The sequence below is a fragment of the Actinoallomurus spadix genome (assembly GCF_024055725.1).
GTDB classification, from domain to species: Bacteria; Actinomycetota; Actinomycetes; order Streptosporangiales; family Streptosporangiaceae; genus Actinoallomurus; species Actinoallomurus spadix.
The window spans coordinates 1-55,630 of sequence record NZ_JAMXMX010000005.1 but is presented as its reverse complement, the minus strand read 5'-3'; the positions used below and the strand labels follow the sequence as shown (position 1 = coordinate 55,630).

Below are 55,630 nucleotides of genomic sequence, written 5' to 3'. Positions count from 1 at the left end.
CCGGCCAGATCGGCCGGCAGGTTCTCGGCACCGTCCTGGCCACCGGGAAGGAACCGGTCCGCGTCATCGCGCGCGATCCCTCCCGGCTCTCCCCGGATGTGCGCGAGCGCGTCGAGGTTGTCACGGGCTCGCACGATCGCCTCGACGTTCTCACCGAGGCGCTGGACGGAGCCGGTGCGGTGTTCTGGGTGGTGCCTCCGGATCCCCGCGCCGACAGCGTCGAAGGGCACGTGCTGGGCTTCGCCCGGCCGCTGTGCGAGGCCATCGCGGACCGGGGCGTCCAGCGGGTCGTCGGCGTCTCGACCCTGGGCCGCGGCTGGGCCGGAAACGCCGGACAGATCTCCGCGGCGCTCGCCATGGACGAGATGATCGAGGGCATCGGCGTGGACTACCGGGCCCTGCTGATGCCGGGCTTCATGGAGAACCTGCTGCAGCAGGCCGGCGTGATCAGGAGCCAGGGCGTCTTCTTCCTCACGCTGTCCGGGGACCGGAGGAATCCGGCGTGCGCCACCCGTGACATCGCGGCCGTCGCGGCGAGACTGCTGCTCGACGACTCCTGGAGCGGGCAGGAGGGCGTCCCCGTCCTCGGCCCGGAGGACCTGTCGCCGAACGACATGGCGCGGATCATGTCGGAGGTGCTGGGACGGCCCATCCGCTTCCAGCAGCTCTCCGGCGAGGCGTACAAGGCCACTCTCATGCGGAACGGGGTGAGCGAGGCCTGGGCGCAGGGGATCGTCGACATGGGCGCCGCGATCGACCAGGGCCTGTACCGCGCGCAGCCGCGTACTCCGGAGTCCACGACTCCGACCGGCTTCCGCCAGTGGTGCGAGGAGGTGCTCAAGCCCGCCGTCGCCGGTTAGGCCTGTCTCAAAGCCCCGCTGGCCTACTCCGCGGAGGCGCTGCCCGTGGGGCGGGCGCGGAGGTGGGCGCGTTCGCCCTGCCGGCCGAAGAGGCTGAGGAACTCGACCGCCCCGGCGTCGGCGGCGCCGAACCAGTGCGGCACGCGCGTGTCGAACTCGGCCGCCTCGCCGGGGGACAGGACCAGATCCTGGTCGCCGAGGACCAGGCGCAGCCGTCCGTTGAGGACGTACACCCAGTCGTAGCCCTCGTGGATCCGTGTCTCCGGCTCCCGCCGGGGGCTGCCCGCCGGAATGATGATCTTGTACGCCTGGATGCCGCCGGCCCGGCGGGTCAGCGGCAGCAGCTTCATGCCGTAACGCTCGATCGGCCGCAGGTGGATGCGCGGGTCTCCGGTGGGCGGGGCGTCGACGAGCTCGTCGAGCGTGACCCCGTGGGCCCGGGCGAGCGGGAGCAGGAGCTCGAGGGTCGGGCGGCGGGCCCCGGACTCCAGCCGGGACAGGGTGCTCACCGAGATGCCCGTCACCGCCGACAGCTCGGCGAGCGTGGTCTCGCGCTGCCGGCGCAGCGCGCGGAGCCGGGGGCCGACCGCCCCGAGCGCCTGGTCGAGGTCCTCATCCATGCCATCAGTTTGCCATAACCGCAACGTGATTTGCGAGAACGGCCTATGTTCTCGCATCCTCGCGGTGGAGGTGATCGACGTGACCGATCTACTGAGAGACGGCTATGACGTGGTGGTGGCCGGTGGCGGCGCGGCGGGGCTGAGCGGGGCGCTCACGCTGGCCCGGTCCCGCCGGTCGGTGCTGGTGGTCGACGCGGGCTCGCCGCGCAACGCCCCCGCCGCGGGGGTGCACGCGCTCCTGGCCCGCGAGGGGATCCCGCCCGCCGAGCTGCTGGAGCGCGGCCGGGCGGAGGTCCGCGGGTACGGCGGCCAGGTGGTGCCCGGCGAGGTCGACGCCGTCGTCCGTGAGGAAGACGGGTTCGCGGTGACGCTGACCGGCGGCCGGGCGGTACGGGCGCGCCGGCTGCTGGTCGCCACCGGCGCGGTCGACGAGCTCCCGGACGTCCCGGGGCTGCGTGAACGCTGGGGCCGGGACGTCGTGCACTGCCCGTACTGCCACGGCTGGGAGGTCCGTGACCAGGCCATCGGCGTGCTGGCCACCGGCCCGTTCTCGGTGCACCAGGCGCAGCTGTTCCGGCAGCTGAGCGCCGACGTCGTGTTCTTCTCCCACACCGCGCCGCCGTCCGAGGAGCAGACGGAGGAGCTGGCCGCCCGGGGTGTGAGGATCGTCGACGGGAAGGTCACCGCGCTCGAGATCGCCCAGGATCGCCTCGTGGGTGTTCGGCTGAGCGACGGCACGGTCGTCGGGCGTGCGGCGCTCGCGGTCGCGTCCCGGATCACGGTGCGCGCGGGCTTCCTCGCCGGACTCGGGCTGCGGCCGGCGGATCACCCGTCGGGGATGGGCCAGTACATCCCCGCCGACGCCACCGGCCGTACCGAGGTGCCCGGCGTGTGGGCCGCCGGGAACGTCGCCGAGCCTGCCGCCCAGGTCGGCGCCGCCGCCGCGGCGGGCACGATGGCCGGGGCCCAGATCAACGCGGACCTGATCGCCGAGGAGACCCGCCGGGCGGTCGCCGCCTACCGGCGGGTCAGGGCCGGATGACGGTCAGTCCGAACGGCGCGCCGTGGCGGGCGGCGTGGGCCACGGCCTCCCCGGCGTCGTCGAGGGCGAACTCGGTGAGCGCGAACAGGCCGAGGTCCAGCCGCCCGCAGCGGGCCAGTTCGATGAGGCGGACGGGGGCGTGGCGCGGGAACATCCACTGGCCGCGGACGGTGACGTTGTTCCGCATCAGCCACCGGTAGGGGAGAGGGAGGTCGGCCCCGTCCAGCATGCCGACCCCGCCCATGAGCACGACCCGGCCGTATTCGCGGACGGTCATGGCGGCGGCGCGCACGGGCGTCGTCCCCGCGGTGGGAGGCAGCAGGTCCAGGACGAGGTCGATCGGCCCGTGCGCGGCGGCCGTCATCCGTTCGCGGTCCCGTTCCTCGTCACCGGTGAGCCGTACGGTCCGCACATGGGCGCCGAACCGGCGCTCGAGCCCGGTCAGGGCCTCTTCGTTGCGCCCGGGCGCGACGACGCGGGCGGCGCCCATCGCCAGGGCGACGGCCACGGCGGCGCCGCCGAAGTTGCCGGTCGCGCCGCTGACCAGGACCGTCTCGCCCGCCTCCAGGCCGCCGGCGAGGAGCCCGCCGTACGGGACGAGGCACGTGGTCAGCACGAGCCACCGCGCCGCGTCCGCCGGGTCGATCGGCCCGAGCGGCACGGCGTTCTCGGTGGGGATCAGGAGCCGTTCGGCGTACGAGCCCTGACCGAAGTGCCGCTGCAGGCGCAGTCCGCCGTCGCCCCGGGCGCTCAGTCCCTGCAGGGCGATGTCCGGCGTCAGCGCGTGGTCGCGCGAGCGTATGGTCGGGTCGCACAGCACCCACTGCCCCGGAGCGAGCCGGGTGGCGTCCGGCCCGACCTCGCGGACCCGGCCGACGGCCCCGGCGCCGGGCGTCACCGGGAGGGTGAGGGGGTACCTCCGCTCGCCGCTGAAGACCTCCGCCGCGTACGGCAGCACGGCCGCCGCGACGACATCGACGATCACCTCACCGGTCCCCAGGACCGGCTCCGGCACATCCTCCACCGACAGCGGGGAGCCGAACTCCTTCAATACCGCGGCCTTCATGGCGGTCATCTCCTTCGATCAGCCGTTCGCACGATCGATGGTGGGCGAGCCGGACGGGCGCATCCAGGCCCGGTATCGTCCTGGGATCGGCCAGTACCACCCAGCGAAGGCGGCGATCATGCACGAGCCGGCCGGTCGCGGACTCGGTGACTTCCTGCGGTCCCGGAGGGAGCGACTGACTCCCGAGACGGTGGATCTCCCGGAGCGGCGGCGCCGCCGGACGCCGGGCCTGCGGCGGGAGGAGGTCGCGGAGCTGGCCGGAATCGGCATCGACTGGTACGTCCGCCTGGAACAGGGACGGGCCGGCAGTCCTTCGGCCACCACGATCGACGCCCTGGCCGAGGCGCTCCGCCTGGACGCCACCGACCGCGACCACCTGCGGACGCTGGCGCGCCGCCCGCCCCGTGAGACCTTCGTCCGGGAAACGGTGCCGGACGGGACCAGACGCCTCGTCGAGAGCCTCGGCACTCCCGCGTACGTCACCGGCCGCCGCTGGGACGTGCTGGCCTGGAACACCGCCGCGGCGGAGCTGCTCACCGACTTCGGCCGCCTCGACCCCGGCGACCGCAACATCCTCGTCTACCTGCTGCTCATGCCCGAGGCCCGGCGTCTCTTCGGCGACGGCTGGGCCGCTCAGGCCGCGCACACCACGGCCCAGTTCCGCGCCGCGCACGACCTGTGGGCGCCGGACCCGGCGTTCACCGGGCTCGCGGACCGGCTCCGCCGTGGCTGCCCGGAGTTCGCCGCCTGGTGGGAACGGCACGACGTCCTTCCCGCCGGCGCCGGGCGCAAGACCCTGCACCACCCGTCCGAGGGCACGCTCGTCTTCGAGTACGCCACCTTCCAGGCCAATGAGGACCCGGCCCTCCGGCTGACCGTCTACTCACCCGCGTGAAGGATCGCGCCGAGGATCCGCGCCCCGGACGGCGCAGATCCTCGGCGCGGGCGCCTCAGCCGGGCTTGCGGCTGGTGATGATCTCGTCGATGAGGCCGTACTCGCGGGCCTGCTCGGCCGTGAGGTAGCGGTCGCGCTCGATGTCGGCGCGGATCTGCTCGGCCGGGCGGCCGGTGTGGCGGGCCAGGATGGTCTCCTGTGCGCTCGACGTGGGAGGGCAGGATGTAGCGGGCGGTGAGGCCGGTCACGGGGCGACGCCCCCGGCCTCGAGCGCGCTGGTGACGACGTGGTCGATGAGGCCGTACTCGCGGGCCTCCTCGGCGCTGAAGTAGCGGTCGCGGTCGGCGTCGTGCTCGATCTGCTCGTACGGCCGGCCGGTGTGCTCGGCGATGAGCTGCAGGAAGCGGTGCTTCATGTGCACGCTCTGCTCGGCCTGGATGCGGATGTCGGAGGCGGTGCCGCGGATCCCGCCGGATGGCTGGTGCATCATGATCCGCGTGTTGCGCAGCGCGTAGCGCTTGCCGCGGGTGCCCGCCGTGAGCAGGAACTGCCCGGCCGAGGCGGCCATGCCGAGGGCGACGGTCGAGACGTCGTTCGGCAGGTACCGCATCACGTCGAACATGGCGAACATCGCGTCCATCGACCCGCCCGGCGAGTTGATGAAGATCTTGATGTCGCGCTCCCCGTCCTGGGCGGCGAGGAGCAGCAACTGGGAGCAGACCCGGTTGGCCAGGTCGTCGTCGATCTCCGAGCCGATGAAGACGATCCGCTGGTCGAGCAGCCGCTGGAAGAGCTGCTGGGAGTGGACGTCCTGCGGGATCTCGGTGACCCGCGCGCGGGGGTGGAGAGTCGGGAAATCCATCTGCGCTCCTTCGCTGCCGCACGCGGGCGCGCGCGGCCGAGTCCACGCGCCGGCGCGCTCCTGCGCCGGGGCGAGTTCTGTACAGAATAACAAGAACGTACAGAATGATAGAATTCCTGCATGACGCGAGAGGTCCCAGTGACGCAGGCCCGGGCCGACCTGGCGGAGCTCGTGAACCGTGTCGGCTACACCGGCGAGCGCATCCTCCTCACCCGGCACGGCAAGCCGCTCGCGGCCCTCGTGCCGGTGGAGGACCTCGATGCGCTGGAGCGGCGGCCCGCGGAGATCGGCTTCACCTTGTCGCTGCCCGCCGAGGCGGAGCCCGAGCCCGAGCAGGCGCCGCGCCCGGCCGGCCCGATGCGCATCGCGGCGGAGCACCGGGAGGCCGGCCCCTCCGGCCGTCCCCACTGGGAGCGCTGATCTCCAGAGGGCTGCGACCCTCCTCCGGTCGGTCGTAAGGTCTACGTCGTGAGCCCCCCACGCCTACCGGAACACCTCGAACTGCTGCTGACCGAAGAACCCGTTCTGGACGTCTACGCGTACGGACCCTGGCGGGTCCCCGACGGGCTGTACGACGAGGTCCGCGAGCGCGCCCGCGCGTTCGACGCCGACGAGCGCGCCCGGGCGCTGACCGGCGGGCTCAGTGACTTCTACGCCGCGGGCACCTCCGCGGCGGGCGCGGAGCTGTGGTCGCTGCTCACCTTCCTGCTCGGGGCGGCGGCGCTCCGGGCCGGCTCGCGCGGCGACATCGACTACGAGCTGCTCACGCAGTTCCTGGCCAAGCCCGAGCCCCCGGTCCGCGACCCGGTCGCCTGGTTCAGCCAGGGCGGCCGGCTGCGGCCGCCCGGCCTGTGGCTGGTCGAGAACGCCGGTGACGACATCGCCCTCCGGGAGACGATGTTCGCCCTCGGCCGTGAGTCCCTCGACGTGTTCGCCGGCATCCCGCCGCTGGAGGAGCGCCGCCGGGCCCTCATCGCGCTCTTCGACCGGCACGCGGAGGACCCGGAGCTGCGGGCCCGCGACCTGACCACGCCGCACGGCGAGCTGGAGCGGGTGTGGGCGTCGGACCTGCCGGACGAGACCGTGTCCGCGCTGCCGGAGCTGGCCGGCCCGACCGGCTATCTCACCTGGGCGTGCGCCGGCTGGATCGCCGCGCACGAGCGCCTGCTCGCGGCGGTCCCGGGCGGCGACCCGCTGGTGACCGGGCTGGCGCGGCTGCTGTTGCAGGCCGACGTGGCGGCGGTGCCCGCGGATTTCGCGTTCGCCATCGGCGTCGAGCGGTACGAAAGCGTCCAGGAGCGCTTCCAGCACCTGCGGGAGGGCTTCCGCGCCGACCCGTGGCAGGCGGAGGTGCGGTCCTGGCTCGCCCGGGGCCTCGTCGCGGGTGAGGCCGACGCCTGCCGGGCCTGGCTGGACATGGGCCTGCGGATCACCGGATGCGCGCAGGGCCTGCCCGACAGCGCCGTGAGCCCGAAGAGCCGCCTGCCCGTCCGCGGCTTCCAGACGGACCTGCGCCGCCTCTTCCGCGCCCGTACGGTCGTCAACCCGCTGACCGCGCGGTTCGCCGGCGTGCCGCCCGCCGAGGAGGCGCGGACCGCGACGGCGGCCGAGGAGACCGGCGCCGGCCTCGTCGGCCAGCCGGACATCGTGACGGCGCTCGGCGACGTCCTGCGGACCGGAGAGTCCGCGCGGCCGGTGCGTCTCCTGCTCAGCGGGCCGGACGCGACCGGCAAGGGCACGGCGATCCGGATCGTCGAGCAGACCCTGACCGAACGCGGGGACGTCCGCGAGGCCGTCTGGGTCTCCGACCAGGTGTTCGCGAACCTCCACGTCAGCGACACGATCCTGTACTTCCTCGCACGGGTGCGCGAGTGCCTCGAAGGGCGCGTCCTCGTCATCGAGGGCCTCGACCGCATCCTCGCGCTGGAGCACTGCGGCGGGGCGTTCGCCGAGGAGCTGCGCCGCGTCCTCGAACGCCACCAGAAGCTGCACGTCGTCGCGGCGTGCCGCACGGGCGGCGACGAGCGGATCTTCGACGTCAACCCGGCCCTGCACCAGCACTTCCGGATCGCCCGCACGCGGGAGTTCGCCGAGGACGACTACGCGGAGCTGTTCCGGCGGGCCGTCGCCCGGCGCGGGCTGACCGCCGCCCGGGAGGCCGCGGTCACCGCCGGGCTGCTGCTGTCCCGCACTCCGCCGCTGCTGAACCTGCGGGGCGCGCGCCTCGTGGAGTACCTCGCCGAGCAGTGCGTGGCGGCGGCCGCCGCCCGCGGCGAGACGGAGGTCGCGGTCGCTGATCTGCCGCAGCGGGTCATCCCCGGCGGCGCCGCCGACGCCGATCCGATGGCCGAGCTCGACGCGTGCGTCGGCCTGAAGTCGGTGAAGAACGAGGTGCGCCTGCTCGTCGCCGAGGCCGAGGCCGCCCGGATGCGCCGCGAGGCCGGCATGCCGGTCGCCGCCCGGCCGAGACACCTGGTCTTCACCGGTAACTCCGGCACGGGCAAGTCGAAGGTCGCGCGCATCCTCGGCCGCATCTACGCCGACCTCGGCGTGCTGTCCTCCGGCCACCTCGTCGAGGTGGACCGCTCCGACCTGGTCGGGGAGTACGTCAGCGAGAGCGGCCCGCGCGTGCGCCGGGCGGTGGAGCGCGCGCACGGCGGCGTGCTGGCCATCAACGACGCGCACAACCTCATGCCGGGCGACTCCCCGCGCAACCGGGAGGCGATCGACGTCCTGCTGGCGGCCGTGCAGGCCCACCCGGAGGACCTCATCGTCGTGCTGTGCGGGCCGGAGGGCGCGATGAACGGTCTGCTGAAGAGCGACTCGGAACTCGCGGCGTTCTTCCCCAAGCAGCTGCGGTTCCCCGACCTGACCGAGGACGAGCTCATCGAGATCTTCCAGGCGAAGGCCGCCGACGCGGGCTTCGCACTGCGGGAGGGCGTGCTCGACAAGGTCCGCGACCTCGTGCGCGCTGGGGCGCGCGACCGGGCCGCCGGGAACGCCCGCCTGATGATCAACCTGCTGGACCGCGCGGTGGCCATGCAGTCGCGGCGCGTCCTCGACGACGGCGTGCTCACCGACGACGAGTCCCTCGACGAGATCCTCGCCGAGGACATCCCGGGCACGCTGGCCGCCGCCGGCCACATCGACCTGCCCGGCGACCCGCTCGCCGAGATCGAGCGGCTGATCGGCCTGGACGCGGTCAAGCAGGAGGTGCGCCTGCTCGTCGCCGAGGCCAAGGCCGAGCAGCTCCGCCGCGACGCCGGCATCCCGATCGCCTCGCCCACGCGGCACATGGTGTTCACCGGCAACCCCGGCACGGCCAAGACCACCATGGCCCGGCTGCTGGCCGCCGTCTACGCCAAGCTGGGCCTCCTGTCGTCCGGGCACCTGGTCGAGGTCTCCCGCGCCGACCTCGTCGGCGAGTACGTCGGGCAGACCGCGCCGAAGGTCCGCGCGGCGGTGGAGCGGGCGCTGGGCGGCGTGCTGTTCATCGACGAGGCGTACGCCCTGACACCCGCCGACTCCGGACGCGACTACGGGCACGAGGCGATCGCCGAGCTGCTCAAGCTGATGGAGGAGCACCGCGCCGACCTCGTCGTCATCGTGGCGGGCTACGAAGGGCCGATGCTGCGGTTCCTGGAGTTCAACCCGGGCCTCGCCTCACGGTTCCCGACCGTCCTGCGGTTCCCGGACTACACCGACGACGAGCTTGTGGCGATCTTCGAGGTGATGGCGGCCGACGCCGGCTTCCAGGTGGCCGAGGGCGTGCTCGACGCCGTGCGCTCCCGGCTGCGCGCGGCGGCCCGCGGCGAGTCGTTCGGCAACGCCCGGCTCATGCGGAACCTCCTGGACCGCGCCGTCGCCCTGCAGGCGCAGCGCATCACCGGGCAGGAGGCGCCGGACCGGGAGGAGATCCGCCTGCTGCGGCCGGCGGACCTGCCGGAGACCGACGCGCCCGCCGACCGCGACGAGCGCCTCGGCCATTACCTGTGAGCCGGCGCGGCATTGGTCAGGACCCGGCCCGGCGGAGGTACTCGAGGTAGAGGGGACGCAGGGCCTCGGCGACGTCGCCGCCGCCCGCGTGCACGAACTCGTTGAGGATCGAGGACAGGTGGGAGACGTCCGCCTCGGCCTGGTCCGGATGTCCCGCGGCCGCCTCGGCCGCGGGGATCGCCTTCAGCAGCCGCCACAGGAATCCGACGTCGAGATGCCGCACCGCGTGCTCGACGGCCCGGTCGTGCAGCTCCTTGGTCGACAGCGTCTCCAGATCTTCCGTCATGCCCTCATTCGACCACGCCTCCGCGGATCCCCCGCCGCCGGTCTCCGCACGGAGGAGGGCGGGCGGCCGGCCCGCACCCGGCAGAATGATGATCCCCGGCAGGTGAATCATCCGGGAAGGTGACGCGAGCACCCGATAGCGCCCCTTAACGTGGCCACCATGAGTAATCGGGCCGAGTACGGAGGGGTCGGCGCGTCCCCGTACGCCGACGGGCCGGGATCGCACGGCGGGGGCGGCGCGGCGCCACGGCGGCGGCCGCGCTGGGGGCGCCGTCTGCTGATCGCCTTCCTCGTCCTCCTGTTGCTGCTCGTGGGCTGCTACTTCTACCTCGACTCGCGGCTGCACCGCATCGACGTGTTCGAGGACTACGCCGGGCGGCCGGGGGACACGCCGGGCACCAACTGGCTCATCGTCGGCTCCGACAGCCGCGAGGGCCTGTCGAAGGCACAGCGCAGCGAGTTCAAGACGGGCCAGGCCGCCGGACGCCGGACGGACACGATGATGCTGCTGCACATCGGTGACCACGGCACGACGCTGGTCAGCCTGCCCCGCGACTCGTACGTGCCGATCCCCGGGCACGGCTCGAACAAGCTCAACGCCGCCTTCGCCTTCGGCGGGCCCAAGCTCCTCGTCCGTACGGTGGAGCAGGCGACCAGGATCCACATCGACCACTACGCCGAGATCGGCTTCGCCGGGTTCGTCGGTATGACCGACGCGGTCGGCGGCGTGCGGATGTGCATCCCCGAGCGGATGAAGGACCGCAAGGCCGGCATCGACCTCAAGCCGGGCTGCCAGACGCTCAAGGGCGGGGAGGCCCTCGGGTTCGTCCGCAGCCGCGCCTTCGCCCGCGCCGACCTGCAGCGGGTCGAGAACCAGCGTAAGTTCCTCGCCGCGCTCGTGCACAAGGCGACCAGCCCGGGCGTGATCCTCAACCCCTTCCGGATCATCCCGTTCGCGCTGCGCTCCACGGACAACTTCGCGGTCGACCAGGACGACCATCTCTACGACCTGGTGGGCTTCGCCCGGGCCATGCGCGGCGTCACCGGCGGCGACGGCCTGACCACCACGGTCCCGGTCGGCGGCACCGGCTCGGCGGCCGGCGTCGGGGAGTACATCACCTGGGACACCGCGCGGGCCGGCACGCTGTTCCGCGACCTGCGCGAGGACAAGCAGGTGCCGAGGAGCTTCGGGACCCGCTGACCCGCCGGGACCCGCTGAGCCGCCGGGCGACGCGAACTCGCCGAACGACGCGGACTCGCCTGGCGGCGCTGATTCGCCGGGCGACGCGGACCCCGCCCCGGCGCCCGGTGGGCGCCGGGGCTCCCGCGGAAACTTTTGCCGTTTGAGGACACCGCTTTGCGGGCAGCCGCTGCTGTCCGCGGCCAGAGCTGGGAAGTTACTCGTTGTATCTCACTCGATACGAGGAGTGACTCGCGATGAAGAAAGTCTTCAAGTGGGGGGGCCTGGCGTTCCTGGCGTTCTACCTCATCAGCCGTCCGCACAGCGCGGCGAACGTCGTGCACGGGGCGCTGGGCGGCATCAGCGGCGCGGCGAACTCACTGTCCACCTTCGTCAGCGACCTGCCGAATCAGTAGGCCGCCGGTCCGAGGACGGTGTGAGCAGCGCGGCCAGCTGGGCCGCGTTGCGCTGTGCGTGGTCGCGGTAGCAGTTGTTGAGGAGCACGTGCGTCGTGTCGGCGTCCTCGGCCAGGCGTTCGACCTTCGGCGCCCACTCCCTCAGCTCCCGCTCGGAGTACAGGTAACCGAAGCGCTCGTAGATGTTCTTGCTGGTCCACTTGTCCGAGTGCCCGTGGAAGCGCACGACGGCCAGGCCGGAGGTCGCGGCGAGCACCGGCGGGATCGAGCTCGGGTGTCCCTGCGGCATGTCCACGCTGACGTACGGCACGTCGTACCGGCGCAGGAAGTCCAGGGTCTCCTCCTGGTTGCCCTCGCTCATCCAGGTGCGGTTGCGGAACTCCACGCAGACGCGCATCGGCTCGCACCGGCGCTTCACCCGCAGGATGTACTCCTTGTTCGCGCGGCCGATCGGGAACCACTGCGGGAACTGGAACAGCAGCGCGCCGAGCCGGCCCGCCTCGTGCAGCGGCCACAGCGCGTCGAGGAACCGCTGCCAGACCTCCTCGACCACGTCGCCGGGGACGTCGCGCAGGTACACCGTCCTCTTGTCCGGCACCCGCTCCCGCAGGTCCTTGTACAGCGCGTCGCGGCGGGTCGGGTGCTGCGTCAGGAGCGAGAACGCCTTGACGTTGAAGGTGAAGCCCGCCGGAGTGCGGTCCCGCCAGTAGCCGGCCGTCCGCTCGGCCGGCGGCGAGTAGTAGGTCGAGTCGACCTCGACCAGTGGAAACCGGGTGGCGTAGTACTTCAGGCGATCCTCGGCGGTCTTCACGTCCGGCGGGTACCAGCCGCTCTCCAGGAGGGTCTTGTCCGTCCACGACGCCGTGCCGACCAGGATCTCGCCCATGGGTCCAGACTAGGATTCGGATGGTGTCGATCTACGACGTGACAATCGACCGCCTCGAGGGCGGCCCCGCGGACCTCGGTCAGTACCGCGGCAAGAGCGTGCTCATCGTGAACGTCGCCTCCAAGTGCGGCCTCACCCCGCAGTACGAGGGACTGCAGCGGCTGCAGGCGACCTACGCCGGCCGCGGGTTCACCGTGCTCGGCGTGCCCTGCAACCAGTTCGCCGGGCAGGAGCCCGGCAGCCCGGAGGAGATCGCCGAGTTCTGCTCGACGACATACGGCGTCGACTTCCCGCTCACCGAGAAGGTCGACGTGAACGGCGAGCACCGGCACCCGCTGTACGCCGGGCTCGTGACCGTCCCGGACGCGTCCGGATACACCGGTGACATCCGGTGGAACTTCGAGAAGTTCCTCATCGGCCCGGACGGCACGGTCGTGGCGCGGTTCGACCCGCGCATGGAGCCGGACACCGACGAGGTCGTCGGGGCGATCGAGCGATCGCTGCCCTGATCCAGGTCGCCGTGTGCGGTCCCCGCGACTGCACCGGCGCCGAGCGCGACGCCGCGCGTGAGGTCGGCAGGCTGCTGGCCGAGCGCGGCGCCGTCGTGCTGTGCGGCGGGTACACCGGCGTCATGGCGGCGGTGACCGAGGGCGCCCGCTCCGCCGGCGGCCTGGTGGTGGGCGTGCTGTCCCGCGCCGACCGGGAGGGCGCCGCGCCCGGGCTGAGCGCGGCGATCGCGACCGGCATGGGCGAGGCGCGCAACGCCGTGCTGGTGGCCTCCGCCGACGCCGTCATCGTGATCGGCGGTTCCTGGGGGACGCTGTCCGAACTGGCCCTCGCCGTGCGCCGGGGCGACGTCCCGGTCGTGCAACTGGGCGGCTGGCAGGTCCTCGACGAGCGCGGTGAGCAGCTTCCGGGCGTCACGCGGGCCGCGGACGCGGAGGAGGCCGTCCGCCTCGCCGTCGCCTGAGACCCCGGCGGGGCGTCAGGACAGCAGCGCCTCGATCCGCGCGAGGGAGTCGGGGCCGGCGAGCTCGACCGGCGGGACCGGCCCGTCGGCGAGCCGGTCGGCCAGCGCGGACACCGCCTCCGCCCTGCGGAGGACGTAGTCGACCTCCTCCTCACGCGGCGTGCGGCCGCCCAGCAGGACGGCGACCTCGACGAGCGCGAGGTGGCCCGCGTCCGTCGCCATCCCGGGCCCGGCGGTGCGCCGCAGCCGTTCGTACGCGGTGACGAGGCGGCGCACCGAGGGGTGGGTCACGTCGAGGAGGACGCCGCGATCGAGGGCGCGGGCGTGCCGCCGGAGCCGGTGCCGGCGCACCGCGCGCAGCGCGGCCGCCTGGGCGGGCAGCGCGAGTCCCAGCGCGAGACAGGCGACCGCCACCACGCTCAGCCAGGCGGGGAGGCCCGCCGCGATGACGGCGGCGAACAGGACGGCGCCGCCGGCCGCGAGCACCACCTCGGGGATTCCCATCCCCTTCTCCTCGTCTTCGGCCGGTCCGCGGCCGCCCGCCGTGACCGGCGGGTCGATGAGCGGGCCGGGCCGGTGCGGGACGATCACCTGCCACGACATGATCCGATTATCGACCGGCCCGCCCGCCGTCAAACGGGTGTACGGCCGCGCGGCCGGGAACGGCCGGTGGCCACCTCGCCCGCACCGCCTTGCCCGCGCCGCCCCACCGCGCGGGTACACCAGGGGTACGGGCCAAGAAACCGAAGCGCGTTCTAGTATGGGCGGCCAGTGGAGGTGTCGAATGGCGAAGTGGACCCCCGATGACATCCCGGACCTCACCGGGCGGCGTGCCATCGTCACGGGCGCCAACAGCGGGATCGGCCTGCGGACGGTCGTCGAGCTGGCCCGTCACGGCGCGGCCGTCGTCCTCGCCTGCCGGAGCGCCGAACGCGGCCGGGCGGCCCTCGAGCGCGTCCGGGCGGCCGTGCCCGGCTGCGACGTCGCGCTCGGCTCCCTCGACCTGGCCGACCTCGAATCCGTCCGCGCGTTCGCCAGGGAGCAGGGAGAGTACGGGCTCGACCTGCTGATCAACAACGCGGGCGTCATGGCGCTGCCGCACCGGACCACCGCCGACGGCTTCGAGCTGCAGTTCGGCACGAACCACCTGGGCCACTTCGCGCTGACCGGACTGCTGCTGCCCGCCCTGCTCGACCGTCCCGGCGCACGAGTCGTGACCGTCACGAGCATGATGCACCGGCTCGGGCGCCTCGACTTCGACGACCTCGATGGTGAGCGCCGCTACGGCAAGTGGAGCGCCTACTGCCGGTCCAAGCTCGCCAACCTGGTCTTCGCCAAGGAACTCGACCGCCGCGCCGGCGGCCGGCTGGTCAGCGTCGCGGCCCACCCGGGGTACGCCGCGACGAACCTGCAGCAGGCCGGGCCGCGGATGGCCGGCAGCCGGATCGGCGGGCTCATCCAGGGCCTGGGCACGGCTCTGCTCGCGCAGTCCGACGCCGCCGGCGCGCAGCCCACGCTGTACGCCGCGACCGCCGCCGAGGTGCGCGGCGGGCAGTGCTACGGGCCGCGCGGGCCGGGACAGAGCCGCGGTGCCCCGCGCCGGGTGCCGACCCTGCGCGCGGCGGACGACCCCGGCCTCGGCCGCCGCCTGTGGAAGGTCTCGGCGGAGCGGACGGGCGTCACGTACGACGCGCTCGGGGCACCGGCGGACTGATTGGGAACGGGGCGGAGCGGACGGGCGTCACGTACGACGCGCCTGGGGCGCGGCGGGCCGACGAGCACCGGGGTCAGGAGAGCGGACCGGCGGACGGGTCCCAGTCGAGGGTGGCGGGGATCGCGCCCTCCATGGTGAGCAGCCAGCGCTTCACCTCGACGCCGGAGCCGCCGCTGTAGCCGCCGAGGCCGTCGGAGGCCACGATCCGGTGACACGGCACCACGATCGGGATCGGGTTGGAGCCCATGATCGAGCCGATGGCCCGCGCGGGCACGCCCGTGCCGCTGAGGTCGGCCAGCCGCCCGTACGTGACCGTCTCGCCGTAGGGCACGCCGGCGTACAGCTTCTCCAGCACCTCGCGCTGCGCGCCGGAGGTGCGGTGCCAGTCGATCGGCAGGTCGAACGCCCGCAGCCCGCCGGCGAAGTAGCCGCTCAGCTGCTCGCGTACGGGCTCCGTGCGCTCCGGGGCGTGGACCGGTGACAGCCCCGCCCGCAGCAGCGCGCGGTCACGGGGGGTGTCCCGGAAGGACAGCCCGCACAGGCCCTCCGCGGTGCAGGCGAAGGCCAGCCGGCCCAGCGGCGTGTCCAGTGATCCGATCGCGACGTCCACCCTCTCTTCCTATCAATCCGCAGGGGCCGGACGCTCGCGAGAATCCGACATGGCCCTCGCGCGGCGGGACCCCGGCCGGTACGGTGCGCCGAAGCCGCGGCGGCCGCCCGGCGCGAGTGAGCTGGTGATCGAGTCGCGCGTCACCGCGCCGCGTGACCTGTGACCACGGCGGTCGTTCTTGACCCGGACCCGGACCGGCACCCGCCGCGCGGGCGGGTACGCTCAAGACGTGCGACGGTTCTTCAGACCCGGCTGGCTCGGACTGCACGCGATAGCGATCGTGCTGATGGGCATCTTCCTGCTGGCCGGCTGGTGGCAGCTGGAGCGCGCCCAGGGCGGCAATCTGCAGAGCTGGGCGTACGTCATCGAGTGGCCGATGTTCGCGATCTTCGTGATCGCCATGTGGGTCCGGATGGTGCGGGACGAGCTGCGCGGCGAGACGGAGGCGGACCCGGGGACGGTGACCCCGCCGGGAGCCGCGCCGCCGCCCGTGACCGCTGACATCGACGACGAGGACGACGAGGAGCTGGCGGCCTACAACCGCCGTCTCGCCCGACTGAACGACGAGGCCTTCCGCCGCTGAACGGCGCCGGTCTCACGGAGGGACGACCCTTGCAAGGAGCGGTGACCCGCTATCGCGTCATGGCGTACGTGACGGGCGTGCTGCTGATCGTGCTGTGCTTCGTCGCGGTGCCGCTGAAGCTGTTCGCGCACAACGGCGTGCTGTCCACCGCCGTGGGCATCCCGCACGGCATGATCTGCTACCCGCTGTACCTCCTGACCACCTTCGACCTGTACCGCCGCGTCCGCTGGCCGCTGGGGAAGATGGTGCTGGTCGTGCTGGCGGGGATCATTCCGTTCCTGACGTTCTACGTCGAGCGGCGCGTGGTGGCGGAGCTTCGCGAGCGGGCCGCTGCGGCGCCTCGCGCCGACGCGGCGGTCTGAGTCCGAGCCCACCTCTGGACCGTACGGCCGGTCGCGATTATCTTTGACTGCGTCAACTTATTCGTTGAGGTGGTCAATGAGTTCCATCGTGCCGCCGGACCGGATCGACGCCGTCCGCGCCTTCAACCGCTTCTACACCTCGATCATCGGCGTGCTGAACGAGGGGCTGCTCCAGACGCCGTACTCGCTCACCGAGGCCAGGGTCGTCTTCGAGCTCGCCCGGCGCGACGCCTGGGAGGTCGCCGAGCTGCGCCGCTCGCTCGGCCTGGACGCCGGCTACCTCAGCCGGATGCTGGCCCGGTTCGAGGCCGACGGACTGATCGTCCGCGGCCGTGCCGAGGGCGACGCCCGGCGGCAGTCGGCCCGGCTCACCGACCGCGGCCGCGAGGTCTTCCGGGATCTGGACTCCCGCTCGACGGCCCAGATCGAGCGGATCCTGGCCGGTCTCGCCGAGGACGAACAGCGCCGGCTGCTGGGCGCCATGGCCGCCATCGAGGGGATCCTGGGGGAGCACCCCCGGCCCGCGTCCTACCTGCTGCGCCCGCTCGGCCCCGGTGACCTCGGCTGGGTCGTCCAGCGGCACGGGGCGCTGTACGCCGCCGAGTACGGCTACAACGCGGCCTTCGAGACACTCGTCGCCCGTGTCGTCGCCGACTACGCCGAGGGGCACGGGCCCGGCGACAACGCGTGGATCGCCGAGATCGACGGCCGGCCCGCCGGGACGATCTTCTGTGCCCGGGAGAGCGACCGCGTCGCGCGCCTGCGCCTCCTCCTGGTCGAGCCGTTCGCCCGTGGCCGGGGAGTGGGCGGCCGGCTCGTCGAGGAGTGCGTCAGGTTCGCCCGCCGCTCGGGATACGAGGAGCTCGTGCTCTGGACCCACGACATCCTCGGGGACGCCCGCCGCCTCTACGAGCGCGCCGGCTTCGAACTGACCGGGGAGGAGCCGTCCGAGGAGTACGGGCCGTCGCTGAACGAGCAGACCTGGCGCCTGAAACTGTGAACGGGCACTGGCCCGCGGCGTCGTATGGTCCGCCGCGGGCCAGTGGGACCGTTCGAGTCGAGAGGGTTTCAGGCGTCAGTCCATCCAGGCTCCTTTCGCGCGTGCGGGCCGGCGGATCGGGGCGCCGGGCCGGCGGTGGGACTCGGGAGCACCGCCGGCCCGGCCAGGGTGGCGCCGATGCGATGGGGGCGTACCGCACCGGCCCCGGAGGACCTGGAGGGCCGGGTGCCGCACGCGCTGGCCCGGAACGAGTGGGGGGAAATCACCCGCCGGTATCGCACGGTCATGCCGGCCCTCCTCGAATCGCAGACGATGGGCGGGGCCCGGAGTGTCCCCGGCGATCCCATCACGTGGCGTTGCGATCTCGTTACTGTGAGTACCCATCGACCATGCGCACGTAAACCCAGGTCAAGCAAGAAATCTGCGGCCGGTCTCGCGGGGCAAAGATCACGTCAGCGGTTCGCCGGTCACGGTCGGTGGCGACCGGCCCGGTCGATGAGGCGCGCGCCGACCTCGGCGACGTCCGCGGCCGTCCACTCCAGGCCGGGTCCCGCGACGGTGACCTCGGCCATCGCGACGCCGGGCACCTCCGTGTCCCGCCACCCGCCGGCGAACCAGATCTTGTCCTCCTCGGCGAGCGCGAGCGCGGCCTCGTCGAGCGCTTGGGCCGGGTGCGGCAACCACAGGCGGAACTGGTGGGTGTGCGGCGGCTCGGGGAACACCCGCGCGCCGGGCAGCCCGGCCAGCGCGGCGGCGACCGTCCGCGCGTGCCGGACGTACTCGGGAACGCGCGGCAGTTCGCCGTCGAGACCGGCCATCGCGGCGAGCGCGGCGGGCCACTGCTGGAACACCTGGCCGCCGTAGCGGTGCCGCCACACCCGCGCGTACGAGGCGAGGTCCCGGCTCCCCGTGAGCGCCGCGCCACTGATCCCGTTCAGCGTCTTGTAGAAGGAGACGTACGTGCTGTCGGCCAAGCCCGCGATCTCCGTGAACGAGTGACCGAGGTACGGCGCGGACTCCCAGATCCGCGCGCCGTCCAGGTGCAGGCGCGCGCCGATGTCGCGGCAGGCCGCCGCGACGGCGGTCAGCTCGTCCCAGGTCGGCAGCACGAAGCCGGCGTCACGGAGTGGCAGTTCGACCACGACGGTGCCGACCGGTTCGGCGAGCGCGCGGATCTCCCCGGCCGTCGGGTTGCGCGGGGCGGTCGTCGGCCGGACGCCGCGCAGTCCGCTCACCCAGGAGTAGGCCGACCGCTCGTGCAGTTCCTGATGGCCGAGGGGATGCAGCGCGACCGTCGGGTTCCCCGTGCGGTCGGCGCCGTACCGGAGCGCGACCTGCTGGGCCATCGTGCCCGTCGGGAAGAAGACGGCGGCCTCCGTGCCCAGCAGCCCGGCGACGCGCTCCTCCAGGGCCGTGACGGGCCCGCCGTCGTAGAAGTCGGGCAGGGCGTCCGAATCTCCCGCCGCCTCCATCCGGGCGAGCAGCTCCCGCATCGTCGCCGGCGGGTTCCCGGAGAGGACGCGATCGCAGCCGCGCATCGCGGCCATCCGGCGCCGGCGCGTGTTCTCGGGCATCGGCCGATCGTCGCACAGTCCTCCAGGGCATCTCCAGGAGCTATGCCGCGAACATAATTGACCAATCGATCTAGAAATGGCTAGAGTTCCGGCGTGCGGCAGAGCGGATATGGGGACACGGCGGCCGATACTCGGAGCGTCAGGCGTGACAACCCAGCCCTAAGAATCAGAACGGTCGATCTTAAAAGGTCATCGATCGCCTTCGCGATGCTCGGGACCGTCCAGCTCACGCTCATCGCCGCGATCACGGTGATCACCGTCGCCCTGCCGGCCATCCGGCGAGACCTGCGCCTGGACGACGGCGGGGCGGTGCTGGTCAGCTCCGCGTACGGCCTGGCCTTCGGCGGGCTGCTGCTGCTCGGCGGGCGGCTGGCGGACTCCTTCGGGCGCAGAAGGGTCTTCGTCACCGGCGCGGCCGTCTTCGGCCTCGGCTCGGCGGCGGCCGGTCTGGCCCCGGGCGCGGGAGCCATGGTGGCCGCCCGCTTCGTCCAGGGGGCCGGCGCGGCGCTGGCGGCGCCCGCCGCGATGGCCCTGTGCGGCACGCTGTTCCCAGACCCCCGGCGACGGAGCCGCGCGATGGCGGTCTGGGGCGTTCTGAGCAGCGCCGGCGCGACCGCGGGCACGGTCCTGTCCGGAGTGGTGATCACCTGGGTGCCGTGGCGCTGGGTTTTCCTGGCACCGGTGCTCGTGTCGGCCGCCGCCGTGGCCACGGCGACGGCCCTGTTCCCCGCCGACCGGCCGGCCGGCACCCGGCGGATCGACTGGCCCGGCGCGATCCTCGCGACGACGGGCCTCGCCGCCGCGATCTACGGGCTGCAGCGCTCCGGCTGGGCCGTCGCCGCCGGCGTCCTGCTGCTCGCCTCGTTCTGCCTCGCCGAGCGGCGGTCCCCGGCGCCGCTGACGCACCTGCCGTTCCTGGCCCGGCGCGCGCTGCCCCTGGCGGCCGTCACGCTCTGCGCCGCGGCGATGGCCACCGCCTTCTTCATACTGTCCCTTCACCTCCAGCAGGCGCGCGGCCTGTCGCCGCTGCGGACGTCGGCCGTCTTCCTGCTGTCCGCCCCGCCACTCCTCGCCGCCGGCCCGCTCACCGGGCGGCTCGTCGCCAGGCTGGGCGCACGCCGCGTCCTGGCGGCCGGGTCGGCCACCGCGGCCACCGGGCTCGGCCTGCTCAGCCTCCTCGGCGCTCCCTACGCCGGGCTCCTCGTCTTCCCGCTCGGAGCCGGCACGACCTTCTCCGCCGCCCTGCTGGCCACGCTGCACGGCGTACGGGACGACGAGGCCGGACTGGCGGGCGGCCTGGTCAACACCGCCATGGAGGTCGGCCCGCCCCTCGGACTCGCGGTGCTGATCCCCCTCGCCGCAGCCCACTCCCCGGACCCGTCGAGCGGCTACGGCTTCGCCCTGCGCGTCGCCGCGGTCGCGCTCGCCATCACCGCCGTGTGCGCGGCGCTGCCGCGCCGTACCCGATGAGAACAAGGAGAGATCATGTCCGCACGCTTCACACACCAGGTGGCCCTCGTCACCGGCGGCGGCTCCGGGATCGGACGGGCGACCGCGCTCGCCTTCGCCCGTGAGGACGCCACCGTCGTGGTCGCCGGGCGGAACGCCGGGTCACTCGCGAGAACGGTGGAACTGATCGAGGGCGAAGGCGGCCGGGCCGACGCCGTGCCGGCCGACGTGTCCTCCTCCGAGGACGTGGCCCGGCTCGTCCAGACCACCGTCGAACGCCACGGCGGCCTGCACATCGCCTTCAACAACGCGGGCGTCGCCGAGACCGGCCCCCTCGCGGACATCGACGAGGCCGCCTGGGACCGCCAGCTCGCCGTCAACCTGACGGGCGTCTTCCTGTGCATGAAGCACGAGATCGCCCACATGCGCGCCAACGGCGGCGGCGTGATCGTGAACACCGCGTCGAACCAGGGGACGCACATGCGCTCGCCGTTCCTCGGCGCCTACGCCGCGTCCAAGGCGGCGGTGAGCGTGCTGACCCGCGCGGCGGCCAAGGAGTACATCGGCGACGGCATCCGCATCAACGCGATCAGCCCCGGACCGATCGAGACCCCGATGTCCCTGCGGCCCGGCGAGACAGAGGCCGACCGCGCCGAACGCCTGAAGACCGCCCTGCCGATCGGCCGGGCCGGCACCCTCGACGAGGCCGCCGCCGCGGTCCTCTGGCTCGCCTCACCCGAGTCGGGCTTCACCGTCGGCCACGACCTTGTCCTGGACGGCGGTGCCAGCGCCTGATCCGCCGGTTATGGTCGGGCCATGCCCGTCCTGGAGATCTCCGACCTGATCGGCGCGTGGGACCCCGACACGGGCGCGCACCTGCCGGTCGGCAAGGACGAGGTGGTCGCCCGGCTGCGCGCCGCGGGCGACCACCATGCCGTACGGATCGTCGAGCGGATGCCCGCCTCCGGAGGGTTCCTGGAGCCCGAGGCGGTCGATCGCCTGTTCGTCCGGGTCCACACGGAACTGCAGTGGCTCGGCGAGGAACTGCGGATGGCCGAGCGGTTCGCCGAGCTGCTGAGGCCGCTCGTGACCGCGGCCCGCCGCGCCGGTCGCGGGCCGCTGCGGATCGTGGACGTCGGGTGCGGCATCGATCCCGTCACGCGGGCGCTGGCCGCCTCCGGGACGCTCGGCCGCGACGTCGAGCTGATCGGAGCCGAGCTCAACCCCGTCCTGGTCGCCGAGGCGACGAGACTCGCCGAAGAAGAGCGGCTGACCTGCCGGTTCGTCCGCCGGAATGCCTTGACGCTCGCCGAACCGGCCACCTTCTACATCTCGAGCGGGCTCCTGCATCACCTCCCCGCCGCGTCACTCGCCGGGTTCTTCGGGGCCCAGGACCGGTCGGACACCGCCGGGTTCGTGCACTACGACATCGCGGCGAGCCGCCTGGCGCCGCTCGGCGCGTGGGTGTTACACCGGGCCCGGATGCGCGAGCCGCTGGGCCGGCACGACGGGGTCGCCTCCGCGCGCCGGGCGCACGGTGACGCCGTGCTCCTGGACGCCGCGTCGTCGGCGGAGGGGATGCGCGTCTTCCTGTTCACGCCGCCACGGCACGCCAACCCCTGCTGCGCCGCGATGCGGCCGGTCATCGGAGTCCGCCCCGGGCTCATCGAAGCGCTGCGACGAGGGCTGGGCCGCCGTGCCCGTGGCCTCGTCGGGCCCTCCGATACGGGGCAGGAACCCGGTGGCGCAGGGGAGGGGACCGGCGGGTGACGTGGATCCCGGCCCAGGAGGTCACGGTTCCCGTGGCGCTGGCGGGCCTGACCGTCGCCGACGGGGCGTTCGCCGGCCTGCGCGCCGCCACGGGCCGCAACGGGCGTATCCGCAGGCGGGCGTACATCGTGACGGCGGCCGGGCGGGGCGCGGCCGTGGCACTGGCGGGTCTCGCCGCGACCGCCGTCGTGTCACTGGGCGACCTGGGCCGTCGTCACCAGGCTCTGACCGAGGCGGGAGCCAGGACTCTCGCCGTGGTCGCGCCCTACGCCGCGCTCGCCGTGCTCTCACTCGGGGCGTACCTGCTGCTCCCCATGCGGGAGGGCGCCTTGATGGTCGTGGTCGGGCTCGGGCCTCTCATCCTCGTCCGCCCGATCGTCGTGGCGGGCGCCGTCGTGGCCGCATGTCTCGGTACCCGGGATCCGGTGATCTGGGCCGCGGCGGGTACGGCGGCGGCCGGTGTCCTCACGGTCGAGCCGCTGGTGCGCCGCCGCTGGTACCGCGAACCGCTGTGAGCCTCCCCTCTCGCGGCCGGCGCGGGTCGAGTTCGAGCTCGAGCTCATGCCCGGACGCCGCGGCGTTCGCGGCGACCGCGACCTGAGGTCAGCCGGCCGTCACGCAGACGCGTTCGACGAGCGTCTGCCAGCTGTCGGCGAGCGAGAGGTCGGACTCGACGGGCGCGGTCTGCTCCGGCCTGCACGCGGACGTGGCCAGATACAGCATGAACGGACCCTCGAGGGCCGCGGTGAGCTGGACGGCCAGGCTGTCGAGGTCGGCGATGTCCAGGCGCCCTTCCCGGCGGGCCTGTTCCAGGAGCATGCCGATGTGGATCGGGGACAGGCCGGCGACCCCGGCGGGGATGGGCTGGTTGCGTTCCAGGGTGGCGCGGGCGATCGCGCTCCGTGTGGGCCACGCCATCGGGCCGTTGCGCGCGGCCCCTGTTGAGGAGAAGACATGAGCCTGTTCCGGCTGGACGCCAGCATCCTTCCCGGCACCTCGGCCAGCGCCGAGCTCGCCGACATCGTGGAGGCCAAGTGGAGTGCCGCCCACCCCGGGGAGCCGATCGTGCGCCGCCATCTGGGCACCGACCCGCTGCCCGCCGACGCCTGGACCCAGGCCACGATCGCCGGGTTCACCCCTGAACCCGACCGCACCTCCGCCCACCAGGAGGCGCTCGCCCTGGCCGCCACGCTGGCCGGCGAACTCGAAGCCGCCGACGCCGTCGTGCTGGCCGTACCGCTGTACAACTACGGCGTCTCCCAGCACTTCAAAGCGTGGGTCGACCTGGTCATCGCCGGAGCCGGGGCCACCACCCCGATCCTGAAGGACACCCCGACCGTGCTGGCCACCGTGCGCGGCGGCGGGTACGGCCCCGGCACCCCGCGCGAAGGATAGGACCACTCCACCCCCTACCTGCGGCGCGTGCTGGCCGACATGTGGCAGGCCGACCTAACCGTCATCGAACGCGAACTCACCCTCGCCGGCGTCAACCCCGCCCTGGACCCGCTGCGCGAAGAGGCCGCCCGACTCCACGGCCACGCACTCGACGCGGCCCACGACGCCGGCCGGGCGCTCGCCACCAGGTGACCCCGCGCTTCGCGGCGGCGGGCCCCAGCGGAACCCGTCGCCGCGAAGCCGGGATCCGGCTCCAGCCGCCTGGCCGTCTCATGGCATGGCCCGCTTGACCTTGACACGGTGACAAGGTCTTCACTGCGGTCAAGGAGGTTTCCCGATGACCATGCCAGAAGAGGACACGAACACGATGCGCGTTCTCCAGGGACTGGAGAACGGCAGTTCGTCGGTGCGGCTGCGGGCGGCGATGGCGGCCGGCTCGGCCCCGGACCCGAGGTTCGTCGACAAGCTGGTCGAACGATGCGCGATCGAACCTGAGTTCTTCGTGCGCGAGATGCTCACGTGGGCGCTCACCCGCCACGCGTCATCGACGACGGTCTCCAAGCTCGTCGACGAACTCCGCTCGGAGAGGGCGCAGGCACGAAGCCAGGCGTTGCACACGCTGTCCAAGGTCGGGGATCGGCGAGCGTGGCCGGCGATCACCCGGGCGCTCCTGACCGACGCCGACGACGAGGTGGCGCGCAGCGCGTGGCGGGCGGCGGTCGTGCTCGTGCCCGAAGGTGAGGAGTCCGAGCTGGCCGGGGTGCTGGCGACACAGCTCGGGCGTGGTGAGCGTGAGACTCAGCTGAGCCTCAGCCGGGCGCTGATCGCGCTCGGTGAGGCGATCACGCCGGCCTTGCGCGCCGCGATGACGGACGCCGACCCTCACGTGCGCCGGCACGCGATCGCCACAGAACGGCTGTGGCAGGATCCGGACGCGGGTTTCGAGTTCGCGGTCGAGGAGGCGAAGCGCCTCGTGGTCCTCGGCCCGGCAGGCCAGGAGGGGCGGTAGGCGGTGCTGATCGGTGAGGTCGCACGACGGTCCGGGGTCAGCGCCCGCATGCTCAGGCATTACGAGTCGCTCGGCCTGGTGCGGCCCACGGGCCGCACCGGGGCCGGCTATCGCGCGTACTCCAGCGAGGACATCCAGCGGATCTTCCATATCGAGATCCTGCGGTCACTGGGGCTGTCGCTGCGTGAAGTCGGGTCTGCGCTGGATGATCCCGGTTTCGAGCCCTCGCAGCTCATCGACGACCTCATCCGCCGGACGCGAGAACGCATCGCGAGTGAGACGGAGCTGCTCACGCGACTGCGCCGGATCGACGCGGCGGAACCCGCCGGCTGGGAGGACGTCCTCCAGATCGTCGCGCTCCTTCATGCCCTGGGGTCGGAGAGCGCCGGGAAGCGCCAGCAGGCGGCCCTGTCCTCGGCCGAGGAGGCCCCGATGCCCGTGGAGGCTCTGGTCGAGGCGGCGCTGAGCGAGACGAACCCGAACGTCGCCGGAGCCCTTCGCTGGGCCCTGGCGCGATCGGGAGACGCCGGATTGGCGCTCCTGGCGGAGGGCCTCGGCTCACCAGTGGCCGAGGTGCGGGAACGCGCCGTCCAGTCCATCGCGGAGGTCCAGAGCGGTGCGGCGACCGCGCTGCTGCACGACGCCCTCACCGACTCCGACGTCGCGGTCCGCAGGCGTGCGGCTCTGGCGCTCGGGGCACGTGGCGCGGCCGACGCGGTCCCGACGCTCATCGACATGATCATCGAGGGGGCGAACGACGTCGAGGCGGCCGATCTTCTGAGCGCGCTGGCCGGTGACTCCGCGTCGGCGGATCGGATCGCCACCGGGCTCGTCGACCGCCTCTCCCACGACGCCGTCGACTCGTCCGCACGCCGCCGGCTGGCCGAGGCGCTCGCGGGCATCCCGGGAAGCACGACGTCACGTGCCCTCGCGGAACTGTCAGACGACGACGATCGTGCCGTCGCGCTCACCGCGGCCTACATCCTCAGGCTACGCGGCGAACGATGAGTGATCTCGGGGGACGCCGACGCTACGCGGTAGTGAGCGCACGGAGCAGGCGCCGTTCGTCGTGGTCGGGAAGCCCCGCGCGCCGTGGCCGCCCCGGGTCTCTGGTCAGTTCCCACGCGAGGGTGTCCGCGAGGGTCTCGGCCGGCGGCCGCGAGACCAGTCCCGCGGCTCTGGCCGCACTCCCGTCTCGGGAACCGGAACCGGCGTACTCCGGCAGAGGCAGCCACAGAGGCAGAGACCGCTCGCCCATCCACGGCTCGACGTCATGGGCGAGCAGCCAGTCCTGGTCGACCGCCACGACCGGGCCGCGGTGGCCGGCCACCTCACGGGCCACCGCCAGATGCTCGGGCAGGGGGAGCGTCTCGCCGACGACGTTGAAGACGCCGCTCAGGCCGCCCTCGCCGGCGTCGATGAGCCACGCCGCCACGTCGCGAACATCGATCACCTGCGCCATCTGGTCAGGCGCGTCCGGCACCAGCACGCTGCCATCGTCGGTGGCCGGCCGGGCGAACCGCAGCGGCCAGTAGCCCGTGCGGTCGGATTCGTCTCCCGGGCCGCCGATCAGCCCGACGCGGGCGATGAGCGAACGGCCGGGACCGAACGCGCTCGTCACGTGTCGCTCGCACGCGACCTTCGCCTGCCCGTACGTCTCCATGCTCTCCATGACGTCCCCTGCCAGCGCCGGCAGCAGGGCGGCGCTCTCATCGTCTCCGGGCCTGGAGCTATCGGCGTACGCGCTCACCGACGAGACGAAGAGGAAAGATCCGGCGCAGTCGGCGAGAGCCTTGGCCGCGCGCTCGACGTGCCCCGGCTGACGGGACACGTCGACCACCACATCCCACTCGGCGCGGGCGACCTCGCCGTAGGCGTCGGCGCCGTCCCGGTCCGCGTGCTCGAACTCCACGCCGCGCGGAGCGGTCCCGGACTCACCGCGGGCCAGGCAGGTGACGTGGTGCCCGCGTTCCAGTGCCGACGTCGCGATGTGGCCGCCGAGCCAGGCGGTGCCGCCGAGAACGAGAAGTCGCATGCGGACAGTCAAACCGGCCCACAGGATCTTCAGGACGCGGTTCGCCGGGGGCGTAAGGTCCGCGCGTTATCCGCTTGACTCCGGATGAGCCTGCGTGACGGAGACCAAGACGGCCTCTCAGGCGGAATCTCCCGCGCCCTCGGGCATCGCGATGCGGGACCAAAGGCCGGTCGTCTCCTCGGGAGGGAGTTCGGCTCGCACGGTGAGGTGGGCACGGATTCGGTCGTGGCAGTGGTAGCCGGGCGTCCAGGACTCCAGCGCGGACTCCTTCATGCCCAGCACGATCACGCGTTCGCCGGCATGCAAGGGAAAGTCGGCGGGGCTGTCGGTGAGGTCGATCCGGCGTCCCTTGTAATCCCATAGAGACCACACCTCATGCAGTTCTTCGGTCGCGTCATGGGTGGGCTGCGGTCGGCCGCTCTCGATTGCGACACAGCCGGAGCAGGGGCGTTCCCCTTCGAGTCCGCGGCCCTCGGCGCCCACGAGGGCGTCGACGAGCAGGGTATGCAGCTGGAAATTGCTCCAGACACCGTCGAAGGCCACCCGGAACCCGCGTCCCGACCGGCGGTCCAGGACCAGGGCGCTGACCGCGTCGGCCATCATGAGCAGCCTCGCGACCTGGTGGAACTCGCCCACGTTCCACCTCAACCGCCCGGCGGCGACCTCGAGGTCGAACAGCATGTGCTCGTCGGCGCGAACGGCCGCGCGGACCTCGGCGTCGGTGAGCATGGTCTTGGCGGCCAGGCCGAGACGGCGGGCGACGCTGTGCTGTCCGCCGGCCTCCCGGCGGGTATCGATGGATCCGGCCCAGGAATGCAGCATCCGCATGACCTGTACGCCGGCCGTTCCGGCGGGAACTCCGCCCTCGACGAGCGCGCCCGCCAGGACGGCAAGGTCCGCGACCAGTTCGAGGTCGCCGTCCTGCGGTGACAGCAGTGGCGCGATCTCGTTCGAGAGAGCGGCGCGTTCCGCCGGCGGCACCTGCGGCGACAGTTGGAAGACCTGGCGCAGTGAGGACCGGAACGTGCCGGTCTCCCCGTCGGCCAGAGCCTTGAACATCTCTGCGGACTTGTCCGCGAATTCCGTACCCATCCCGGCGATTCTTCCAGGAGGTGCGGATGCCCGGCTCTGCGTGCGCGCAGGTCGGGGTCGCCCCAGCCGTTCCCGCAGCTCAACGATGGCCGTCCGTGACAGTGCGACCGCAGAGATCCGCGGACGGGACGGCCGGGTGTGATCGCTGACGGCGAACGGGCGGGTGGGAATGGATCAGGGCTCTCCTTTCTTGAGTGTGGGTGACTCAAGCTTTGGAGGCCTGATGAGCAAGATCGTGACTCTGCCGGTGCTGCCCCTCGACGACGAGGTCGTGCTGCCCGCGATGGTCGTGCCGCTCGACCTGTCGGAGAGCGACGTGCGGGCCGCGATCGACGCGGCGCGGGCGAGCGCCGTCCCCCGGGGGCCGGGCATCCGGTCGGAGGACAAGCCGCAGGTGCTGCTGGTGCCCCGGATCAACGGGAAGTACGCCGCCGTCGGCACGCTCGGTGTCGTCGAGCAGATCGGCAGGCTGCCCGGCGGAGGGCCGGGCGCCGTCGTCCGCGGCGTCGCCCGCGTGCGCATCGGAGCGGGGACGACCGGACCGGGCGCGGCGCTGTGGGTGGAGGGCACCGAGGTCGAGGACACCGGGCTCGGTACCCGCGCCGACGAACTGGCCAAGGAGTACAAGACCCTCGTCGTCGGCGTGCTGGAGAAGCGGGGCGCCTGGCAGGTCGTCGACATGGTCCGGCAGATCGAGGACCCGTCGGTGATGGCCGACCGGGCCGGCTACGCCTCGTACCTCAGCGCCGAGCAGAAGGCGCGCCTGCTGGAGACGGCCGACGTCACCGAGCGCCTGCGGCTCGCGATCGGCTGGACCCGCGAGCACCTCGCCGAGCTCGACGTCGCCGAGACGATCCGCAAGGACGTCGAGGAGGGCGTGGAGAAGCAGCAGAAGGAGTTCCTGCTCCGCCAGCAGCTCGCCGCCATCCGCAAGGAGCTGAACGAGCTCAACGGCGATCCGTCCTCGGAAGAGGAGGACTACCGGGCGCGGGTCGAGGCGGCCGACCTGCCGGAAAAGGTCCGCGAGGCGGCCCTGAAGGAGGTCGACAAGCTGGAGCGGACCTCCGACCAGTCGCCCGAGGGCGGCTGGATCCGGACCTGGCTGGACACGGTCCTCGACATTCCGTGGAACGAGCGGACCGAGGACGCCTACGACATCGCCGGCGCCCGGCGGATCCTCGACGAGGACCACACGGGCCTGGACGACGTCAAGGACCGGATCGTGGAGTACCTCGCCGTGCGCAAGCGGCGGGAGGACCGCGGCCTCGGCGTGATCGGCGGCCGCCGCTCCGGCGCCGTCCTCGCCCTGGTGGGGCCGCCCGGTGTCGGAAAGACGTCCCTCGGCGAGTCCGTGGCGCGGGCGATGGGCCGTGAGTTCGTCCGTGTGGCGCTCGGCGGTGTACGGGACGAGGCCGAGATCCGCGGTCACCGGCGGACGTACGTCGGCGCGCTGCCCGGCCGCATCGTCCGGGCGATCCGCGAGGCCGGCACGATGAACCCGGTCGTGCTGCTCGACGAGATCGACAAGGTCGGCGCGGACTACCGCGGCGACCCGACCGCGGCGCTGCTGGAGGTGCTGGACCCCGCGCAGAACCACACGTTCCGCGACCACTACCTCGAGGTGGAGCTCGACCTGTCCGACGTCGTCTTCCTGGCGACGGCGAACGCGCTCGAGACCATCCCCGGCCCGCTGCTGGACCGCATGGAGCTCGTCTCGCTCGACGGGTACACCGAGGACGAAAAGGTCACCATCGCCCGTGACCACCTGCTGCGCCGTCAGCTCGACAAGGCGGGCTTGACCGAGGACGAGGTGACGATCGGCGAGGACGCGCTGCGGCTGCTCGCGGCCGAGTACACCCGCGAGGCGGGCGTACGGAGCCTGGAACGGGCGATCGCCCGGGTGCTGCGCAAGGTGGCGGCGAAGGTCGCGCTGGAGGAGCAGGGGCTGCCGGTGACGGTCGGCGCCGGCGACCTGCGCGACTACCTGGGCCGGCCGCGCTTCACGCCGGAGACGTCGCTGAACGAGTCCGAGCGGCGCACGGCGGTGCCGGGCGTCGCGACCGGCCTCGCGGTCACCGGGGCGGGCGGCGACGTGCTGTACATCGAGGCGTCGCTGGCCGACAAGGAGACCGGCGACACCGGCGTGACCCTGACCGGCCAGCTCGGCGACGTGATGAAGGAGTCGGCCCGCATCGCGCTGTCCTACCTCCGGTCGCGCGGCGCGGAGCTGGAGCTTCCCGTCGGCGACCTGAAGGACCGGGGCGTGCACGTCCACGTTCCGGCCGGCGCGGTGCCCAAGGACGGGCCGAGCGCGGGCGTCACGATGACGACGGCCCTCGCGTCGCTGCTGTCCGGGCGGCTGGTCCGCGCCGACGTCGCGATGACCGGTGAGGTGTCGCTGACCGGGCGGGTGCTGCCCATCGGCGGCGTCAAGCAGAAGCTGCTGGCCGCGCACCGGGCGGGGATCACCACGGTGATCATCCCGAAGCGCAACGAGCCCGACCTGGACGACGTGCCGGCCGAGGTCCTGGAGCAGCTGACCGTCCACCCGGTCAGCGACGTCCGGGAGGTCCTCGACCTGGCGCTGGAGCCGGCGACGACCCGGGACGCGGTCGCCGCCTGAGCGGCCGGGCGGTCCGGCATCCTCTGAGTACGCGGACGGTGCCCTCCCCATCCGGGGAGGGCGCCGTCCGTTCATCCGTGTGCCCGGTCCCGTGGTTCGAGGCGGAAGACCCGGAGCCGCCGCCCGGAGCGCTCGACGTACCGGTCGAAGGTGGGCCAGATCTTCACCAGCCGTGGCCAGACCTCGGCACGTTCCTCTCCTTCGAGGAGCCGCGCGGTGACCGGGATCGTACGGCCCCGGTAGTCGACCTCGGCGGCGGGCTCGTGCATGAGGTTGGCCGTCCACGCGGGATGGTGCTCGCGGCCGAAGTTGCTGCCGACCACGAGGAAGGAACCGTCCGGTTCGGGCAGGCAGGCCAGGGGGGTCCGGCGGGGCAGGCCGCTGCGGTGCCCGACGGCCGTCAGCACGAGGCTGGGGACGATGTACTGCGGGAGGAGAAGGCGGCCGCCGGACAGGCGGTGCAGCACGCGGTCCAGGGGCGGGACCACCTTGGGCCCCACCTTGGCGAACCACGCCGATCCGGCCATCCGCTGGACCGTCGGGGAGATGGCGTCCTTCAACCGGCTCGATGTCATGGCGGGGCCTGCCTCTCTGCGCGCGTCGATCGTGCCAGGGTCTCCTGAGCTCCGGGCCGGGCCCGGCCGCCCGGCTTTCCCGGGCGCGGACCGCCCGGCTCCTTCTCCGGGCACGGGCCGCCCGGCCGTCGCGGGTGCCAGGCGTCCCGCCCGCGCGGGGGAGAGGTGCCCGGCGGCGGCGAGCCAGCGCAGGGCGTCCGTCAGGCTCTCCTCGACCGGCCGGAGCGTGACGCCGAGCGCGTCGATGGCCGGGGCGTCGTCGGAGGGGACGAGCGTCACCATGATCCGCGCGGCGTCCCGGGTCAGTGGGTAGTCGAACCGGCGCACCCGCTTGGCCGCGTCCAGCAGTGACCCGAGAGCGACCATCACGCCTCCCGGGACCGGGACGCGGCGGCAGCGTACGCCGGTGAGGGCGTCGCAGCGGTCGGCCAGCTCGGGCCAGGTCAGGTAGTGACCGCCGAGGAGGTACCGGCGCGGCCCGAGGCCGGGAGTGACCGCGCGGGCCACGGCCTCGCCGAGGTCGCGTACGTCGAGGAGCGACACGCCGCCGCGCGGTGTCGGCCAGACGAGGTTGAGCGCCCCGGCCAGGCCCTCCATCATCGCGTCGAGGTGCGGCTGCCGGGGGCCGATGACGCCGCCGGGGTAGAAGGTGGTGACGGGGGCGCCGGCGGCCTGCAGGCGGCGCACGTAGTGTTCGGCCGCGACTTTCGAGCGGCCGTAGTCCGTGCTGGGGCGGGCGAGGGCGTCGCCGGCCCGGATCACCGGCCCCGCGGGCGGGACGAACACCGCGATCGTGGACAGGTGGATCACCGGGTCGAGCCCGCGGGCGACGGCGCCGCCGACCACGTTGCGGGTGCCGGTGACGTTGACCTCCAGGACGCTCGTCCGCGGGTCGGTGACGCCGAGCGCGGCGGCGGCGTGGACGACGGCGTCGCACCCGTCGAGGGCCTGGGCGACCGCCTCCGCGTCGAGCACGTCTCCGGAATACATCTCCACGGCCGCCGTGTCGACGCCCACGCCGCCGAGGGTCTTCCCCGCGCGGCCGGGATCGCGGGCGAAGACCCGGACGCGGTGACCGGCCCGGAGCAGCGCGGCGACAGCGTAGGAGCCCACGAATCCGGACCCACCGGTGACGAGAACGCGCATGAGGTCAAACTAACGCTTGGTGACCGGATGTGGTGGGCGGGCCACCCGCCCGGCCGGGCGGCCCGGCCTTGTCCGGCCATCCCATGGACGCGCCCCGGAAAGCGGTCTAGCTTGAGGGGCACCACCCTTGAACAATGTCCTGACAACTTCGGCCTGTGATGGAACGTTCCAATAGCTACTGAAGTCCGGGCCGTGAGTGTCCGGGTGAGGATCGCCGACCGGGAGGACTCTATGAGAATCGGGCTCGCGGGGGCCGGCCGCATCGGCGCGCGCCATGCGGAGACCCTTCGCGCACTCCCGTCCGTCGAGGCGTTCGTGGTGGCCGATCCGGACGATGGGCGGGCGCGCCGGATCGCCGAGGAGTTCGGCGGGTCGGCCGCCGACTCGGTCGACGCGCTGTTCGGCGAGCGGCTGGACGGGCTGGTCGTCGCCGCCGCCACGGACGCGCACGCCGAGCTCGTGACCCGCGCCGCGCGGGCCGGGATCCCGACCTTCTGCGAGAAACCGGTCGCTCCGGACAGTGTTGGAACGCTCCAAGTCGTCCGCGAGGTCCAGGCCGCCGCGACCCCCGTCCAGGTCGGCTTCCAGCGCCGCTTCGACGCCGGCCACGTCGCGCTACGGGACGCCGTCGCCACCGGCCGCCTCGGCCGGCTGCACACCGTGCGGTCCTGCACGCTCGACCCCGCGCCGCCGCCCGCCACGTACGTCCGGGTCTCCGGCGGGATCTTCCGCGACTGCGCGGTTCACGACATCGACGCGATCCGGTTCGTGACCGGGCGGCAGGTCGTCGAGGTCATGGCGACCGGGGCCAACAAGGGCGAGGAGTACTTCGCCGCGTGCGGCGACGTCGACACCTGCGCGGCGGTGCTGACCCTCGACGACGGGACCCTCGCCATCATCACCGAGACCCGCTACAACGGCGCCGGATACGACGTGCGCATCGAGGCGTACGGCGCGGAGGACAGCCTCGCGGCCGGGCTCGGCGACGGAACACCGCTCACGCCGGTCGACGGGCATGCCGCGGGCGCGACGCCGGGCGCCCGGCCCTGCCAGGGCTTCCTCGAGCGGTTCGGCCCGGCGTACGAGGCCGAGCTGGCGACCTTCCTCCAGGTCGCCGCGGGGCGGGCCGACAGTCCGTGCCCGCCGGAGGAGGCACTCGAGGCGTTCTACGTGGCCGAGGCGTGCGACCGCTCCCGCCGGGAGCGGCGCGCCGTGACGATCGAGGAGGTCCGCCGGTGACGAGTGAGGGAGTCCGCCAGTGACGATCGAGGAGGTCCGCCGGTGAGGATCGCGGGTGCGCCCATCTCCTGGGGCGTGTGCGAGGTACCGGGCTGGGGTCACCAGATGTCCCCGGGCCGGGTGCTGGCCGAGATGCGCGACGCGGGTCTGACCGCGACCGAGTTCGGCCCGGACGGCTTCCTGCCGGCCGACCCGGTCGAGCGCGAGGCGCTGCTGGCCTCGTACGGCCTGACGGCGGTCGGCGGCTTCGTCCCGGTCGTCCTGCACGAGCCGGAGCGCGATCCGATCCCGGAGGTCGAGCGGGCGCTGCGCGGGTTCGGCGGCGCGCCGATGCTCGTGCTGGCGGCCGTCACCGGCCGGGACGGGTACGACGAGCGTCCCGCCCTGTCCGCCGGGAACTGGACGACGCTGCTGGCCAACCTCGACCGGATCGCGGCGTACGCGGCCGGGTCCGGGATCCGCACGGCCCTGCACCCGCACGTCGGCACGATCGTCGAGGGACCCGGCGAGGTGGACCGGGTGCTGAGCGGCTGCGGCGTGCCCCTCTGCCTGGACACCGGGCACCTCCTGATCGGCGGCGCGGATCCGCTCGCGCTGGCGCGGTCGGCCGCGGACCGCGTCGCCCACGTGCACCTCAAGGACGTCGACGCGACCGCCGCCGACCGGGTGCGCGCGGGACGGGTCACGTACACCGAGGCGGTACGCGACGGGTTGTACCGCCCGCTCGGCGCCGGCGACGTCGACACGGCGGGGATCGTCACGGCGCTCGACCAGGCCGGCTACCAGGGCTGGTACGTCCTCGAACAGGACACGATCCTGGCCGCCGACCCGCCGCCCGGCGGCGGTCCCGTCGCCGCGGTGCGGGCGAGCGCGGCCTACCTGAACGGCCTGAGAAGCGTTGCCGACGTGCCGGGACGTTAACCGGCCCGCCGACGGGGAATGATCGCCCCCGTCAGGATGGGCGAGCCACCCCCCGGCCCATGTCCGAGATCGGCCGGCGCGGGGGTTGTGCGGTGTTCACTGGGTTCGTCGGGTCGGGATCTTCGCGTTCAGGCCGCCGAGGTGCGGCCGGTACGAAGGTCCGGTGGCCGGCCGTCGTCGCGGTCGCCGCCGTCGGTTCGGCCGCCGGGTGTTCCGGCGGCTCTCCGCAGAAGCACGGGCCGATGCCCGCCGTGACGGCTCTGAAGCCCGTCGCGGTCCAGGTGCAGGACGCCGCGGCGCGGGTGTGGCCGGAGGCCTCGAAGATCTGGCCCGGCACGGTCCTGAAGGACCGGCGGGTCATCCTCGGGGACGGCTCCCGCGCGCGGATGGTCAGCGTGGACGGCGTGTCGGATCTGAGCCCGGCCGAGCTGCGCAAGCACAAGATCGACATCCCGAGCGGCGGATCCTCCTACGCCCTCTGGGACGGGCACCCGGCCGTCATCCTGAACGTCGCCGACCAGTCCTTCCGGACGGACGCGGCGGCGTCGGGGATGCCGCTGGCCGCCACGCTGTTCGCCGCCGCGACCGACGAGCTCTTCCACGCCACGCAGCAGAAGTGGCAGGCTTGGAAAAAGAGCCGCGGGGAACTGCGCGGCACGGACTTCCCGCTCGCCGTCACGCCCCGGCTGTACCGTGCGATGGTCTACAACGACCTGGTGGCCGCCTACACCGCTCCCCAGCAGCGGAACCAGCGGCTGGCCGGCGCGGCCTACTGGTGGTCGCGGTGGCAGAAGGAGTTCCCCGGCGAGGTGAAGCGGGCCGCGACCTCCGACATCGGCGACGGCGCGGCCGGCTACTTCGGCGCGGTCGCCATGGCCATGGCGATGGGCGCCAAGCGCGGCGACCTCGCGGCGATCCGCAAGAACACGCAGCTGCGGCCCCTGGACGGGACGCTCGACCCCGGGCAGATCACCCTGGACGGGGAGAGCACGGAGCTGGGCGGTGTCGCCGGGCTCCTCCTCGACGAGACCCGCAAGGACTGGAAACGGCAGGTCACCCAGGGCCGCCGGACGCCCGTGGACCTGCTGCTGACGGGCGTGACCCCGGTCGCCGAGCCAGCGTCGGACACGCTGCGGCAGGCCATCCAGAACATCCTCAGCAAGCTGAACACCGACCTGATCCCGCAGGTGAACCCGCTCGTCTCCGCGTACCGGAACACCGCGAACGCGCTGGTGCTCGTTCCGATGAACACGGCGGAGGGCGACCTGGACGCGGGCGGCTACTACGTCTCCCGCGACGTCCCGTACGAGATCCTCGCCCGGCTCAGCGGCACGTTCCGGCTGGCGGGCGGGACGCTGCAGGCCAAGGAGGCGTCCGTGTTCGCGGGAACGATCGGCGGCCGCTCGTACCTGATCATTCCGCTCGGCGACGAGAAGACGAAGGGCCGGGCGTCGTCGAATCGCGTGGAGTTCGGCGGCGGGACCCTGACCGGCTCCTTCCCGGTGTCGCCGCGTCACGCGGACGGCCGCGAGCAACTCGTCGCCCGCAGACCGGCGTGCGGTCAGCGGGCCGGTGAGGCGGAGCCCGGGGTTGGCGCGCCGATCGTACGGGCGCGGATGTGGCCGATGCCCGACCGTGTGGCCAGCACGACGAGCCGGTCCCCGGGGATCAGCAGGTAACCGTCCTGGAGGTTCCAGTCGAAGCGGGGGCGGCCGCGGCGGCCGAGCGCCAGCACGCGGGCCTCGCCGGGCAGGTTCGCCTCCCGCAGCGGCCGGCCGTCGAGCTCGGAGCCCTCGCCGATCGGCATGTCGGCGATCAGCATGACGCTACGGCCGACCGGGATCGTCCCGATGACCTGGCGTTCCATCATGGCGGCGGCGAACGCCGGGGCCGCGAGGAAGGACACGCTGCGCGACACCGGGATCTTGAAATTGCGGTGCACGCGCGCCGCCAGATCGTCGTCGAACAACCGGAGCACGACGCGGACGTTGTCGCGCAGGGCCCGCGCGTTCAGCCCGGCCTCCAGGTTGGTGATGTCGTCGCTCGTGACGGTGACGACGGAGCGGCAGGTGCCGACCCACGCCGTGCGCAGGGTCTCGCTGCGGGTCGCGTCGCCGATCACGATCGGCAGCCCGAGGCGGCGGGCCAGCGGCACGCCGACGGCGTCCTCGTTCGCCTCGACGCAGACGACGGGTACGCCCAGGTCGTGCAGCTGCGACACGACGCGGAGGCCCACCTCGCCGAGGCCGACGACCACGACGTGTCCGCTGATCGGATCGCGCAGCCGCTCGAGCGGCCCCGCCAGGCGGGCCCGGACGACCGCGTCGACGGCGGCGGCGGTGATCGCGGGCACCAGCGCGAGACTGCTGAGCGTAATGAACACCTGCGTCACCTTGGCCGCTCCGCTGAGGTCCGTGTCGGGGTTGGCGGCACCGGCGACGTCGAGGAGGACGAGGTACAGCGCGTAGGTGAACCCGTGCCCGTCGCTGATGCTCAGCGCGGCGCTGCCCACGAAGATCAGTACCAGCAGGGCCAGCGCCACCTGGAGCAGCCGCCTGCTGAGCAGCAGCCGCAGGCTGCGGGTGAACCCGGACACCGGGCGGCTCGTCACCGGAGGGCCGGCGAGCGAGGTGGGCGACCTGCCGTCGGCGACCGCGAGCACCAGGTTCGCCCGGTCCTGGTCCACCGGCAGCAGCCGCGGCCTGCCGTCCGGCCTGCGGGTGTCCGCGAGCGCGCAGATGACGTTCCGGACGCGGTCGCTGCGGTGGGCGACGTACAGGGTGCGGCCCGCGACGCGCACGTGGCTGGGCGGCAGGTCACCGAGGGCGGCGGCCACGAAGGACGGCGCGGCCACCGCGCCGTCGGACAGGACGGCGCAGTCCTTGAAGAGCGTGCGGATGCGGTTGCCCAGGGTGGTGTTCGACATCCGGATGACCAGCCGGATGTCGGGATTGAGCTCCTGGGCCCGCAGGGCGGCGTGGATGTTGCCGACCTCGCTGTTGCTCACGAGGGCCACCGCGAGCGCCGACTCGACGTGCACGGCGCGGAACGTCTCGTCGTTCAGGTCCGCCGCCTCATGCACCCGGACGCGGGGCAACTCGCTGATCTGCGGCCCGTGGTTGCGCCTCTTGGCGGGCACGATGACGGTGACGTCCTGCAGGTAACGCGTTGACAGCTCGTCGGCCAGCCGGAAGGCGAGCGGCGTGTCGCCGCAGATGATCAGGCGCCCGCGGACGGGGCTCCTGAGGCGGGGGACGACGGTCGGCACGGCGTGATCTTAACCGCCGCCGCTCCGACGCTGTGTGTCCGGACGCACGCAGCGGGGATCCGATGACGGACGGGCTTGCCGCCGTGGAGGGGAGTCTCCGTCGCCCCAAGCGAGCGCTTGGCGAGCACCGAACGGCGCGCTATTCGATGACGTGCTGGAGGCCGAGCTCCTTTCTCCGGCGGGGTCGGTCAAAGGTGGTGGTGGGCGGAGCAAACAATGATGCGGGGAGATGTGTCAAGGACCCGCTGCGCACCGTGAGAACGCGACGGGGGCCGCGCGCAGCCCATCTGGTGTTATCCGCGCGGGACACCTCCGGACGGGGAAGGGCCGCGCTGAAAGTTTTCATTGAGATCCGCGCCAGGGAGGACTGTCGAAACCTTTCGGTGGCGTAGTCACCCATGGGAATAGCCGAGTGGCGGTGGCCGGCCGCGACGATTGCCCGAAATCTTTTCGAAAGTCTTGACATGTTTTCTGGGTGTTACTCACACTGAGCCCCGAGGCGGTCGGGCCTGCCGCGCGTGGCACGGCCGGCCGACCGGCGACGCCTTGGTGGTGGGCGTTCCCGATGAAGGGACGCGGCGTCGATTCTGCGGGATGTCCCGTGTTCTCCGACCTTTTCCCTGCTTCAGTTATGGAGGCTCAGGAGTGAGCACCAGAGAAACACCCTCGCCCGGAAGCCGGCGGCCCGTCCGCCGCTTGCGCCGGGCCCTGGGCGCCCTCGCCCTCGGTGTCGCCGCGACGACGGCCGTCGCCCTGGCGGTGGCGATGCCGTCGAACGCCGCCGCGAGTACGCTCGGCGCGGCCGCCGCGCAGAGCGGGCGGTACTTCGGCACCGCCATCGCCGCCGGCAGGCTCGGCGACTCGGCGTACACCACGATCGCGGGCCGCGAGTTCAACATGGTGACGCCCGAGAACGAGATGAAGATCGACGCCACCGAGCCGCAGCAGGGCCGATTCAACTTCAGCGCCGGCGACCAGGTCTACAACTGGGCGGTGCAGCACGGGATGCGGGTCCGTGGCCACACCCTGGCCTGGTACGCCCAGCAGCCCGGCTGGATGCAGAGCCTCAGCGGCAGCGCGCTGCGCCAGGCGATGATCAACCACATCAACGGCGTGATGGCCCATTACAAAGGCAAGCTCGCCTACTGGGACGTGGTGAACGAGGCCTTCGCCGACGGCGGCTCCGGCGGCCGGCGCGACTCCAACCTGCAGCGGACCGGCAACGACTGGATCGAGGTCGCCTTCCGCACCGCACGGGCGGCCGACCCGGACGTCAAGCTCTGCTACAACGACTACAACATCGAGGACTGGAGCGCCGCCAAGACCCAGGGCGTCTACAACATGGTCAGGGACTTCAAGTCCCGCGGCGTCCCGATCGACTGCGTCGGCTTCCAGTCCCACTTCAACAGCGGCGACCCGTACAAGAGCAACTTCCGTACCACGCTGCAGAGCTTCGCAGCCCTGGGCGTCGACGTGGCCATCACCGAACTGGACGTCCAGGGCGCCTCGGCCACGACCTACGCCAACATCACCAACGACTGCCTGGCCGTCTCGCGCTGCGTCGGCATGACGGTCTGGGGCGTACGGGACAGCGACTCCTGGCGGTCCGGCGACACCCCGCTCCTGTTCGACGGAAACGGCAACAAGAAAGCCGCCTACAACTCCGTCCTCAACGCCCTGAACGCCGGGTCCTCCTCCACTCCGACCGATTCTCCGACCGTCACGCCGCCCGGCGGCGGCGGACTGGTCAAGGGCGTCGCCTCCGGCCGCTGTCTGGACGTGCCCAACGCGAGCACGACCGATGGCGTCCAGGTGCAGCTGTGGGACTGCAACGGCAACAGCAACCAGCAGTGGACCTACACATCCGCCAGTGAGTTGAGGGTCTACGGCGACAAGTGCCTGGACGCCGCCGGCACCGGCAACGGCGTCAAGGTACAGATCTACTCATGCCACGGCGGTGACAACCAGAAGTGGCGCGTCAACTCCGACGGGTCCATTGTCGGCGTCCAGTCCGGATTGTGCCTGGACGCCGCCGGCCAGGGCACCGGCAACGGCACCCAGATTCAGCTGTACTCCTGCTGGGGCGGCGCCAACCAGAAGTGGACCGTGGACAGCGGCTCCGGTTCGTAGTGACGTACCGGTGGTGCGCTGACCGCGCCACCTGCTCTCCTTCCTGACGAGGAAGGCCTCCGGCGCGGGAGATCCCCGCGCCGGAGGTCGTCAGCCCAGGGGTTCCAGTGCGACGGCCTCTTTGAGGAAGACGATGCCGTCGATCCGATCGAGCCCGGCCGGGTCCAGGGGGAAGTAGGCGAAGTCGCGGGAGACGCGCGGGGCGGCCTGCGTGACGGCCTCGGCCAGGCGGCGGGCGTCGATGAGGGAACGGTCCCAGGGGAGCGTGGACAGGATGCCCTCGACGGTGTCCGGGGGCGGGGCTTCGTCGCCGGCCGTGCCGAGGGCCGAGGCCAGGAAGGCGTACCGGTCGCCCAGGGAGGTCGCGGCGATCGCTCCCGCGCTCCACCACTCCAGCCGCTGGTCGCCGAACGGCATGACGCTCTTGCTCCGCTGCAGGTGCAGGTTACCGGCGAAGACCAGGGCCGGGCCGTGCTCGGCGACGGCACGCAGGTTGGCGGCCATCATCCCGGCCCGCAGGGCCGAGAGCCGGGCCCACCGCGCCGGAGACGCGTCGGCCATCCAGTGGTGGTAGCGGAGCAGGCCGGTCGCGGTGCGCGCGTGAAGCGCCGCCCGCTCCCTGTCCGCCGCGCTCAGCCGCGGCAGCTGCGTGTCGAGCAGCCCCACGAGATCGTCGGCGATCAGCCGCAGCCGCCGGGCGTCGGCGGACCGGCCGATCGACTGGGACGGATCCATCGCCGTGGCCTCGTTCGACCACCGGTCGTCCGGGCCCAGCAGCGCGTCGAGGGTCTCCCGGGTGCAGGGGAGTGGACCGTCGAGGAGGGCGTGCAGGGCGGTGAGCGACTGGCGCGGGCTCTCCGCCCAGTACTCCAGAGGACCGTCGAACCCGAAGAACCGCAGCTTCTCGTCGTGCTCCTCGTTGTACGCGCGCATCCAGCGCACGAGTTCGCGGTTGGCCGGTGAGGTGCCGAAACGGTGGCTGAAGCCGCGTTCCATGACGTCGTCGAGCGTGCCCGCGCCCGTCCTGATGTGGTCGTCCACCACGAGGCCCCTGAGGCAGCCGCTCTCGATGGCGAACGACCGGTAGCCCTCGTGCTCGACCAGGTGCCGGAAGATCTCGTTGCGCACCTCGCCCAGTTCCCCCACGAAGTGCCTGGCCTCGCCCAGGCCGAGCAGCAGGGGCCGGGCGGGAAGCGACCGGAGGAACGCCGAGACGCCGGCGCCGTCGAGCGGCCGGGCCGTGTCGTTGATGTCCATGCCATGAACGCTATCGTTGAACCCTCGGTGTGAACTTCGCGAGAAAAAGACCACTTCGAGCGTGAGGAACCCTCAAACGGTGATGCACCCATGAGGCCGGTGGACCTGGCGCGCGAGCACGGTCTGTCCACCCAGGCGGTCCGGAACTACGAGGACGGCGGCATCCTGCCCGCCACGGAACGCACCGTTCACGGCTACCGCACCTACACGCCGCTGCACGCGCAGGCCCTGCGCGCGTTCCTCGCCCTCGTGCCCGGGCATGGTCACCGGACGGCCACGTCGATCATGCAGGCGGTCAACCGTGGTGCCGTCGAGGACGCGCTGCGGCTCATCGACGAGAGCCACGGCCAGCTCCTCGACGACCGCCGCACCCTTCAGGCCGTCGAAGCGGCGCTCCGCGACCTGGCGCCGGTGCCGCAGGAACGCGGCGACACGTTCATCGGCCCCCTGGCCAGGCGGCTCGGCCTGCGCCCCGCCACCCTGCGCAAATGGGAGCACGCCGGGCTGGTCCGGCCGCGCCGCGATCCGCAGACGGGCTACCGGGTCTACAGCGCGGCCGACGTACGGGACGTCCGGCTGGCCCACCAGCTCAGGCGGGGCGGCTACCTGCTGGAGCAGATCGCCCCGCTGATCGCTCAGGTCCGTTCGGCGGGAGGCGTCGCCCCGCTGGAGTCGACCCTGCGCGACTGGCAGGGCCGCCTGTCCGCCCGGGGCCGCGCCATGCTCACGGGCGCCGCCGAGCTGGACGCGTACCTCCGCGCCCGGGAGACGGAGTGCGAACAGCCGGCGTGCTGAGCGCCGGCGCGCCTGGACCTCAGGCGGCGGGCGTGAAGCGGGCGGCGATGCGGTCGAGGGCGCGGGCGATGGCGACGGTCTCGTCGAGGGGCATGACGGCCGACTCGGTGCGGCCGTCGGCGAAGCAGCGGGCGACCTCCTCGGCCTGGTAGGTGTAGCCGTGGCCGGGCAGGCCGGCGGTGAACGTCTCCGGCTCGGCGCCCTTGCGGTGCAGGGTCATGGCCGACGGCCGCCAGGCCGGTGAGGCCACCTCGACGCGGCCGGTGGTGCCGACGATGGTCGCGGTCTGCGGCGAGTCGCCGAGCAGGCCGCAGTGCAGCAGCGCCACCGCGCCCGAGGAGTAGCCGAGCAGGATGCCGGTGTTGGCGTCGACGCCGGTGGGCGCGCTGCTCGCGAACGCCTGGACGCTGTCGGGCTCGCCGAGCAGCATCCACGCGAAGGACAGCGGGTAGATGCCGAGGTCGAGCAGCGCGCCGCCGGCGAGTTCGGGCGCCCAGAGTCGGTGCTCCGGGTCGTAGTCGGCGGCGAAGGAGAAGTCGGCGTAGACCGCCGTGACGTCGCCGATCGCGCCGTCAGCGATCAGCTCGCGCAGCCGGGTGACGATCGGGTTGAAGCGCGTCCACATCGCCTCCATGGCGAACAGGCCACGCTCTCGGGCGAGGGCGACCAGCGCCTCGGCGTCCGCCGCGCTCGTCGTGAACGGCTTCTCGACCAGGACGCCGCGGCCGGCCTCGAGGCAGACGCGGGCGGCGTCGTAGTGCCCGCTGTGCGGCGTCGCGACGTACACGACGTCGACCTGGTCGTCGGCCGCGAGCTCGGCGTAGGACCCGTACGCGCTGCCGATGCCGTACCGGTCGGCGAACGCCTGGGCGGTGTGCGGGGCCCGGGACCCCACGGCCGCCACCTTGTGGCCGAGCAGGAGCAGATCCTCGGTGAACGTACGCGCGATGCCCCCGGTCCCGAGGATTCCCCACCGAATCGTCATGGCCGGGATCGTACGGGGCCGGGGCCGGCGGGTGGAACCCCGGCCCCGGCCCTTCGCAGGTCAGCCCATGCGGCCCGGATCGCCCGCACCGCCTTGGGACCCGCTGCGGCGAGGGCGCTGACCAGCCGGGAGATCGTCGGATCGGACGCCACCGGCCCGAAGATCTCCGGGGATGAGCGCAGCACCGCGACATCGGCCAGGCAGTCGCCGCCCAGGGCGAGCATCACCGCCAGATTGGTGAGGATCTTTCCCGGGTCATGCAGCGCCCGCGGCAACCGCCAAGCCTTCAGCTCTTCCGACAGGCCCTTGCCCATGCCGGAGACCCGCAGCGTCTCGATCAGCATCAGGCCACCGGCCTGACAGACCAACCCCTTACCGTCCCCAGAGACCACGATCTTGGGACGGCGACCCGTGGACGGCACTCGAAAGTGCCTTTCGAACTGGCGCGGACAGGACCCTCAGCACGTCCGATCCTCCCAGGTCAGGAGCGCTTTTCTCATGTGCACGATCGGATCACGCATAACCCGCGTGAAAGCGCGAGGTCAGGTCTTGACTACTGGTCCAATCCGTGGATCCGCTGCCGCTGAGCCACGCCGCGTACTTGCTCACCTGTCGAATTTTCGGCCATCCCATTGACTTTTATCGGTCGCGCCGCCACTCTGATCCGCACAACGCTCGACCAGGAGGCGCCATGGCGGACGAGACCGCTGCAGTGGGGAGCAGCCCGAGACCGACCGAGCAGATCCCGACAGACCACAGCACGTTCTCGCCCGGCCTGTTCGATGTCACGCCGACCGGACGCACGACCCTGCCGATGGAGAGCACCGTCGGTTCGTCTGGAGCGCATCGCGGCTCTCCTGACAGTCGCACGGAAAACAGCGACCAAGCGGTCATCGTAAGGAATGCTTATACCGACTCCCTCAGGCTTGCTGAGCTGCTGACTTTGCGACGACCCCGCTCCGTAGTCGGCGATCTCCGGCCTGTTCTCCGGGACTGTGACCCGCGTCAGGCCGACTGGGCTGATGCGCAGACACGACTGCGCCGTGCCAACGGCGTGGTAGGTCTCCTGTGCCAGCACGTCCAGGTACTGGACCACCTGCACCGCGAGGACTTCTTGGCCTTCAGGGATCGACTGGGGACGGCCAGCACGGCGGGGTCGACCTATTTCGGAGAGCTATCCGCGTCTCCTGTTACCCACGAAGCGTCCTGCTGAGGGCGAAGATTCCATGATCGGCGTTAGCCCTGAGTTCGTGGCCGCGTGCGAACGCGCGCGTGCCGCCGCGGAGAGATCCGGCCGGCCGGTTATCGTCAGCTGGGGTACACCCGTGCCGGCGGCATCTGGCCCTGCCCTGCTGGCGAGCGCATCCCGCGGGACGTACCCCGCCTTCGTCTGGGAGTCGGCGTGGACCGGTCGGTCGATCTACGCCAGCGGATCCGCGCTCAACCTGGTCGGGTGGGGTCCGAATCGGTTCGCTGCGATCTCCCATACCTGGCGGCAGCAGGCGCGCGCCGCCATCACCGTCGCGGCGGCGCAGCCCTGCCTGGTCGGGAGGTTCTCGTTTTTCTCTTCGTCGACCGGCGCGGCGTCGGATCGCCCCGACGGCCTGATGTGGCTGCCAGCCGCTCAGGTCACCCTGCGTGACGGCGGCGAGCCGGTGCTCACACTCAACGCCTGGATCACGCCCGACGCCATCCCCGAGCAGGCGGCCCGACCCGCGGCATGGCACGCCCGACGCCTGCTAGAACCCGCACCCCGGGTAAGCGAAGCCGAGATCGCTGCGACGATCCTGTTCGAGCAGCCGTCCCCAGAGGGCTGGCGAGACCTCGTAGACGAGGCGGTGACCGCAATGGCCGCCGCGGAGTTCGAAAAGGTCGTGCTCGCCCGCCAGACACTGGTGCTCACCCACAGTAGGGACCCGGCGGCCGAGCTGCTCGCCAGGTTGGCACGGTCGACCGCCGGTGGCACTTTGATTGGAGTGGGACGCGACGGGGAGTGGCTCGTCGCTGCTACCCCTGAGTGCCTGGTCCGGCTGACCGATGGCCAGGTCCATACCCACAGCCTGGCCGGCACCGTACCGCGTGATCTCGATTCCGGCCACGATGCCACGCTGACCGCGCGCCTGCAGTCAGACCCTAAGCTCAGTCGCGAGCAGGCTATCGTCACCAGCTTCATCACCAACGCGCTGCGTGCGGCTTGCGACGACATCCGCGCAGACGCTGCGCGGCAGGTGGTGCGACTCGCCACTGTCCAGCATCTGGAAACCAGCATCCAGGCGACCGTGCGCGACCGCGACGAGACGTCGGTCCTGGACCTGGCGGGTCTGCTGCACCCCACACCGGCGGTCGGTGGGTACCCACGCGATGCCGCACTGCGCTGGATCGAGCGTCGCGAGCCGGGTCATCGTGGCTGGTACGCCGCTCCTGTCGGCTGGACCGACCTTAGCGGCGATGGCGAGATGGCGGTGGCGATCCGCTCCGCCTCCATCACGGGCAATCGCGCCACCGTGTACGCCGGCGCGGGACTGGTCGCCGGCTCGCGAGCGGCCGAGGAGTACGAGGAGACCAGGTGGAAGATGCGTCCCATGCTCGCCGCCCTTGGCGTGCCGGACATGGATCGGGCAGGCGCTACGGTGCCCACTTTGGAAGTGCGATGAGATGAGCAAACTCGACAAGAACACCCGCCAGATTTCCGCGATGTTCGACAAGGTCTCCACTGGCTACGACAGGACACGTGCGGTCATCTGGCTCGGCCAGGCCCCCCGGTGGACCAGGATCGCCACCGCCACGCTCGGCCTCAAGCCGGCTGACCTCGTCCTCGACGTCGCAGCCGGTACCGGCACATCGGCCCGAGCACTGTGCCAGTCCGGCGCCCGGGCCGTCGGCTGCGACATCTCCACCGGCATGCTGGCGATCGGCCAGCGCCGCGCGCCGACTGCGCGGTTCGTCGCCGGCGACGCGCTTCGCCTGCCGATCGCGACCGGGACGTTCGACGCGGTCTCGATCTTCTTCGGCCTGCGGAACGTCAACGATGTGCCGCAGGCCCTGCGCGAGATGTGGCGCGTTACCAAGCCTGGTGGACGGCTCATGGTCTGCGAGTACGCCCCCCCGACCGACACCCCGTTCGGCCACCTGCACGCCGCCTACCTACGCCGCGTCATGCCGAACCTGGCTCGCCTGGTCGGCACCAGCCCCAGCGCCTACCGCTACCTCGCCCAGTCGATCATGTCGTGGCCCACCCAGGCCGAACTGGCGGACATCATCGGCGCGGCCGGTTGGCGGTCGACCAGTTGGCTCAACCTCACCGGCGGCTTCGTCGCCGTCCACCAAGCGACTAAGGCCGACTAGTTGAATGCCGCCACAGCGGCGGCGAAACAGCCAACCAGAAAGGTAACGTGAGACACCAGCATGCTCGAGCAACTCGACCAGCCCGCCTGGGCGCACACGCCAGGGGCATCCGGCCCGGCTTCCCAGATACCCGACCTGCTGGGTCGGCTGGCGCGGGCTGACAAGACCGGCAGCGTCGCGATAATCCATGCCATCCTCGACCACATCTGGGTTGACGGCGAGGTTTTCCCTGCCACAGTCACCACGATTCCGTTCCTTCGTGAGCTTCTCGGGTTGCCGCCGAACTGGCTGCACCCGAAGTTGCTGTTGATCCTCGGCGTCCTCGCGGAGGGCCACGCCAAGGACGTCGCCACGACGGAAGCAGTCCGGGCAGCGGTGGGAGACTCCGTCGACCCCTACCTCGCACTCGCCCCAGCAGCCCAGGACGACTGGCCCGCGCTGGCGCTGTCGCTCGGCTACCTGCTCGCCCACTTCCCGGCGCACCGCGCCCGGATCGAGGCGGCCCTGGACGGTACAAGCCTGCGTAGCGCGGACCGCGCCCGTATCACCCGGTGCCTTACCATCCCGGATTTCTCCGTCCCCGCCACGATGGCGGCCGTCTCCCGGTCCTGGCCGTCGCCGGAGATCTGGGCGGGACGGCCCGGGGAGGATGAGATCGACCGGGAGTGGAAGGAGTCCTTTGGCATCGGCCCGGAACAGGCCGCCCGAATCTGGGATCTGGAGACCGAATCCATCCTGACCTATCTCGGTGCGCACGCCGAGTACGCAGTTTTTGAGGAGTCCGGCGTTGAGTAACCCGCTGACCGCCAGCCCCGTCCCTCCGCCCGGTGTCCTTGCCTGTCCCGCCTGCGGGGCGATTCTGGATATCGCCCCGGACCTGATCACCTGCCCCGACTGTGGCACGGTCTTCCCCCAACACAGCGGCTTCATCGACCTCGCTTCCGGCCAGCGGCTGTCCTCCACCACCGGCCTCGGCCCGCTGTTGCTCTCCCACCCCCTTCAGGTCGCCCGGTACGAGGACCTGACCAGGGTCGCCTTCCTCGAGGTCGCCGCGGCCAACTGGGCACCCGCCCTTACCCCCACGGACGAGTTCAGGTACCTGCGCGAGCACGCTTCCGCGGCGTCCGGGCCGATCCTCGACATCGCCTGCGGCGCCGGCCGTTGGACAAAGGCGCTGGCGGACAAGTTCGGCGAGTCGCGTATCATCGGTCTCGATCTGAGCACGGCTATGCTCGAAGCCGCCCGCCAGACTCTCCCGGAGAGTGTACTGATCCGGGCCAGCGCGCTCTCGCTCCCCTTTGCCGACAGCTCTCTTGGCGCCGCCAACTGCTCGGCCGCTTTTCAGATCATGCCCGACCCCCCGGGGCTGCTGATGGAAGTCGGTCGCTGCCTCCAGCCAGGCGGCACCTTCACCCTCGCCACCCTCACTCGTGCACGGCGGCCGGTGCAGCGCTACTTCCAGCGCCGCCAAGAGGATGCCTTCAGCACCCGGTCATATGACCCGAAGGTGGTTGCCGAGTGGCTGACTGCGGCCGGGCTTAAGATCGTTGATCAGTATGATCCTGCCTGCTTCCTGCTGCTCACCGCTGTCAAGGTGGGCTAGTGTCCTGCGCCAGGAATTCGATCAAGATATGAGGCGAGATGTTCGAGGTATCTCGTCGGCGGTCTTGGCCCAGATGAAGGGCTTGGGATCGGCGTTCCAGGCTTTCGTCCAGGCGCGGATGTCGTTCTCCAGCGCGCGCAGGCTCTTGTGAACCTCGCGCGCTGCTCGCGAACGCCTGCACGCTGTCGGACTCGCCGAGCAGCATCCACGCGAAGGACAGCGGGTAGACGCCGAGGTCGAGGAGTGCGCCGCCGGATGTACGCGTGATGCCCCCGGTCCCGAGGATTCCCCACCGAATCGTCATGGCCGGGATCGTCCGGGGCCGGGGCCGGGGCGTAATCCCGGCCCCGGCTCTTCGCAGGTCAGCCCATGCGGGCGATGGACTTGTACTCCAGGTAGGCGGCCAGGCCCTCGGGGCCGAGCTCGCGGCCGACGCCGCTGCCCTTGTAGCCGCCGAAGGGCGACGACGACTCGATCATGTACATGTTCACGCCGTACGTTCCGGTGCGGACCTGGCGGGCGATCTCCAGCCCGCGGTCGCCGTCGGCGGTCCACACCGTTCCGGCCAGGCCGTACTCGCTGTCGTTGGCGATCCGGACCGCGTCGGCCTCGTCCTCGTACGGGATGACCGACAGGACGGGGCCGAAGATCTCCTCGCGGGCGATGCGCATGTCGTTCGTGACGCCGGCGAAGACGGTGGGCGTGACGTACCAGCCGCGGTCGTACGGTCGGCCGGAGCCGCCGAGCGCGACCTTGGCGCCCTCCTCCTGGCCGATCCGGATGTAGCCCTCGACGCGTTCCTGCTGGCGCTTGGCGACGAGCGGGCCGATCTCGGTGGCGGGGTCGGCGGGATCGCCGATCTTCATGCCGCGCACGGTATCGGCGAGCGCGTCCACGACCTCGTCGTAGCGGTTCCGGGAGGCGAGGACACGGGTCTGGGCGACGCACGCCTGGCCGTTGTTCATCAGCGACGCCATCTTGAGCCAGCCCATCGTCGCGGCGAGATCGGCGTCGTCGAGGATGATGGCCGCGGACTTGCCGCCGAGTTCGAGCGTGCAGCGTTTGAGCTGCTCGCCGCAGATCGCGCCGATCCTCCGGCCGGCCGCCGTGGAGCCGGTGAAGGCGACCTTGTCGACACCGGGGTGACGGACGAGGTGCTCGCCGGTCTCCCGCCCGGCGGCGACGATGCTGACGACGCCCTCGGGCACGCCGGCCTCGGTGAGCAGGTCGGCGAGGACGTATCCGTCCAGCGGCGTCTCGGGCGCCGGCTTGATCACGATGGTGCAGCCGGCGATCAGTGCCGGGGCGAGCTTGAGCGCGATGATGAACTGCGGGACGTTCCAGGGGACGATCGCGGCGACGACGCCGACCGGCTCGCGGCGGACCGTGACCGGCCCCATGAGCCCGGGGCGCTCCTCCTCCCAGGCGAAGTCCCGGCCGAGTTCGGCGAAGTAGCCGTACACCGCCTGGGCCTGCCCGGTCTGGCCGAGCTGGGAGAACGAGATCGGGCAGCCCATCTCGGCGGTGATCAGCTCGGCCAGGTCGCCGAGGCGCCCGGCGTACAGCTCGGCCAGGCGGGCGACGACCGCGGCGCGTTCGGCGGGCGCCATGCGCGGCCAGGGGCCATGGTCGAACGCCTCCCGCGCCGCCGCGACGGCGCGGTCCATGTCCTCCGGGACCGCCTCGGGCACCCGCCCGATGATCTCTTCGGTGTGCGGGGAGACGACGTCGATGGTGCCCGAGCCGGCGGGCGCGGCCCACTCACCGCCGATGTAGAGCCGATCGTGTTCACGCATGCCGTACCTCCGGAGGCGGGAGGAGCTTTGACCGAGTGCTTGCTTGGTATCTTCTCCGTCCCCTCCCTCCCTGTCCAGGGTGGCACGGATCACGGCACGTCCCGCCGGGCCAGCGCGATCCCGGCCGCGCCGAGAGGCACGACGGCGTACGCGACCAGCACCGCGACCGCGGCGGCCGGCGGCAACCCCTTCCCGTAGATCGAGTTCTGCCCGCCGGAGCCGGCGATCTCCTCGACGAGCGCCGCCGGCAGCAGCGAACCGAGACGGTCCCCCCACGGCTCCGGGACAAGCTGCACGAGCACCGGCACGATGTGCCACAGGCCGGCGACGACGACGATGGCCCCGGCGGTCGAGCGGAGCAGGGTCCCCAGGCTGAGCCCGAGCAGCGCGAACACCATCACGACCACCCCCGCCGTCACGATCCTGCCGACGTGCGGCTCCTGCCCGTGGATGGGGCGGTCCCCGACGATCAGCCGGGCCGCCGCGAGCACCGTGAAGCCGGTGACCTCCCCGGCGGCCAGCGCCACCACGGCGACCACACCGGCCTTGGCGGCCAGGACCGTGCGCCGCCGGGGCAGCACGGTGAGGGTCGCCCGGATCATTCCGCTGGAGTACTCGGACGTGATCGCCAGCACGCCGAGGACCCCCATGACGAGGTAGTCCACCCAGCACGCCAGTTCGGGCAGCGAGGACAGTTCCATCGAGGACCGCCGCGCGGGCGGCAGCCCGTCCCACAGGTGCGCCGCGTACCACGCCAGGACCGCCATGAGAGCGATGAAGAGCGCGACCACGCCGAGGCAGTACCCGGTGGACCGTGCCGTACGGAGCTTCAGCCACTCGGCCGCGAGCGCGTCGGTCATCGGGCCGCTCCGTACTCCAGGCTGCCGGCGGTCAGCGCGAGGTACGCCTCCTCGAGTGAGGCCGTGCGCGGGGTGACCTCGTGCACGGGGATGGCGTGCCGGGCGGCCAGATCCCCGATCCGGACGGGATCCAGGCCCTTCACCGAGAGCGCGCCGTCGGTCTCGACGAGGACGGACGCCCCGGCGGCCTCAAGGGCGCGGGCCAGCTCGGGACCGCGGCCGGTGCGTACGAGCACGCCGCGCTGGAAGCGCTCCGCCAGCTCCCGCACCGTCGTATCGGCGATCAGTCGGCCCCGCCCGATGATGACGAGACGGTCGGCGGTGAGCTCCATCTCGCTCATCAGGTGACTGGAGACCAGCACCGTGCGGCCTTCCCCCGCGAGCGCGCGCAACAGCTCACGGATCCAGCGGACGCCCTCCGGGTCGAGCCCGTTGACCGGTTCGTCGAGCATGAGTACGCCCGGGTCGCCGAGGAGCGCCGCCGCGATGCCCAGCCGCTGCCGCATGCCGAGGGAGAATCCGCTGATCCGCTTGCGGCCGACGCCGGCCAGGCCGACCTGCTCCAGGACCGCGGCGACCCGGGCCGGACCGATCCGGTTGGTCCGGGCCAGGCAGCGCAGGTGGTCGAAGGCGGTGCGCCCGCCGTACGCGGCGTTCGCGTCGAGCAGCGCCCCGACCTCGTGCATCGGGAAGCGCAGGTCCGCGTACCGGCGGCCGGTCACGAGGGCGGCGCCGGACGTGGGGGCGGCCAGCCCCAGCAGGACGCGCATCGTGGTGGACTTGCCCGCCCCGTTGGGGCCGAGGAAACCGGTCACGTGCCCCGGCCGGACCTGGAAGGACAGCCGGTCGACGGCGAGCCCGTCGCCGTACCGTTTGGTCAGTTTGGTCACTTCGATCACGGTCCCGACGCTGCCGTACGGCGGGCCGCCGGCGCTTCGGAGCGGCGGCCCGATTCCGGCCTCCGCCCGGGCGCGGATGACCGTCACCGCCGGGACGCGGGATCCGACCAGGGGAGGAGCGACCCGGGGCGGAGGCGGCGGCGGGCGGGGGCCGGTACGGTTCGGGCCGTGCGCGACCTCGATCCACCGCCGGTCTTCCCGCGCCGGCTGAGCCGCGGCCGGCTGATCGCCCTCGACGCCGTGGCCGCCGCCGGATCGGCGCTCGTCCTGCTCGCCGTCGCGCTGACCCGGCCGGTGGGCCTGCCGGTGTGGACGGCCTGCCTGCTCGCCGCGGCCATCGGCCTGCCGGTCGCCGTACGACGCCTGTGGCCGCTGCTCGTCTTCGGTGTCGTGTTCACGGCGACCCTGCCGGCGCTGTACTGCGGGATGGGATGGGCCGCCCTGTTCGTCGCGGCGTTCGCGCTGTACATGGTCGCGCTGACCGAGCCCCGGCATCCGCGGGAGCCCACGCTCGTCATCGCGGGGATCAGTGCGGTCGGCGTGCTCGTGGGCACGATGGCGGGCCCCAGTGAGGGCAGCGGCGTCGCGGACCTGATCATCGTCGGCCCGCCGGTGCTGGGCGGGGCATGGACGATCGGCCGCGCCGTGCGGGAACGCCGCGCGTACGCCGAACGCTCGGCCCGCCAGCTCGCCGACCACGCGGTGACCGAGGAGCGGCTGCGGATCGCGCGCGAACTCCACGACGTCGTGTCGCACACCCTCAGCCTGATCGGGGTCAAGGCCGGCGTCGCCGGGTACGTCCTTGAATCGCGCTCCGCCGGGGGACCGGATCCCGGCGGCGAGGTACGCGACGCCCTGCGGGTCATCGAGACGACGAGCCGGGAGGCGCTCGTCGAGATGCGCCACATGCTCGGCATGCTCCGCTCGGACGACGCGTCCCCCGACCTGCGGCCGGCGCCCGATCTGGCCGGGCTGCCCGAGCTGCGCGACCGGGCGGCGGCGGCCGGCGTCCGCGTCGACCTGACCGTCGACGGCGCGGACGGGCTGCCCGACGGGCTGGGCCGCTCGGTGTACCGGATCGTGCAGGAGGCGGTCACGAACGTCGTCCGGCACGCCGCTCCGGCGCACTGCCGGGTCGTCGTGGCGGGCGACGCGGACGAGGTGTGCATCCGGGTCACCGACAACGGCCCTGGCGGCCGGGTCCTCCCGGGGGCGCCCGGGCACGGCATCATCGGGATGCGCGAACGCGCCCTCATGCACGGCGGCACGCTGACCGCCGGGCCGCGCCCTGAGGGCGGGTTCGAGGTGTCCGCCCGCCTGCCCCGTCACGCCCCGGAGGATCCATGACCGAGCGAAGCGAGGGAATCAGGGAGCACAGCACCTTGGTCACGGGGCCGACGAAGTCCATGACCGCACCCGTACGCGTCCTGGTCGCCGACGACCAGGCGCTGCTGCGCGGCAGCTTCCGCGTCCTCGTCGACACGGCTCCGGACCTGCTCACGCTCGGCGAGGCGGGCACCGGAACGGAGGCCGTCGAACTCGCCGTCCGCGAGCGCCCGGACGTGGTGCTGATGGACGTCCGCATGCCGGAGATGGACGGCATCGAGGCGACCCGGCGCATCTGCGGCCCGGACGGGCCGCCCGGCGTCCGGGTGCTGATCCTCACGACGTTCGACCTGGACGAGTACGTGCACGCCGCGCTGCGCGCGGGGGCCAGCGGGTTCCTGCTGAAGAACACCCCGCCCGCCGACCTGCTCGCCGGGATCCGCGTCATCGCCTCCGGCGAGGCGCTGCTCGCGCCGGCCGTGACCCGGCGGCTGATCGCGGAGTTCGCCCGGCGGCCGGCGCCGGCCCGGCAGCCCGCCCGGGAGCTGGAGGGACTGACGGGCCGCGAGCGCGAGGTGCTCACACTGATCGCCCGCGGCCTGGCCAACGGCGAGATCGCCGCGCATCTGCACCTGAGCCCGGCGACCGTGAAGACCCATGTGGGCAATCTCCTCGCCAAGCTCGCCGCCCGCGACCGCGCCCAGCTCGTCATGGTCGCCTACGAGACCGGACTGGTCACCCCGGCGCCGCGCGGCGGCTCTCCGACAGGGCACCCCCGTGACCGTTGAAACAGGTGTGACATGCGATGATAGGGGTATCCCGCTTCCACCAACCATCATCTGTCAGTGGATATCGCCATGCCTAAGTTCCAACGAGTTGTACACCGTTTCGTTCACCGCCGTACCGTCCGGCCCCACCGACTCGTGGAGAGCTTGGAGCAGTGGGAGAGGCTCGCGACCCCCGAGGAGCGAGCGCGGCTGCTCGCCAAGTCCGACGTGCGGAAAGCTGCCTGACACGGCAGCACCCATCGCAGCGGAGGCCCCCGGCGGATTCCTCGCCGGGGGCCTCGCGCGTGCGAGGGGATGTTCCTCACTTAAGGGACCTCTTGCGGCGTGTGGGGTCCATGTTGTCGGCGGGGCCTGTTAGCTTGCCGGGCATGCCCCGGCTCCTGCACACCTCCGACTGGCACCTCGGCCGGTTCTTCCACCGCGAGGACATGCTCCGCGCGCAGGAGGCGTTCATCGACCACCTCATCGAGACCGTCCGGTCCGAGCGGGTCGACTGCGTGCTGGTGTCGGGCGACCTGTACGACCGGGCGCTGCCGCCCGTCGACGCGGTCGACCTGTGCGGCGAGGCGCTGCGGCGGCTGCTGGCCGAGAAGGTTCGGGTCGTGCTCATCAGCGGCAACCACGACTCCGCGCGGCGCCTCGGCTTCGGCGCCGACCTGATGGACGCCTCCGGCGTGCACCTGCGGACCGACCCGGATGGGGTGGGCCGGCCGGTGCTGCTCGACGACGGCACCGCGATCTACGGCATCCCCTACCTCGAGCCCGAGGTCGTCCGCGGCGGATGGGAGCTGGCCGAGCGCGGGCACACCGCCGCGCTCACCGAGGCGATGCGCCGGATCCGCGCCGACGCGGCGGGGCGCGGCGGCCGGTCGGTGGTCCTGGCGCACGCGTTCGTCACCGGGGGAGAGGCGAGCGACAGCGAGCGCGACATCGCGATCGGTGGGGTGGCGAGCGTCCCGGTGAGCGTCTTCGACGGCGTGGACTACGCCGCCCTCGGCCACCTGCACCGCTCGCAGACCCTGTCCGGCGCCGTGCGCTACTCCGGCTCCCCGCTGGCCTACTCCTTCTCGGAGGAGGACCACACCAAGGGCAGCTGGCTGGTCGACCTCGGCGAGACCGTGCGCGCCGAGTTCGTCGAGGCGCCGGTGCCCCGCCGGATCAAGCGGCTCAAGGGCCGCATCGACGACCTGCTCACCGCCGAGCGGTGGGCCGCGTACGAGGACCACTGGCTACAGGTCACGCTCACCGACGCGCAGCACCCCGTCGCCGCGATGGACCGGCTGCGGCGGCGGTTCCCGCACGTGCTGGCGCTGGCGTTCGAACCGGAGCGCACCGCGGACACCGGCGGGCGGTCCTGGGCGGAGCGCGTCAAGGGCCGCTCCGACACCGAAATCGCCTGCGACTTCGTCACCGAGGTGCGCGGCGCGGCGCCGGACGAGGCCGAGCGCGCCCTGCTGCACGAGGCGTTCGAGCACTACCGGCGCGAGGAGGCGGCCCGGTGAGACACCACCGGCGCGCCCGACAGCGCGAGAAGGCGAGCTCGGTGAGACTCAACCGGCGCGCCCGACCGCGTGAGAAGGGGGTCCGGTGAGGCTCCATCACCTCACGATCACCGCGTTCGGGCCGTTCGCCGGCACCGAGCGGATCGACTTCGACGCGCTGTCCGACGCGGGCCTGTTCCTCATCAACGGCCCGACCGGCGCCGGGAAGACCAGCGTCCTCGACGCGGTGTGCTTCGCGCTGTACGGGCGGGTACCGAGCGTACGCAACGACGCGAAGAACCTCCGCAGTCACCACGCGCCTCCGGACCGCTCGCCCGAGGTCGTCGTGGAGGTGACGATCCGCGGCCGCCGGTTCCGGATCACGCGGTCGCCCCGGTGGGACCGGCCGAAGCTGCGCGGCACCGGCACCACCGAGGAGAAGGCCAAGGTCCTGCTCCAGGAGCGGCGCGCCGGTGAGTGGACGGGCCTGTCGACCCGCTTCGACGAGGCGGGGCAGCTGATCGGGGATCTGCTCGGCATGTCCGCCGAGCAGTTCTGCCAGGTGGTGCTGCTGCCGCAGGGCGACTTTGCGGCCTTCCTGCGCGCCGACGCGGAGAAGCGCCGCACGGTGCTCGAGCGGCTCTTCGCCACCGAGATCTTCACCGGGGTCGAGACGTGGCTGCGCGAGAAGCGCCAGGAGACCGGGCGTGCGGCCGAGGCCCTGCGCGCTGCCGCCGCGTCCACCGCGGACCGCGCGGCCGAGGCGGCCGGCGCCGGGCGGCCCGACCTCGACCCGGGCGCGCTCGCCGCGTGGGCGGCCGAGCTCGCGGCCCACATGGACGACGTACGCGCGGCCGCCGAGGACCGGGTCGCGGCCGACGCGGGTGTCCTGTCGGCGGCACGGGCCGCCGCGGAGCGGGGC

The 55,630-nt window shown here is 72.4% G+C and carries 56 protein-coding genes and 1 pseudogene (1 of these 57 cut by a window edge); 36 read left to right on the top strand and 21 right to left on the bottom strand.

Going from position 1 to position 55,630, the window contains the following annotated elements; all coding sequences use genetic code 11:
* Positions 1–860 carry the 3' portion of an NAD(P)H-binding protein gene (locus NE235_RS08110; protein WP_252800347.1) on the top strand. It extends 22 nt beyond the left edge of the window, so 860 of the gene's 882 nt are visible here — the last part of the coding sequence; its start codon lies beyond the left edge, outside the window; its stop codon occupies positions 858–860.
* Between the two features lie 23 nt (positions 861–883).
* Here NE235_RS08110 and NE235_RS08105 read toward each other — a convergent pair whose 3' ends face one another.
* Entirely contained in the window at positions 884–1,480 is a 597-nt protein-coding gene (locus tag NE235_RS08105; protein ID WP_252800346.1) for a helix-turn-helix domain-containing protein, read from the bottom strand.
* Positions 1,481–1,544: 64 nt separating this feature from the next.
* Here NE235_RS08105 and NE235_RS08100 point away from each other — a divergent pair, with 64 nt between their 5' ends.
* Positions 1,545–2,522, top strand: a complete 978-nt coding sequence (locus NE235_RS08100) for an NAD(P)/FAD-dependent oxidoreductase (protein ID WP_252800345.1) — start codon at positions 1,545–1,547, stop codon at positions 2,520–2,522.
* On the opposite strand, the gene NE235_RS08095 is transcribed toward NE235_RS08100, so the two are convergent.
* Positions 2,509–3,588, bottom strand: a complete 1,080-nt coding sequence (locus NE235_RS08095; RefSeq protein WP_252800344.1) for an alcohol dehydrogenase catalytic domain-containing protein — start codon at positions 3,586–3,588, stop codon at positions 2,509–2,511. The genes NE235_RS08100 and NE235_RS08095 overlap by 14 nt on opposite strands.
* Here NE235_RS08095 and NE235_RS08090 point away from each other — a divergent pair.
* The gene (locus NE235_RS08090; RefSeq protein ID WP_252800343.1) at positions 3,587–4,483 is read left to right on the top strand and encodes a helix-turn-helix transcriptional regulator; all 897 of its coding nucleotides are present in this window, start codon (positions 3,587–3,589) and stop codon (positions 4,481–4,483) included. The genes NE235_RS08095 and NE235_RS08090 overlap by 2 nt on opposite strands.
* A 55-nt stretch (positions 4,484–4,538) precedes the next feature.
* Here the strand turns inward: NE235_RS08090 and NE235_RS08085 are convergent.
* Positions 4,539–4,679 (bottom strand): annotated as a pseudogene (locus NE235_RS08085) (ClpP family protease); the annotation flags it as partial.
* Positions 4,680–4,727: 48 nt separating this feature from the next.
* Positions 4,728–5,345: a ClpP family protease gene (locus NE235_RS08080; RefSeq protein ID WP_252800342.1), complete on the bottom strand. Its 618-nt coding sequence runs from the start codon at positions 5,343–5,345 to the stop codon at positions 4,728–4,730.
* A 120-nt stretch (positions 5,346–5,465) separates the two neighbouring features.
* Here NE235_RS08080 and NE235_RS08075 point away from each other — a divergent pair, with 120 nt between their 5' ends.
* Together NE235_RS08075 and NE235_RS38100 are read left to right on the top strand one after the other, a co-directional pair.
* Entirely contained in the window at positions 5,466–5,765 is a 300-nt protein-coding gene (locus NE235_RS08075) for a type II toxin-antitoxin system Phd/YefM family antitoxin (protein WP_252800341.1), read from the top strand.
* A 48-nt stretch (positions 5,766–5,813) separates the two neighbouring features.
* Positions 5,814–9,341, top strand: a complete 3,528-nt coding sequence (locus tag NE235_RS38100) for an AAA family ATPase (RefSeq protein WP_252800340.1) — start codon at positions 5,814–5,816, stop codon at positions 9,339–9,341.
* Between the two features lie 16 nt (positions 9,342–9,357).
* Here NE235_RS38100 and NE235_RS08065 read toward each other — a convergent pair whose 3' ends face one another.
* Positions 9,358–9,627: a hypothetical protein gene (locus NE235_RS08065; RefSeq protein ID WP_252800339.1), complete on the bottom strand. Its 270-nt coding sequence runs from the start codon at positions 9,625–9,627 to the stop codon at positions 9,358–9,360.
* Between the two features lie 159 nt (positions 9,628–9,786).
* On the opposite strand from NE235_RS08065, the gene NE235_RS08060 reads away from it, so the two are divergent.
* Together NE235_RS08060 and NE235_RS08055 are read left to right on the top strand one after the other, a co-directional pair.
* Positions 9,787–10,827 carry an LCP family protein gene (locus tag NE235_RS08060; protein ID WP_252800338.1) on the top strand — a complete coding sequence of 347 codons (1,041 nt, stop codon included), beginning with the start codon at positions 9,787–9,789 and terminating at the stop codon, positions 10,825–10,827.
* A gap of 236 nt (positions 10,828–11,063) precedes the next feature.
* The gene (locus tag NE235_RS08055) at positions 11,064–11,222 is read left to right on the top strand and encodes a hypothetical protein (RefSeq protein WP_252800337.1); all 159 of its coding nucleotides are present in this window, start codon (positions 11,064–11,066) and stop codon (positions 11,220–11,222) included.
* Here the strand turns inward: NE235_RS08055 and NE235_RS08050 are convergent.
* Positions 11,200–12,108 carry a DUF72 domain-containing protein gene (locus tag NE235_RS08050; RefSeq protein ID WP_252800336.1) on the bottom strand — a complete coding sequence of 303 codons (909 nt, stop codon included), beginning with the start codon at positions 12,106–12,108 and terminating at the stop codon, positions 11,200–11,202. The genes NE235_RS08055 and NE235_RS08050 overlap by 23 nt on opposite strands.
* Positions 12,109–12,131: 23 nt before the next feature.
* Here NE235_RS08050 and NE235_RS08045 point away from each other — a divergent pair, with 23 nt between their 5' ends.
* Entirely contained in the window at positions 12,132–12,617 is a 486-nt protein-coding gene (locus tag NE235_RS08045; RefSeq protein WP_308206043.1) for a glutathione peroxidase, read from the top strand.
* An 11-nt stretch (positions 12,618–12,628) separates the two neighbouring features.
* Positions 12,629–13,078: a TIGR00725 family protein gene (locus NE235_RS08040; protein WP_252800334.1), complete on the top strand. Its 450-nt coding sequence runs from the start codon at positions 12,629–12,631 to the stop codon at positions 13,076–13,078.
* Positions 13,079–13,093: 15 nt separating this feature from the next.
* Here NE235_RS08040 and NE235_RS08035 read toward each other — a convergent pair whose 3' ends face one another.
* Complete coding sequence (locus NE235_RS08035; RefSeq protein WP_252800333.1) at positions 13,094–13,681, bottom strand: hypothetical protein; 588 nt, start codon at positions 13,679–13,681, stop codon at positions 13,094–13,096.
* A 181-nt stretch (positions 13,682–13,862) separates the two neighbouring features.
* On the opposite strand from NE235_RS08035, the gene NE235_RS08030 reads away from it, so the two are divergent.
* Positions 13,863–14,792 carry an oxidoreductase gene (locus NE235_RS08030; RefSeq protein ID WP_252800332.1) on the top strand — a complete coding sequence of 310 codons (930 nt, stop codon included), beginning with the start codon at positions 13,863–13,865 and terminating at the stop codon, positions 14,790–14,792.
* A gap of 73 nt (positions 14,793–14,865) precedes the next feature.
* On the opposite strand, the gene NE235_RS08025 is transcribed toward NE235_RS08030, so the two are convergent.
* Entirely contained in the window at positions 14,866–15,402 is a 537-nt protein-coding gene (locus tag NE235_RS08025) for a methylated-DNA--[protein]-cysteine S-methyltransferase (protein ID WP_252800331.1), read from the bottom strand.
* A gap of 229 nt (positions 15,403–15,631) precedes the next feature.
* On the opposite strand from NE235_RS08025, the gene NE235_RS08020 reads away from it, so the two are divergent.
* The 3 genes from NE235_RS08020 (at position 15,632) to NE235_RS08010 (ending at position 17,347) form a co-directional block, all read left to right on the top strand.
* The gene (locus NE235_RS08020; protein WP_252800330.1) at positions 15,632–15,985 is read left to right on the top strand and encodes a hypothetical protein; all 354 of its coding nucleotides are present in this window, start codon (positions 15,632–15,634) and stop codon (positions 15,983–15,985) included.
* Between the two features lie 41 nt (positions 15,986–16,026).
* On the top strand, positions 16,027–16,347 hold the full coding sequence (locus NE235_RS08015) for a DUF3817 domain-containing protein (protein ID WP_252800329.1): 321 nt from the start codon (positions 16,027–16,029) through the stop codon (positions 16,345–16,347).
* Positions 16,348–16,423: 76 nt separating this feature from the next.
* Positions 16,424–17,347, top strand: coding sequence for a bifunctional helix-turn-helix transcriptional regulator/GNAT family N-acetyltransferase (locus tag NE235_RS08010; protein WP_252800328.1), 924 nt, complete (start codon positions 16,424–16,426; stop codon positions 17,345–17,347).
* A 467-nt stretch (positions 17,348–17,814) separates the two neighbouring features.
* On the opposite strand, the gene NE235_RS08005 is transcribed toward NE235_RS08010, so the two are convergent.
* On the bottom strand, positions 17,815–18,921 hold the full coding sequence (locus NE235_RS08005) for a threonine aldolase family protein (protein WP_252800327.1): 1,107 nt from the start codon (positions 18,919–18,921) through the stop codon (positions 17,815–17,817).
* A 207-nt stretch (positions 18,922–19,128) separates the two neighbouring features.
* On the opposite strand from NE235_RS08005, the gene NE235_RS08000 reads away from it, so the two are divergent.
* From NE235_RS08000 to NE235_RS07985, 4 genes are read left to right on the top strand one after another with little or no spacing between them, the layout of a single operon-like run.
* A complete protein-coding gene (locus NE235_RS08000) occupies positions 19,129–20,391 on the top strand; it encodes an MFS transporter (RefSeq protein WP_252800326.1) in 1,263 nt (420 codons plus the stop codon).
* Between the two features lie 15 nt (positions 20,392–20,406).
* Positions 20,407–21,165: an SDR family NAD(P)-dependent oxidoreductase gene (locus tag NE235_RS07995; RefSeq protein ID WP_252800325.1), complete on the top strand. Its 759-nt coding sequence runs from the start codon at positions 20,407–20,409 to the stop codon at positions 21,163–21,165.
* A gap of 21 nt (positions 21,166–21,186) precedes the next feature.
* Positions 21,187–22,140 (top strand): methyltransferase domain-containing protein, encoded by a 954-nt coding sequence (locus NE235_RS07990; protein WP_252800324.1) that lies wholly within the window; start codon positions 21,187–21,189, stop codon positions 22,138–22,140.
* Positions 22,137–22,655 carry a hypothetical protein gene (locus NE235_RS07985; RefSeq protein WP_252800323.1) on the top strand — a complete coding sequence of 173 codons (519 nt, stop codon included), beginning with the start codon at positions 22,137–22,139 and terminating at the stop codon, positions 22,653–22,655. The genes NE235_RS07990 and NE235_RS07985 overlap by 4 nt, the downstream gene beginning before the upstream one ends.
* A gap of 88 nt (positions 22,656–22,743) precedes the next feature.
* On the opposite strand, the gene NE235_RS07980 is transcribed toward NE235_RS07985, so the two are convergent.
* Positions 22,744–23,058 carry a hypothetical protein gene (locus NE235_RS07980; RefSeq protein WP_252800322.1) on the bottom strand — a complete coding sequence of 105 codons (315 nt, stop codon included), beginning with the start codon at positions 23,056–23,058 and terminating at the stop codon, positions 22,744–22,746.
* A 36-nt stretch (positions 23,059–23,094) separates the two neighbouring features.
* Here NE235_RS07980 and NE235_RS07975 point away from each other — a divergent pair, with 36 nt between their 5' ends.
* The 4 genes from NE235_RS07975 to NE235_RS07960 all read left to right on the top strand — a co-directional run bounded on the left by NE235_RS07975 (position 23,095) and on the right by NE235_RS07960 (position 25,552).
* Positions 23,095–23,535, top strand: a complete 441-nt coding sequence (locus tag NE235_RS07975; RefSeq protein ID WP_252800321.1) for an NAD(P)H-dependent oxidoreductase — start codon at positions 23,095–23,097, stop codon at positions 23,533–23,535.
* A 27-nt stretch (positions 23,536–23,562) separates the two neighbouring features.
* Entirely contained in the window at positions 23,563–23,727 is a 165-nt protein-coding gene (locus tag NE235_RS07970) for a hypothetical protein (RefSeq protein WP_252800320.1), read from the top strand.
* Between the two features lie 145 nt (positions 23,728–23,872).
* Entirely contained in the window at positions 23,873–24,544 is a 672-nt protein-coding gene (locus NE235_RS07965; protein WP_308206042.1) for a HEAT repeat domain-containing protein, read from the top strand.
* 3 nt (positions 24,545–24,547) lie between these two features.
* Positions 24,548–25,552, top strand: coding sequence for a HEAT repeat domain-containing protein (locus tag NE235_RS07960; RefSeq protein WP_252800319.1), 1,005 nt, complete (start codon positions 24,548–24,550; stop codon positions 25,550–25,552).
* A 22-nt stretch (positions 25,553–25,574) separates the two neighbouring features.
* Here NE235_RS07960 and NE235_RS07955 read toward each other — a convergent pair whose 3' ends face one another.
* Positions 25,575–26,579, bottom strand: a complete 1,005-nt coding sequence (locus NE235_RS07955) for an NAD-dependent epimerase/dehydratase family protein (RefSeq protein WP_252800318.1) — start codon at positions 26,577–26,579, stop codon at positions 25,575–25,577.
* Between the two features lie 117 nt (positions 26,580–26,696).
* Positions 26,697–27,671, bottom strand: coding sequence for a hypothetical protein (locus NE235_RS07950; RefSeq protein ID WP_252800317.1), 975 nt, complete (start codon positions 27,669–27,671; stop codon positions 26,697–26,699).
* Between the two features lie 223 nt (positions 27,672–27,894).
* On the opposite strand from NE235_RS07950, the gene lon reads away from it, so the two are divergent.
* A complete protein-coding gene (lon, locus tag NE235_RS07945) occupies positions 27,895–30,294 on the top strand; it encodes an endopeptidase La (RefSeq protein ID WP_252800316.1) in 2,400 nt (799 codons plus the stop codon).
* Between the two features lie 71 nt (positions 30,295–30,365).
* On the opposite strand, the gene NE235_RS07940 is transcribed toward lon, so the two are convergent.
* Positions 30,366–32,015 carry a nitroreductase family deazaflavin-dependent oxidoreductase gene (locus tag NE235_RS07940; RefSeq protein ID WP_252800315.1) on the bottom strand — a complete coding sequence of 550 codons (1,650 nt, stop codon included), beginning with the start codon at positions 32,013–32,015 and terminating at the stop codon, positions 30,366–30,368.
* A 231-nt stretch (positions 32,016–32,246) separates the two neighbouring features.
* Here NE235_RS07940 and NE235_RS07935 point away from each other — a divergent pair, with 231 nt between their 5' ends.
* From NE235_RS07935 to NE235_RS07925, 3 genes are all read left to right on the top strand, one after another.
* Positions 32,247–33,254 carry a Gfo/Idh/MocA family protein gene (locus tag NE235_RS07935; RefSeq protein WP_252800314.1) on the top strand — a complete coding sequence of 336 codons (1,008 nt, stop codon included), beginning with the start codon at positions 32,247–32,249 and terminating at the stop codon, positions 33,252–33,254.
* Positions 33,255–33,296: 42 nt separating this feature from the next.
* Positions 33,297–34,175: a TIM barrel protein gene (locus NE235_RS07930; RefSeq protein WP_252800313.1), complete on the top strand. Its 879-nt coding sequence runs from the start codon at positions 33,297–33,299 to the stop codon at positions 34,173–34,175.
* Positions 34,176–34,426: 251 nt separating this feature from the next.
* Positions 34,427–35,854 (top strand): hypothetical protein, encoded by a 1,428-nt coding sequence (locus NE235_RS07925; protein ID WP_252800312.1) that lies wholly within the window; start codon positions 34,427–34,429, stop codon positions 35,852–35,854.
* On the opposite strand, the gene NE235_RS07920 is transcribed toward NE235_RS07925, so the two are convergent.
* The gene (locus tag NE235_RS07920; protein ID WP_252800311.1) at positions 35,737–37,443 is read right to left on the bottom strand and encodes an NAD-binding protein; all 1,707 of its coding nucleotides are present in this window, start codon (positions 37,441–37,443) and stop codon (positions 35,737–35,739) included. The genes NE235_RS07925 and NE235_RS07920 overlap by 118 nt on opposite strands.
* A 645-nt stretch (positions 37,444–38,088) precedes the next feature.
* Between NE235_RS07920 and NE235_RS07915 the strand changes: the two genes are divergently transcribed.
* The gene (locus NE235_RS07915) at positions 38,089–39,573 is read left to right on the top strand and encodes an endo-1,4-beta-xylanase (RefSeq protein ID WP_252800310.1); all 1,485 of its coding nucleotides are present in this window, start codon (positions 38,089–38,091) and stop codon (positions 39,571–39,573) included.
* 90 nt (positions 39,574–39,663) lie between these two features.
* Here the strand turns inward: NE235_RS07915 and NE235_RS07910 are convergent, their stop codons facing one another.
* Entirely contained in the window at positions 39,664–40,830 is a 1,167-nt protein-coding gene (locus NE235_RS07910; protein ID WP_252800309.1) for an erythromycin esterase family protein, read from the bottom strand.
* Between the two features lie 90 nt (positions 40,831–40,920).
* Between NE235_RS07910 and NE235_RS07905 the strand changes: the two genes are divergently transcribed.
* Entirely contained in the window at positions 40,921–41,625 is a 705-nt protein-coding gene (locus NE235_RS07905) for a TioE family transcriptional regulator (protein ID WP_252800308.1), read from the top strand.
* Positions 41,626–41,644: 19 nt separating this feature from the next.
* Here the strand turns inward: NE235_RS07905 and NE235_RS07900 are convergent, their stop codons facing one another.
* Both NE235_RS07900 and NE235_RS37230 read right to left on the bottom strand, forming a co-directional pair.
* Positions 41,645–42,610 carry a Gfo/Idh/MocA family protein gene (locus NE235_RS07900; RefSeq protein WP_252800307.1) on the bottom strand — a complete coding sequence of 322 codons (966 nt, stop codon included), beginning with the start codon at positions 42,608–42,610 and terminating at the stop codon, positions 41,645–41,647.
* Positions 42,607–43,032 carry a transposase gene (locus NE235_RS37230; protein ID WP_308206041.1) on the bottom strand — a complete coding sequence of 142 codons (426 nt, stop codon included), beginning with the start codon at positions 43,030–43,032 and terminating at the stop codon, positions 42,607–42,609. The genes NE235_RS07900 and NE235_RS37230 overlap by 4 nt, the downstream gene beginning before the upstream one ends.
* A gap of 269 nt (positions 43,033–43,301) precedes the next feature.
* On the opposite strand from NE235_RS37230, the gene NE235_RS07890 reads away from it, so the two are divergent.
* From NE235_RS07890 to NE235_RS07870, 5 genes are read left to right on the top strand one after another with little or no spacing between them, the layout of a single operon-like run.
* Positions 43,302–43,823 (top strand): hypothetical protein, encoded by a 522-nt coding sequence (locus tag NE235_RS07890; RefSeq protein WP_252800306.1) that lies wholly within the window; start codon positions 43,302–43,304, stop codon positions 43,821–43,823.
* Between the two features lie 13 nt (positions 43,824–43,836).
* Complete coding sequence (locus NE235_RS07885; RefSeq protein WP_252800305.1) at positions 43,837–45,264, top strand: isochorismate synthase; 1,428 nt, start codon at positions 43,837–43,839, stop codon at positions 45,262–45,264.
* 1 nt (position 45,265) lies between these two features.
* A complete protein-coding gene (locus NE235_RS07880; RefSeq protein WP_252800304.1) occupies positions 45,266–45,955 on the top strand; it encodes a ubiquinone/menaquinone biosynthesis methyltransferase in 690 nt (229 codons plus the stop codon).
* 60 nt (positions 45,956–46,015) lie between these two features.
* Complete coding sequence (locus NE235_RS07875; RefSeq protein WP_252800303.1) at positions 46,016–46,750, top strand: hypothetical protein; 735 nt, start codon at positions 46,016–46,018, stop codon at positions 46,748–46,750.
* Positions 46,743–47,558, top strand: coding sequence for a methyltransferase domain-containing protein (locus tag NE235_RS07870; RefSeq protein WP_252800302.1), 816 nt, complete (start codon positions 46,743–46,745; stop codon positions 47,556–47,558). Before NE235_RS07875 ends, NE235_RS07870 begins: the two co-directional genes overlap by 8 nt.
* Here NE235_RS07870 and NE235_RS07865 read toward each other — a convergent pair.
* The 4 genes from NE235_RS07865 to NE235_RS07850 form a co-directional block, all read right to left on the bottom strand.
* The gene (locus tag NE235_RS07865) at positions 47,545–47,862 is read right to left on the bottom strand and encodes a Gfo/Idh/MocA family protein (RefSeq protein ID WP_252800301.1); all 318 of its coding nucleotides are present in this window, start codon (positions 47,860–47,862) and stop codon (positions 47,545–47,547) included. The two genes, NE235_RS07870 and NE235_RS07865, sit on opposite strands and share 14 nt — an antisense overlap.
* Positions 47,863–47,920: 58 nt before the next feature.
* Positions 47,921–49,354: an aldehyde dehydrogenase gene (locus NE235_RS07860; RefSeq protein WP_252800300.1), complete on the bottom strand. Its 1,434-nt coding sequence runs from the start codon at positions 49,352–49,354 to the stop codon at positions 47,921–47,923.
* A gap of 89 nt (positions 49,355–49,443) precedes the next feature.
* Entirely contained in the window at positions 49,444–50,214 is a 771-nt protein-coding gene (locus tag NE235_RS07855; protein ID WP_252800299.1) for an ABC transporter permease, read from the bottom strand.
* Positions 50,211–51,113: an ABC transporter ATP-binding protein gene (locus NE235_RS07850; RefSeq protein ID WP_252800298.1), complete on the bottom strand. Its 903-nt coding sequence runs from the start codon at positions 51,111–51,113 to the stop codon at positions 50,211–50,213. The genes NE235_RS07855 and NE235_RS07850 overlap by 4 nt, the downstream gene beginning before the upstream one ends.
* A 168-nt stretch (positions 51,114–51,281) precedes the next feature.
* On the opposite strand from NE235_RS07850, the gene NE235_RS07845 reads away from it, so the two are divergent.
* From NE235_RS07845 to NE235_RS07830, 4 genes are all read left to right on the top strand, one after another.
* Positions 51,282–52,460: a sensor histidine kinase gene (locus tag NE235_RS07845; protein WP_252800297.1), complete on the top strand. Its 1,179-nt coding sequence runs from the start codon at positions 51,282–51,284 to the stop codon at positions 52,458–52,460.
* 59 nt (positions 52,461–52,519) lie between these two features.
* Positions 52,520–53,227: a response regulator gene (locus NE235_RS07840; RefSeq protein WP_252800860.1), complete on the top strand. Its 708-nt coding sequence runs from the start codon at positions 52,520–52,522 to the stop codon at positions 53,225–53,227.
* 368 nt (positions 53,228–53,595) lie between these two features.
* Positions 53,596–54,729 (top strand): exonuclease SbcCD subunit D, encoded by a 1,134-nt coding sequence (locus NE235_RS07835; protein WP_252800296.1) that lies wholly within the window; start codon positions 53,596–53,598, stop codon positions 54,727–54,729.
* Positions 54,730–54,814: 85 nt separating this feature from the next.
* Positions 54,815–55,630 (top strand): AAA family ATPase (locus NE235_RS07830; protein WP_252800295.1); only part of this gene is annotated, 816 nt, incomplete at its 3' end.

Coding starts and splice junctions, on each gene's coding strand:
- NE235_RS08105 (WP_252800346.1), bottom strand. CDS start 1,480: ATGGATGAGGACCTCGACCAGGCGCTCGGGGCGGTCGGCCCCCGGCTC.
- NE235_RS08090 (WP_252800343.1), top strand. CDS start 3,587: ATGGCGGTCATCTCCTTCGATCAGCCGTTCGCACGATCGATGGTGGGC.
- NE235_RS08095 (WP_252800344.1), bottom strand. CDS start 3,588: ATGAAGGCCGCGGTATTGAAGGAGTTCGGCTCCCCGCTGTCGGTGGAG.
- NE235_RS08080 (WP_252800342.1), bottom strand. CDS start 5,345: ATGGATTTCCCGACTCTCCACCCCCGCGCGCGGGTCACCGAGATCCCG.
- NE235_RS08075 (WP_252800341.1), top strand. CDS start 5,466: ATGACGCGAGAGGTCCCAGTGACGCAGGCCCGGGCCGACCTGGCGGAG.
- NE235_RS08065 (WP_252800339.1), bottom strand. CDS start 9,627: ATGACGGAAGATCTGGAGACGCTGTCGACCAAGGAGCTGCACGACCGG.
- NE235_RS08060 (WP_252800338.1), top strand. CDS start 9,787: ATGAGTAATCGGGCCGAGTACGGAGGGGTCGGCGCGTCCCCGTACGCC.
- NE235_RS08055 (WP_252800337.1), top strand. CDS start 11,064: ATGAAGAAAGTCTTCAAGTGGGGGGGCCTGGCGTTCCTGGCGTTCTAC.
- NE235_RS08050 (WP_252800336.1), bottom strand. CDS start 12,108: ATGGGCGAGATCCTGGTCGGCACGGCGTCGTGGACGGACAAGACCCTC.
- NE235_RS08035 (WP_252800333.1), bottom strand. CDS start 13,681: ATGTCGTGGCAGGTGATCGTCCCGCACCGGCCCGGCCCGCTCATCGAC.
- NE235_RS08030 (WP_252800332.1), top strand. CDS start 13,863: ATGGCGAAGTGGACCCCCGATGACATCCCGGACCTCACCGGGCGGCGT.
- NE235_RS08010 (WP_252800328.1), top strand. CDS start 16,424: ATGAGTTCCATCGTGCCGCCGGACCGGATCGACGCCGTCCGCGCCTTC.
- NE235_RS08005 (WP_252800327.1), bottom strand. CDS start 18,921: ATGCCCGAGAACACGCGCCGGCGCCGGATGGCCGCGATGCGCGGCTGC.
- NE235_RS08000 (WP_252800326.1), top strand. CDS start 19,129: ATGCTCGGGACCGTCCAGCTCACGCTCATCGCCGCGATCACGGTGATC.
- NE235_RS07995 (WP_252800325.1), top strand. CDS start 20,407: ATGTCCGCACGCTTCACACACCAGGTGGCCCTCGTCACCGGCGGCGGC.
- NE235_RS07990 (WP_252800324.1), top strand. CDS start 21,187: ATGCCCGTCCTGGAGATCTCCGACCTGATCGGCGCGTGGGACCCCGAC.
- NE235_RS07980 (WP_252800322.1), bottom strand. CDS start 23,058: ATGGCGTGGCCCACACGGAGCGCGATCGCCCGCGCCACCCTGGAACGC.
- NE235_RS07975 (WP_252800321.1), top strand. CDS start 23,095: ATGAGCCTGTTCCGGCTGGACGCCAGCATCCTTCCCGGCACCTCGGCC.
- NE235_RS07965 (WP_308206042.1), top strand. CDS start 23,873: ATGACCATGCCAGAAGAGGACACGAACACGATGCGCGTTCTCCAGGGA.
- NE235_RS07955 (WP_252800318.1), bottom strand. CDS start 26,579: ATGCGACTTCTCGTTCTCGGCGGCACCGCCTGGCTCGGCGGCCACATC.
- NE235_RS07950 (WP_252800317.1), bottom strand. CDS start 27,671: ATGGGTACGGAATTCGCGGACAAGTCCGCAGAGATGTTCAAGGCTCTG.
- lon (WP_252800316.1), top strand. CDS start 27,895: ATGAGCAAGATCGTGACTCTGCCGGTGCTGCCCCTCGACGACGAGGTC.
- NE235_RS07940 (WP_252800315.1), bottom strand. CDS start 32,015: ATGCGCGTTCTCGTCACCGGTGGGTCCGGATTCGTGGGCTCCTACGCT.
- NE235_RS07935 (WP_252800314.1), top strand. CDS start 32,247: ATGAGAATCGGGCTCGCGGGGGCCGGCCGCATCGGCGCGCGCCATGCG.
- NE235_RS07910 (WP_252800309.1), bottom strand. CDS start 40,830: ATGGACATCAACGACACGGCCCGGCCGCTCGACGGCGCCGGCGTCTCG.
- NE235_RS07905 (WP_252800308.1), top strand. CDS start 40,921: ATGAGGCCGGTGGACCTGGCGCGCGAGCACGGTCTGTCCACCCAGGCG.
- NE235_RS07900 (WP_252800307.1), bottom strand. CDS start 42,610: ATGACGATTCGGTGGGGAATCCTCGGGACCGGGGGCATCGCGCGTACG.
- NE235_RS07890 (WP_252800306.1), top strand. CDS start 43,302: ATGGCGGACGAGACCGCTGCAGTGGGGAGCAGCCCGAGACCGACCGAG.
- NE235_RS07885 (WP_252800305.1), top strand. CDS start 43,837: ATGATCGGCGTTAGCCCTGAGTTCGTGGCCGCGTGCGAACGCGCGCGT.
- NE235_RS07880 (WP_252800304.1), top strand. CDS start 45,266: ATGAGCAAACTCGACAAGAACACCCGCCAGATTTCCGCGATGTTCGAC.
- NE235_RS07875 (WP_252800303.1), top strand. CDS start 46,016: ATGCTCGAGCAACTCGACCAGCCCGCCTGGGCGCACACGCCAGGGGCA.
- NE235_RS07865 (WP_252800301.1), bottom strand. CDS start 47,862: ATGACGATTCGGTGGGGAATCCTCGGGACCGGGGGCATCACGCGTACA.
- NE235_RS07860 (WP_252800300.1), bottom strand. CDS start 49,354: ATGCGTGAACACGATCGGCTCTACATCGGCGGTGAGTGGGCCGCGCCC.
- NE235_RS07855 (WP_252800299.1), bottom strand. CDS start 50,214: ATGACCGACGCGCTCGCGGCCGAGTGGCTGAAGCTCCGTACGGCACGG.
- NE235_RS07840 (WP_252800860.1), top strand. CDS start 52,520: ATGACCGCACCCGTACGCGTCCTGGTCGCCGACGACCAGGCGCTGCTG.
- NE235_RS07835 (WP_252800296.1), top strand. CDS start 53,596: ATGCCCCGGCTCCTGCACACCTCCGACTGGCACCTCGGCCGGTTCTTC.